This is a genomic window from Paenibacillus sp. FSL R7-0216, assembly GCF_037969915.1.
GTDB lineage: Bacteria > Bacillota > Bacilli > Paenibacillales > Paenibacillaceae > Fontibacillus > Fontibacillus rhizolycopersici.
This window is the reverse complement of record NZ_CP150222.1, coordinates 448,358-506,028: the sequence shown is the minus strand read 5'-3', so window position 1 is coordinate 506,028 and position 57,671 is coordinate 448,358. Positions and strand designations below refer to the sequence as shown.

Sequence of the window (57,671 nt, the reverse complement as noted above, 5' to 3'; positions counted from 1 at the left end):
CGCTCGTGACCTTTAAGGATTCGAGCTGGTTGATGTCCATCGTGCTGGCCCATCAGCCGCATTTCCGCAATCAGCCGGAGCAGGTCAAGGTCTTCTGGGGATACGGCTTATTCCCGGATCGCGTCGGGGATTACGTGCCTAAGAAAATGTCCGAATGCACCGGCGAGGAAATTCTAACCGAGCTACTGCACCATCTCCACTTCGACCAGGACATGGAGGCGATCATTTCCACGGCGAACTGCATTCCATGCATGATGCCGTTCATCACCTCGCAGTTCATGCCTAGAGCGATCGACGATCGGCCAAAGGTCATTCCGGACGGCTCAACCAACCTGGCGTTGATCAGTCAATTCTGCGAAATTCCGGACGATGTCGTATTCACCGAAGAATATTCCGTCCGCGCAGCCCGTATGGCGGTGTATGGACTGTTAGGGTTAAATAAGCCCATTGCCCCGATCAATCAATACCAGTACGATGTACGCACGCTGCTGCAGGGCTTGGTCACCTCCTTCCGATAAGTCCGGGACAGAGTGAAACCGTATTTCCAAAGTGACTTATTTCAGATAAGCTAGGCAGCATCGAATCCCATCCATAAGCGAAGCGAAGCACACTCGCGCATCCGTCAATCCTTGGCGTGCGTGGTGTGCTTTTTTTGCGTTTTAGTAAGGAAGTGTTGTTCGTCCATAGCAATGAGATTATCCTCGGTCCAACAAGTCGGAGAAAAGCCACCGACACGACCCCATTCCCGATCAAAGAAGTCAACAAAATATTCAATTACAAATTGACCGAAGGATAAAGAAGCCTCATCTACGCGATGGGCTTTTTTCTTCGGTAATCAGAGTACGTGACCTTACTATATTTATTTAACAACCGGTCAAGCACAACCGACTGATGGAGTACCCGTGCATGCCGCAAGCCATATCTCTGCGCTAACCGATTTAATTCCTGTCTTTCCATTTCAATGCGGAATCTGATTTTTTCAGAATTGTTCATAGCTATCACCCTAGGAACATATTAGAAGAGGTTGCCAAATATTGCATAATGAAACCTAATGCAAGAAACAAAAAAATTCCATTTTTTGAAATAGAAATATAAAAGGCCAGCAGTAAGCTGACCCCAAGATTATGTAATCATTTCTCTATTTAAAACTATTAGCTCCAGCCGTGCATAAATGTAGTAATCAAACCTTTGCTAACCACCGTGAAACTAAGCATTAGAATACCCGAAACCACCCAAGACATTTTGTTTTTCATTTTCCCACACCCTTCTACATAATTTATTGTATTCTTGAATCTGCTCCTCCGAAGCATACTGCCGATGAAGCTCAAAAATAGCCATAGCAGTATTTACGAGGAGATCCCTACCGCTTACTTGGAGGGACATTTTCATGCTGTCCAAGATGTTATTTAATCCTTCTTCATATGATTTTCTTCGAAGATGATAAATCGCGTAGTTTTGAAAGAAGGAAGAATAACGGAATACATAGGGAGGATCCTTAGAAAAATTAATATTCGTTGCTCCATTCGCCAGCCAAGTATCCCTGCCGAATTTCCTATATTTTTCGATTTCGTCGGCAAATTTATTGAATACCTCATCAATAAAAAAATTGTGTCTGTTGGCGGATTCTGCTAAAGTGATTAAGCCTTCGACAATCTCATCCGGATGAGACTCAAGAAAAGAGACATATTCAGGAATCCTCAAATGATTGCCAGCCTTAACATCTACACATAAATAATTGGCTTTAGCGAACATCTTTAATTGTTCTACTTCTTCCCTTGCCTCGTCATCCAGCCCCTCAAACCAGCTTAAATCCGTATATTCAGCAATCCATTTCTTCGATTCTTCATACATCCCGCGGTATTCGTAGCTGCCTGACTTAAACAAAAAGGCCCTGCCATAATAAAAGACTAGAGGTCGGGACGGCTTAAAGTCTGGCTGCTTCCAAATCTTCCTTTCATAGAAAGCCCAGGCCAACTTACTTAGTTCATCCGCATAATTTTCAACTTCCACCCAATTAAATCGAAAGGCATAAACCTGAATGAGCATTAACAATCCGTCAAGTGCTAGTTCTTCAGGTAATCGGTATCGATAGGGTAAAAATTGCAAAGCTGCTTTAAAACCCCGGAGACTATCTCTTTGAAAAATTTGAAAGATTCTATAGTAACTCATTGCAAGCCGTTCTGAATGACTGGATCGCTCGCTTTCAATTACGGCTTCATACAGAATGACGGCGGCTTCTTTCAACCCCTGAACAAACATTTGTTCCGCCGTATCGAAAATCCCCGCAATCTGCTTCAAATCCTCTAGTAATCGGCTTAATACCTGATTAATGCAATCATGCTTCTGCAATTCAGCGCATCTTAGAAGGAACGGTCGTAACCTTCTCCAATGCGGAGCAGTTGAAGTAAAACACTCATCAGCGTATAAATCGTAGAAGTGTCCCTCAGACAGCCCCATTGCCGCTGTGATTCGGTCCAACTGTCCGATCGCAATAGGTCGGTTTCCGTTAATAATTCCGCTTAACGTTCCGACATTAACTCCGGCAGTTTCCGAAAAGCGATGTAGGGTTGTCCCTTCGCTCTTGATGTAGTCTTCCAGTTCTGCGCGAATCGTGGTTGTGGATATCAAAAAATTATCGCCCCCCAATTCCGCTTACTTCTATGAGCCGAATAATCTCGACTGATAGAGCAACCAAACGACATCCAATGACATCAAGCAACACCATATACTTCTAAAATTCCAATTTATGTTTACATAATAATCCTAAATTTGACAGTCGTCAATAAGAAAAAAGACCGATAAGCAACTATTTTGTCTGCTTATCGGTCTAATTGTAGTTTCCTAGATTTCTAGCTCCGCCGCAGCCGCATTCGCTTCCACTTGCGCCGGATTTTTGCAGCCGGGGATCACCGTGCTAACGATCGGATTCTTTAGGCACCAGGCCAAAGCCCACTGGGCCATATCTACGCCCTCCGGCACTTCATTCCGACGGATCTCCTCTACTTCCTCAAGCTTGCGGCGGGTACTTTCCGGGTCATGATGGTGGCGTACGTCGGTCTCGCCGAACACTGCACCCGGTTTATATTTGCCACTGAGGTAACCGCTCGCCAGCGGTACCCGGGCAAGCACGCCCAAGTCCTGGCGCTCGCAGGATGGGAACACCCGGTTCTCCGGCACGCGGTCCAGTCGGTTGTAAACCACCTGGATCGCCTCCGAACCTACCTTGGATGAAGCCTCCGTCTGATGAAGGTTATCGTTGCTGCCGATCGAAGTGCCTAGATGAAGGATTTTCCCCGCTTGCTTCTGCTTATCCAACAGCGTCCAGAGTTCATCATGATCAAACGCCGCATCCGGCCCGGAATGGAACTGGTACAAATCAATATAATCGGTCTTCAGCGCCTTTAGCGAAGCGTCTAGCTGCTGCAGTACCGCCTCAGCCTCAAACCGATCCGTCCGCGTGAACCGTTCATGGAACTGATGCCCGTATTTCGTGGCAACCAGCCAATCTTCCCGGTTACGCCGACTCAGATAATCTCCGATAAACGATTCGGACAAATGATCGCCATAGCACTCCGCCGTATCGATCAGGTTGATGCCAAGCTCCCGGCCCCGGTCCAAAATCGCATCCACTTCCGCTTGCGTATAATTCAAGCCCCACTCTCCGCCGAACTGCCAAGTACCGATGCCGACCACGGAAACGTTCAGGCCGGTTTTGCCTAATTTGCGATATTTCATCTTCCAATCCTCCCGATGTGAATTGATTCTATTTCAAGTAAAAAACCTCGCGCATCGGCACGATCGGCTGTGGCTCGTTAAAGTCAAACGAACCCTCGACCATCCCCGACGTAATCGCGTTCCACCGTTGACAAACCTCACTATCCGCGATGTACTTGAAAGCCGCGTCCGGATCATCGCATTCGAAGCAATAAAAGAACTGATTCCCCTGCTGAAAAATCGAATAGTTTCGAATGCCCGCTTGGGTATGCTCTGCGAGCACCTCCGGCCAAGGGTTCAAATGCAGGTCAACGTAAGCCTCCAACTGGTCTTCCTTCACGCGCCAGGTCCAGGCGAACTTCCGGCTTGGACTGATTCCCACGAAAATCCCTCCCATGAAAAATTCATTTACTTTGACACCTTCAGATCCCCATTCACTTCATAAAGCGTCGGATCAACTTCAATTTACCGGCGGTATAAGGCGGATAAATGAAGCTGAGGTTAATCCGCGTTGACTTCTTTAGCACGCTTTTTCGATGAGAGAAGGTTTCGAAGCTGTAGCGTCCATGATAAGCCCCCATGCCGGAGGACCCCACACCCCCAAAGGGCAGATACGGGCTGACCAGATGCATGACCGTGTCGTTGATGCACCCGCCGCCAAACGAAACCGACTCCATCACCTTCCGCTCTGTTCCGGAGTTGCTCGTAAACACATACAATGCCAATGGCTTAGGCCGCTCTCCGATGTTCCGAAGCGTCGCATCCAGATCCTGATAGTCCAGCACCGGCAAAATCGGCCCAAAGATTTCTTCCTGCATCACTTGGTCTTCCCAGCTTACGTTCTCCATAATCGTCGGCGCTAGGTACAAATCCTCACGTTCCCCAGTGCCTCCGACCGCTACCTTCGACGAGTCCAACAACCCCATCAACCGGTTCCAGTGCCGCTCGTTCACAATCCGCCCATAATCCGGACTTTGCTGCGGATCATCCCCGTAGAATGCCGTGATCTGTGTCTTCATTCTGGCGATCAACTCCGCTTTGACCGACTCGTGAACGAGCACATAATCCGGGGCCACGCAAGTCTGACCCGTATTCAGAAACTTCCCCCAAACGATCCGCCGAGCGGCTAACTCCAGATCCGCCTCGCGATCGACGATACAAGGGCTTTTCCCGCCAAGCTCCAACACGACCGGCACCAGATGTTCAGCGGCTGCCGTCATCACAATTTTTCCAACCTGAATGCTTCCGGTGAAAAAGATAAAGTCGAGCGGGGCATGAATCAGCGCGGATGTGACCTCCTGCCCTCCCTCCATGACCCGGATGTACTCGGGATCAAAATATTCGCCGAGCATCTCGGCAAGGACCCCGGAGACGTGCGGCGTATACTCCGACGGCTTAACAATCGCGGCATTTCCCGCAGAGATTGCCCCGATTAACGGATCGATCACCAGCAAAAACGGATAGTTAAACGGGCCGATGATCAGCGCCGAGCCGTAAGGCTCCCGGTAGATATAGCTGCTGGAGCCGATATGGGTTAGCGGCGTACGGACCCGCTCCGGTTTGGCCCACTGCTTTAGTCGCTTCATCACGTATCCGATACTGTCGTAAGCATAGCCAACTTCCGTGCTGTAGCCTTCAAGCTCGGGTTTGCGCAGATCCCGCTGCAGCGCCTCCAAAATACGCGTTTCGTAACGGGCAATGGCCGTCTTCAAACGCTCCAGTTGGCGCAGCCTGAATTCTACCGAACGCGTGGCGCCGCTGCGGACGTATTGCTGTTGAGCGCGAACGACCGCTGCGACGGATCGCTCGGGTGGCTGTGCATCGGTAGGCGCTTGGGTCGGATTCTCGGTTTCACTCAAGGCGGATCCCTCTTTTTCTCGAATTCTTGACAGGATATTTGTCTATTGTCCCTATTGTAACCCGGATTTGGTTTGGAGGGGACTGTCCTCGGAAATAATGGAGCTAAAAAACACCCGCGAGAGGGAGAACATCGATGCCTCATCGGCGAAGAATAAAGTGCAGATCCGCGCAAGCCCTAGTCCACGGCCCGTTAACAGCCAGCCAAACCTCGGCGCCTGGCGAACCGCAGCCACTATTTACGGATTTGGAAGCTAACTTGCACGCAATTCAGGAAACCCTCGGAAACAGTACAGACATTATTATCCGGAGTCTGCCGATCGGCCACAAAGGTGATCGGTCGATGGCCCTTCTCTTTACCGACGGGTTGGCCGATCAGAAAGTCATCACTGACTTCATCATGAAATCGGTGATGTTGGACATCAACATTTTCGGGCAGACCGACAGAACCGTCGATCCCCCCTCCGACGTCGTGCTAGCCTTGAAAAGCTATGCCTTAACGATCGGGGACGTTCGGGATGTCTCCGATTTCGACGCTTTGTATCAGGCTCTGTTGTCCGGAGATACCGTGATTCTCGTCGACGGGCAAGATCAAGGCGTGGTTTGCAGTACCCGGGGCTGGAAGGACCGCGGGGTGAGCGAGCCTGCCTCGGAAAACGTTGTTCGCGGTCCTCGAGAGAGCTTTGTCGAGTCGTTGCGTACCAATACGGCGTTGATCCGGCGAAAAATCAAAGATCCCCATCTGTGGCTGGAAACGATGCAGATCGGCAGGATTACGCGAACCGACGTGGCTATCATGTACATTAAGGGCATCGCCAACGATGAAGTGGTCCAGGAAGTGCGCGATCGGCTGACGCGGATCGATGTCGGCAGCATTCTGGAGAGCGGCTATATTGAGGAATCGATCCAGGACGAAACGTTCAGCCCCTTCCCGACAATCTATAATTCCGAGCGACCGGATGTCATCGCCGCCGAACTGATGGAGGGCAAAGTGGCCATCCTAGTGGATGGTACCCCGTTCGTGCTGGTGGTACCGGCCTTATTCGTCTCTTTCCTTCACGCCTCGGAGGACTATTACCAGCGCGCCGACATCAGCAGCTTCATCCGTCTGCTTCGTTATCTGGGAATAATCATTTCCCTCTTAGGTCCGTCCCTGTATGTGGCCATCACGACGTTTCATCAGGAGATGCTGCCCACGCAACTGCTGATCAGCCTGGCGGCACAACGCGAGCAAGTACCGTTCCCCGCTTTTATCGAAGCGGTGCTCATGGAGCTGACCTTCGAAATATTGCGGGAAGCCAGCATTCGAATGCCCAAAAACATCGGCGCCGCAATCTCCATCGTCGGTACCTTGGTCATCGGCCAAGCTGCCGTGCAGGCGGGCATCGTTTCCGCGGCGATGGTCATCGTTGTGGCGATCACAGCGATCTCCAGTTTCATTCTGCCGGCGTACAACATGTCCATCGCTTTCCGGCTGCTGCGCTTCCCCTATATGGCGCTGGCCGCTTCTTTCGGCTTGTTCGGCATCATCGTGGGGGTCATCGCCATGGTACTACACCTGTGCAGCCTGCGATCGTTCGGCGTTCCTTATATGGCCCCATTCGCCCCGCTGATTCTAGCGGACAACAAGGATTCGATCATTCGGCTTCCGCAGTGGATGCTGCTTACCCGCGCACGCCTTATCAGCAAGAACAACTCCCGGCGCCGAATCAGTACCCCGCCGAAGAAATCCCGCGAAGCCGAACCGGATCTGACCGGCAAGACAAAGAAGGAGACTTGAATGTGGCTAAAAAAGCGGCTGTCCTGATGTTGATATTGTTCGTAGCTTCATTGCTTGCCGGATGCTGGAATCGCAAGGAGCTCAACGAGCTTGGCATCGCCGTCGCCGCCGGTGTGGACATGGAGGAAGGCGGCCGTTACCGGCTCACCGTACAGGTTGTAGACCCCGGCCAAGTGGCATCGCAACAGGGGGGCAACGGAGGGGCCCCGGCCACGCTGTACACGAGCGAAGGCGATACGATTTTCGAAGCGGCGCGAAGAATCACCCAAATCAGCCCTCGGAAAATCTACTTTTCCCATCTCCGGTTATTCTTGATCGGTGAATCGCTGGCAAAGCGGGGCATTGGGCAAATGCTCGATCTGCTGTCCCGGGACCATGAATTCCGCACCGACTTTTACCTCGTGGTCACCAAGGGAACAACCGCCCTCGGGACACTGAAGATCATGACTCCGCTCGAGCCAGTACCGGCCAACAAGTTGTTTTCATCCTTGGAGACCTCGGAAGAAAACTGGTCACCCAGTTTGTCGGTTACGCTCGACGAGCTGATCGACAACTTGACCAGCCAGGGGAAACACCCCGTTCTGACCGGATTGGTGATCACAGGGGATCCGCAGATGGGACAAACGAAAAAAAATATCGCCAATATCTATACCCCCACACAACTGCAGTATTCGGGCTTGGCCGTGTTCAAAAAAGACAAGCTGATCGGCTGGCTTGACGAAAAGGAGAGCAGGGGATACCACCAAATCCATAAAGGCGTTAAAAGCTCTGTCGTTTTTATTCCCTGTCCTGAGGGCGGAAAAGTCGCTGTCGAATACATCCGTGGCAAGACGAACGTCAAAGGGAAGGTAGTCCAAGGACAGCCCCGGATCGACATCCAGGTCGAAATCGAAGGCAACATCGGCGCCGTTGGCTGTAAGAAGCTCGATATCACCGATACCGCCACGATTGCCAAGTTAGAGAAAGAAGTCGAGGCCAGAATCATCGATTTCGTCGAGGAGACGATCGACAAAGCCCAGACGAAGTACAGGGTTGATATTTTCGGGTTCGGCGAGGTCGTCCGCCGCGCGGACCCCAAAGCCTGGAAAGCAATGAAAAACAACTGGGACGAGGAATACTTCACCCATTTGCCGGTGGCGATTCGCGCGGATTTCGTTATTCGCCGGATCGGAACCATTTCTGACTCGTTCCTAAATCAAACGAAGGAGTAAATGACGATATGCTAGGGATCGTGGGAATTTTGGCGGTTGCAGGTGCCATCGCGTGGCTTGAGCTTCCGCCCCTCTTGAAGCGGAGGCAAATAAGAGAGCTCTGGGCTTTTTCCGTTCTGCTCCTAATCGCGGTCGGGGTTAGTATTCCAGCCGCGTTAACGTCCCATTTCCCCAGTCCGCTGATCGCTTTCACAATCATATTTAAACCATTCAGCAAGCTGCTGTCCGCGATCGGCTTAATCCCATAAAGCGAGGTGACCCGGATGAAGGAGTCATACCTGATGTCCGCCAGGCAAATCACAATCATGACAACGTTGTTTACGGTGGGCAGCGCCATCTTGATCATCCCCTCCGGTATGGCTGCCACTGCCAGACAAGACGCTTGGATTGCCGCCCTCGTCGGGCTCGTCTGCGGTCTCCTGCTGATCGCGTTCTACAACGCCATTTCGCTCTGGTACCCGCAATTGACCCTGATCGGAATCATGGAAAAGCTGCTCGGAAAATGGCTGGGCAAAACGGTGGCCATCTTGTTCGTGGCAACCTGGTTTGTGATAACCCCCGGGGCGACGCTGTATTATCTAGGGAATTTCATGACGACCCAAATCATGCCCGAAACCCCGATCAAGGCGATCAACATTCTGTTTATTCTGGTGGTCATCATGGGGGTCCGCTTGGGCATCGAAGTGATCGCGCGCGCTGCGGAACTGTTGTTCCCCGTGGTCATATTGCTCTTCACCGCCCTCCTCCTGCTCGTGCTGAGCCAGTTAAAACCGGATAACGCCCTTCCGGTGTTAGAGTCGGGAGTCCGGCCGATTTGGCCGGCGGCACTGTCCTATGTTTGTACGGTATTCCTTCCGCAGCTTTCTTTATTTCTGTTCCTGCCGCCCTCGATGAACCAGGCCCGGGAAGGAAGAAAGGCGGTACTCATAGGGAGCGCGATCGGCGGGACGATCATCGCCGTGATCGTCGCCTTATCGATCCTCGTCCTGGGTCCGGAAATCACGGGCAGGAGCCTGTATCCGAGTTATGCGCTGGCCAAAAAAATCAACATCGGCGATTTCCTGCAGCGCATCGAGTCCTTTATGGCTGTCCTTTGGATGATTACGCTGTATTTCCGGGTAACGTTATACCTTTACGCAATTTCGTCTGCGACAAGCGAGCTTTTCGGACTGAAGAATTACCGGCCTGTCGTGTTGCCGCTCGGGCTAATCGCCGTCGTCCTGTCGATCGTCAATTTCCCGAACGCTTCGTTTCATCAAACTTGGGATACGAAAACTTGGATTCCGTATGCCCTTACGGCGGGAGTCTTTCTTCCCTTGCTATTGTCCGGGGTTCACCTGATACGAAAAGGTAAAGAAAGCAGGAACCCAAAAAACTGATTCGAGGTGCTTGTACCATGTTGAACCAAACCAAAATCTCTTTGCGGCAATTGACGTTATTAACGGCGCTATTTACGGTCGGCAGCGCCATTTTGATCGTCCCCTCCGGCATGGCCGCAGCGGCGAAGCAGGATGCCTGGATCGCCGCTCTCCTCGCACTCGGGACAGGTTTGCCCATCGTTTGGCTGATGTCCGCACTGGCAAGCCGCTATCCGGGAATGACCTTGGTCGGCATCTTGGAAACCCTGCTCGGAAAATGGATCGGGAAGACCGTGGCATGCATCTTGGCAATAACCTTGTTCCTGACCGGCCCGGCGACGGTACTGCATGACGTCGGTGATTTCATGGCGACGCAAATGATGCCCGAAACTCCGATCGAGGCAATCCTTACTTTGTTTGCGGCCGTAGTGCTCATGGGCATCCGCCTCGGCGTTGAAGTATTGGCGCGTTCCGCGGAAATGCTGTTCCCTTGGTTCATTCTCCTGTACGTATCACTTGTGCTTCTCATCTCGTTTCAAATCGAGCCGCGGCATGCAGCCCCCCTGCTGGAATTCGGTTTTACTCCGCTCTGGCCGGCTGCCCTGTCCTTCATCAGCGTTGCTTTCCTCCCTCATATCGCGCTGCTTCTATTCCTGCCTCCTTCCGCGAACCGCCCTGCCGAATTCGGCAGAAGTTTATTTATCGGAAGCTTGCTCGGCAGTTGCCTGCTTGCGATTGTCATCGCTTTGTCCATCCTCGTCCTGGGGCCAGAGATTACGGCCAGAAGCTTGTACCCGAGCTATTCGCTGGCCAAAAAAATCGACATCGCCCACTTTCTGCAGCGGATCGAAGTAATTGTCGCCGTGATTTGGATTATTTCGCTTTATTTTCGCATCACGCTTTACATGTGCGCCGTGACGTTTTCATTGACCCAGATTTTCGGTCTGAAGGATCATCGCCCGTTGGTGCTTCCGCTAGGGATGCTCCTGGTTGCAACTTCCATCGTCATCTATCCGAACATCCCTTTCAAGCAGACCTGGGATACGGAGACTTGGACGCCTTATATCCTCATGGTCGGACTGATCCTCCCTATTGTCCTGGGAATCGTTCAACTGCTGCGCAAAGTGATTATGAACAAGAAGCAACCCTCTCCCCCCTCCTCTCGCAGTTCATAAGAAGCTGGCCGCTTATATCCTAGTGCCCGTTCTGGGGGATGGGGCAATTTTATACGGCTTAAAGACCGCTATTTAATTCAACCTGCCTAAGCGATTACATGTCATATATTCTTACACATGAATGCAAAAAATCTGTTGAAAAGTGATTCTTGGAGTGAGGAATGCACTTTTTCTAGTGCCGAGATGAATTTTAGTCAACTTTATGAACGTTTTTTGTAATTTATATTGACATGATCTTTTTCCAGCTTCTATAATTTAACTACGTTCACAACGTCGTGGCGCATATAATCCGGTTTCGCACAACGCTGTGCCGCCGGTTGGCAAAGGAGCCATTCGGGCAATCTTTAGATTGCCCGGGGCTCCTTTTTGTTTTGCGCCCCTCGTTGGGGCATGTCAAAGAAAACAGAAACGTCCCGGTTGAAGGGGATGAATCCTGGAGAGGAGATGAAAGGATGGAACGTACCGGTTTTATGAAAAGTGGGCATAAGCCCTCGTTGTTGAGCGCCTTTCTGTACTTCGATGTTAGCTTTATGGTATGGGTTCTGATCGGTCCGCTGGCCGTCATCATGATGCAGGATTACCCGATGAATGCGGCGCAAAAGGCCAATCTCGTCGCTCTGCCGATCCTCGGCGGTTCCGCGCTTCGCCTCGTGCTCGGCGTGCTGGCCGACCGGATCGGTCCCAAACGGACCGGCCAGATCGGTATGGCCGTCACCCTGGTGCCGCTCGTCTGGGGCTGGCAATTCGTCGATTCGCTCAGCGAATTGTATGTGGTGGCTTTGCTCCTGGGCGTTGCCGGCGCTTCCTTCTCAGCGGCCCTGCCTTTGGCCAGCCGCTGGTACCCGCCGCAATACCAGGGATTGGCGATGGGAATCGCCGGGGCCGGTAATAGCGGCACCGTCTTCTCCACCTTATTCGCCAACCGGATCGCCCAGCATTACGGAGGCTGGGAAGTCGTGTTCGGGTTGGCCCTCATCCCGGTAGCGTTGGTCTTCCTCGTCTTTACGCTGCTGGCGAAAGACAGTCCCAACCAACCGGAGCCGAAAAAACTTCGCGACTACGCCGCCGTGCTCCGCCAAAGGGATACGTGGCTGTTCTGCCTGTTGTATATGGTGACGTTTGGCGGTTTCGTCGGGTTGTCAAACTATTTGACGATATTTTTTAACACGGAATATGGGCTTAGCGCGGTAAGGGCCGCCGATTTCACGACTTTGTGCGTGATCGCCGGGAGTTTCTTCCGCCCTGTGGGCGGCTGGCTGGCTGATAAGGTCGGCGGAGTACGCATGCTGCTCGCTTTATACGCGGGGGTCGCCCTCATGATGGCGTTGGTGTCGTCATTACCGCCGCTGTCGATCGTGACCCTGCTGCTATTCATTGGCATGATGTGTCTGGGAATGGGCAACGGCTCCGTGTTCCAGCTCGTCCCCCAACGCTTCCAACAGGAAATCGGGGTCATCACAGGCATTGTAGGCGCAGCCGGCGGGCTCGGCGGTTATTTCTTGCCGAACATTCTTGGCCTCCTAAAGCAGTGGACCGGTTCCTATACGCCCGGTTTCCTCATTCTAAGCGGCATCGCGTTGGCTTGCATTCTCACGGTGATCCTGATTCACGGCGAGTGGAAACGAACGTTTCTGGAGCGGAAGGAGGCTGCTTATGACGCTTACCCCTACAGCCGCCCATCCTGACGGACGAATGCGATCCCACTGTCCCTTCTGCAGTATGCAATGCAGTTTGGGGTTGCACTCAGCCCCCGGTTCCTTCGCGGGGTATGAAGTTAAGCCCAGTCCAGACTTCCCCGTAGCCACGGGTCGATTATGTCAAAAGGGCTTCCACGCCTTGGACCATACGGTTCATCCAGAACGGGTGATGCAGCCGCTACGCAGGCTTTCAGAACAGGGATGGGGCAAAGGGGAGGCGGGGTCTCGGTCCTCCGAAGGAACCTCGTCGGCTTGGTCTCCCGCAGCTTGGCCCGAAGCGCTGGACGGCATCGCCGAGCGCATTCGGCAGCTCCAGGAACAGTACGGTCCTGACAGCGTAGCCGTGTTTGGCGGCGGTTCGCTGACGAATGAAGTGTGTTATCTGCTCGGCAAATTTACCCGGGTCGCTTTGCGCTCCCGCTACGTGGACTACAATGGAAGATACTGCATGTCTTCCGCAGCGGCGGCCCAGCAGTTGGCGTTTGGGATCGACCGCGGTCTCTCCTTTCCGCTCGAGGATATTCCCCAAGCGGACTACCTCATCCTTGCCGGCACCAATATCGCCGAATGCCAACCGACCTTGATGCCTTACCTTTTGGCTGCCAAAAAACAAGGAGCCGTCATCGTCACCATCGATCCTCGGCGGACGATGACGTCCAAGATTGCAAACCACCAACTGACGATCGAACCCGGACAGGATTCGCTGCTAATTAGCGGGCTGCTGCATGTGATCCTGGAAGAGCGGCTGTACGATGCGGAATTCGTGGCCGAACATACGGAAGGGATTGAAGCGGTGCAGGAAGCTGTGCGGCCGTTCTCGCCCGACCGAGTGTCCGTCCTCACCGGGATCCCTGAGGAAACGATCCGGCAGGTGGCCCGGGGATTCGCCGGGGCGAAGCGCGGGATCATCCTGACCGCGCGGGGTTTGGAGCAGCAGGTGAACGGCGTGGAGCATACGCTGCAGTACATCAACCTGTGCCTGCTGTGCGGGCACATCGGTAAACCGGGCAGCGGCTTCGGCTCCGTCACCGGGCAGGCCAATGGGCAGGGCGGCCGCGAGCATGGACTCAAGGCCGACCAACTGCCGGGCTACCGGTCGATCGAGGACCCGGACGCCCGGGCGCATGTCGCCGGCGTCTGGGGACTTGATCCCGGCGAACTGCCCGGCAAAGGGGTCTCCGCGTATGAGCTGTTCGGGAAGGTATTGGACGGCGACATCAAAGCGATGATCGTTCTCGGCTCCAATCCGGTCGTGTCCAGCCCGAATAACGCCCGGGTCGCCGAGGCGCTGGCGAAGCTGGACCTGCTCGTCGTCGTCGACTTGTTCGAGACGGAGACGGCCGCCTACGCGGATTGGCTGCTGCCCGGCACGTCCTTCCTCGAAGTGGAAGGGACGATGACGAACCTTGAAGGCCGGGTGTTCTATCGGCCCCGGGTGTTTGAGCCGACCGGCGCGTCCATGCCGGACGCCTGGCTGCTGTGCGCCCTCGCCGAACGGCTGGGCCGAGGGCGCTATTTCTCCTACTCGTCGATGAGCGAAGTGTTCGACGAGTTATGCCGCGCTTCCGCCGGGGGCAAAGCCGATTACAGCGGCTTAAGCTACTCGCGCCTGCAGGAAGCGCAAGGGCTGTTCTGGCCGTGCCCCGGGCCCGGCCAGGCGCACCCCGGGACGCCGCGCCTGTTCGTGGGCGGCGTCTTCCCCCGTGCGGGCGGCCGGGCCCGCCTGCACGCAATCACGCCGCAGCCGCCGGCGGAAACGGCAGATACGGAGTACCCGTATCTGCTGACGACCGGCCGGCTGGGCGGGCACTACCTGAGCGGCGCCCAGACCCGCCGCACGGACGCCCTGGCGAAGAAGGCGCCGGAGCCGGTGGCGGAGCTCCACCCGGCTCTGGCCGAGCAGCTTCGCCTGCGCGAAGGCGACCGCATCCGCTTGACCACGCGGCGCGGGTCGCTGGATTTCGCCGCCAAGGTGACGCCGGACATTCATCCGCGCACGATTTTTGTTCCGTTCCACTGGGGCGGCGACCAAGCGATCAACCGGCTGACGAACGATGCCCTCCACCCCGTCAGCCGAATGCCTGAATTCAAAATCTGCGCCGTCCGAGCGGAACGGGCTAGGACTGAGGAGGCCGCCCCCGCCCTAGTCCATTCGGCGAAGGCCGACGCCCTCAGCGATGTTCCTTCCGGACGATTTGCTGTTTCGTGTCCTCGATATTGTGATCTTCGTCGCGAACGGCTTTGATCGTCAGGTAAGGCTTGGCCCCTTTCTTTGACCTTCGAGCTATATCAATGGCGGTTCAAATAAAAAAGCGACCTGGGAAGGTCGCTTTTTCCTATTTCGATTTAGGGTTGCTGTTCTGTAGTAGTCGTTGTCGTGGTGGTTGTGGTCGTGGTTTCATTGCTTGCCGCCGGATCGGCGCTCTCATTATAGATGACAACCGATTGGGAGCTAGGCTCCCATTGCACGACCGCTTCAAAAGCCTCGCTGATGAACCGGACCGGAACAACCGTGCTGCCGTCAATGACGGTAGCCGGCGCGTCCAGCGTCTGTTGTTCGCCATTCACGTAAGCCGTTTTGCTATTGATGATTAGCTTCAGCGTTACGCCGTCCTTCGTCACCGTGATCGACTTGTCCGCCGGGTTGTAGGCGACTTCCGCCTGCAAGGCTTCGGAGATGGCCCGGAATGGGACCAGCGTGCTGCCATCCTGTACGATTGGAGCTACGTCTGTTGTAGGCTGTTCACCATTGACGAACAATTTAACTCCTTTTTTCCCGAGCTTCTCATAGAGTTTGCCGAGCTTCTTGTACGATTCGATGTTCGTGAAGTCCGCCAAAACCGCTTCCTCCTGCAAATAAACAGCATCAGTCACGCTGCCTTCTTGCTCCAACAGGTCCGCCGCCTTGGATAAAGCCGCCGCATCTTCCTTGATTTGCGTAAGCTCCGCCTTCATCTCATCCGTGAGTTTAGTATCGTATTTCGTCAGGAGCAAATCGGCCAATACCGCGCCCGACGGCTTGTCCTTGACGTTTTGGATCGCTTTCAACAAACCTTTGTAGCCGTTGTGGCCCGGCTTTTCGGATTTTTGCGTATCCGTGGATTCTTCGCCCTCCGGGGTTTGCGTTTCCTCCGTCGCCTGCTCCTCTACCGTCCCTTCCAACTGCTTCTCTACCTTCTTGCCGTTAGCTTTCGTTTGCTGTGCATCCACTTGGATGCCGGCCTCCGTTTTCTTATCGGCTCCCTTGCCGTTATTCCCTTGCTCCGCTTTCGCCGACGCCGTGCCGGTCGTCAAGCTTAATGCCACCACGCAGAAAAATGCGATCATCCAGCTTTTTTTCATGTTGTTGTGTCCTCCTCAATGATTGTCGTTAATTGGGGTTTGTTGTTTATTACGTTGCCCTATCAAAAATTGTGGGGGGCGCCAACAAAGTTTTTTTCCGGAACGCCGACATGTCGGAATTCCTGCCGAAAAGCAAGTATGAGAAATCCGGTCCAACGATCGAAAAATATGCGGCATAAGAAAAAGGCCGGCCGATGTCCTCGGTCGGCCGGTGCTAACTTCTACCTTGTGTGCATCAGCGCCGATTTCCGGCGCGCCTTGATGTCCCTTATGCTGCCTTTGCACGATTATCCCTTTCATTCAGGAGGGCCAGGAACCCGGAGTGAGTCGAGCTCTTCTCCAGTTCTCGGCAATCTGATCAAAGGGGATAATCGTGCAAAGCGTGCGAAATGATCCTATTGCCCGCCAACCTCCGCCAGTTGCGCTTCGATCGCCGCCGCCAATTCCTCGTAAGAGGAGCTCGGCAGCAATTCCCCGTTGACCATGAACTGCGGCGTTCCGTTTACTCCGTAATAGCCGGCGGTTTTGAAATCTTCTTTGACCGGCAACATGTAGGCATGACTTTTCAGATCGCTTGCGAAGCGGTCGTAATCTATACCGTTGATATTTTTCTTCACGAAGTCCAGCAAAAATTCGGGTGTCGCCCAAATTTTTGTCTCATCGCCCTGATGCGCATATAACTTGCTCTTGAACTCCCAGAACTTCTCGTTGCTCTGCGCCGCAACCGCCTCGCCCGCGCTGGCCGCCATGATCGAATCCCGGTCAATGAACGCAAAGTTGGTAAAGAACAACTCAATTTTGCCGGTATCGATGAAGTCTTTTTGAAGCTGAGGCATGTAGGTTTCTTCCCACTTCTTGCAGGCCGGGCATTTAAAATCGGCGAATTCAATCACCTTGACCTTCGCGCTCGGTTCTCCCAAATGCGGCTGCTTCTCATACTTCAAGCCTTCGGCGGCGTAGTCGCCTTTGATTTCCGTGTAGTTTGGGAGATCCTTCAAACTGGAAGAACCCGAATCTTTGAGAAAAACGATCGCCAGGGTGATTACCAAGGCCCCGATCAATATCAACGAGATCACAAAAATCAGACCGGATTTCGCAGTCCCCCGGCCTGTTCCTTTTCCGCCCGCAGATTTGCCTACAGTCCCCTTACCGGCGTTCTTCTTGCCTTGGGTTGTCCTGTTGTACGCCGTCTTGTTGTTCGGAACCGGTTTCCCGCTGCCGTTACGATTGCTCCCCTTGTTATGGGCCATCCGCTATCCTACCTCCATGTGGATTCGTTTCGTCCTCATTCTAGCGTATGGCCCACGGCAAGGGACGTAATTTAGGTCACAGAGTGTCGCCGCAAGTATACAAACCGGCTGGCGTAATCGCCTGCCAAGGTCAGCGGCAGGCCGAGGCGCATCAAGGTGGAGCCGTGCCGGACGTTGTCTGCGGCCAAGTCGGTGGTGATGCCGGTAGATTCGGCCGCGCGCTGATCGGCGGTGTTGTTCGCCTCCACGGTCAGGTCTTCCTCTGGTACTTCTACCCGGTACCGCCCATCCGGCTCTAAGCCTTGGAGGCGCAGCCGCAGCTCCGTGTCGCCGAAATACTGCGCCTGCCGAAAAGCGAACACGGCGACTTCGTCCCGGTCTCGCGAGACATACTGCCACGCGGCCACATCGCCTTCAGCGAAGGAGGCAAGCCGGTAAAGGTCGCCTTCGGCAACCAAATGGCGCACCTGTTTGTACAGCGCCACATAACGGTTGGCTTCGACGATTTCCGCCTCCGACCAGCGGGCGATGTTCGCGCCGATGCCGAGCCCGCCTAGCATGGCGCTGTGGAAGCGGAACGACAGCGGTAGCCGCCGGCCGTTCAGGCCATGCGGGGATTCCGTTACCCAGCACATCATGACGGAGGGGCTGTAAGCGTACGAGAAGCCCTCCTGGATCGTCAGCCGATCCCGGGCGTCCGTATTGTCGCTGATCCAAGCCTGGTCTGCAAACCGTAGCATGCCGAGATCGATCCTTGAGCCGCCCCCGGCACAGGTCTCGAACTCCACCCGCGGGAAACGGCTCCGGAGCTCGGCCCAAATCTCGTACAAGCTATCGACGTGCTTGATCCACACCGATTCCTCCGCATGCTCGCGCAGCGGGATGGCCCCCGGCTCCGTGATCGTTCGGTTCATGTCCCATTTGATGAAGGCGATGTCGTAGGTGCTGAGCAGCCCCGTCATGAACTCAAGCACGAACGCCTTGACCTCCGGCTTGCCTAAGTTCAGCATCAATTGATTGCGAAGCAGCGTTCCTTCGCGCGTGGGGAATTGATACACCCAATCGGGATGGTTCCGATACAACTCGCTGTCCGGATTGACCGATTCGGGTTCGACCCATAATCCGAAGTCCATGCCGAGCCGTTTCACCTCGTCGATCAGCTCCTGCAGCCCATTCGGGAATTTCTGAGGATTCACCTGCCAATCGCCGAGACCGGCCCGGTCGCTGTGGCGCGCGCCAAACCAACCGTCGTCGACGACAAACCGCTCCGCGCCGATCCGGGCCGCTTGTTTGGCCAACTCGATTTGCTCCCGGACGTTCACCGCGAATTCCGTCGCTTCCCAGGAGTTGTACAACACTTTCCGTTCCCGGGATCCGGGCAGCACGTAATCCCGTTGATAGTTGTGCAACTTCCGGCTCATCTCTCCGAAGCCGCCGGAGACGAAACCACCCGTAAACACGGGGGATGTATAGCTCTCTCCCGGTCCCAAAGTAAACGCCCCATCGAAGTCGTTGACCCCGCCGACGACGCGGACTTGGCCGAAGGTGGAGGACTCCAGGACGATTTTCCAGTTGCCGCTCCAACCCAGCGCACCGAACCAGACGTTCCCGGACAACTCGTCCGCTTTGCCGTCATCCAGCGCAAACCAAGGGTTGGCATGCGCACCGGTGAAACCCTGCCGCGATTCCAGCACTTTCTTGCCTTCGGTGAGCGGCGCCCGCCGGAGCTGATATTCACCGGCCCAGCGGCCGGTCACATGCGTCAGGCGGACGGAAGGCTCGGCCGGGGCGGACCAGGCCGCCGCCATGACCTGATCGATTCGAACGGGAACGTCCTCCTCATTGACGATCGTTACCGAACGTTCGATCAGATCGTATTTCTCGATAACCCGGTAGCGCAGCTCCACCCGCAAACGGTAATACTCATCGCGCAGCCGAACAATCAAATCGTCCGCCGCCAAGCGGCTCCCGACTTCATACCCTTCATATCGCAACCGCAAATCGCGAACGCCGTTCTGGAATTTCACCTTCAGGCAGGGCTCTGCATATAAGGTACCGCCCCAACCTCCATACTCCTCCCGTTCCCGGTTCACCTCGGCATCAAAGGAGCTGTGGTGACGGAGGCGAAGCAAATCGGCACATTCCGCAGCCTCCACCGGCTCGCCCCAGTAGAGGTGTTGCAACGTCCCGTTTTCGTTGACGCCAAATAAATAAGACGAGTTTTTCGTGCGTAGTTCAAATATTTTTGATGCTTCCAACACGTTAATCGGCATATGATCACTCTCCCCTTCCCGCTTGCTCCCTAACCTCAGCCTTTGACCGCTCCGGCGGCAATGCCTTTGATGATGAACTTCTGCATCAACAGGAAGAACGCAATAACCGGAATCATGCCCATGACGGCATAAGCAAATGCCAGGTTCAGGTCGCTGCTGTATTGTCCGAAGAAGAAATACTGCTGCAACGGGATCGTACGATATTGGTTATCCTGTAAATACAAGAGCGGCAGCAGGAAGTCATTCCAGATATATAAGGCGTTCAGAACGACAACTGTCGCCGTCACCGGTTTGAGCAACGGGATGATGATTCGGGCAAAAATCCCCGGCGTGCTGCAGCCGTCAATTTTGGCTGCCTCCTCGATCTCGCGAGAGATTTGGCGGATGAACGCGGCGTAGAACAACACGCCCGTCTGGATGCCGAACCCGCCGTAAATCAGAATGATTCCCCAATGGGTATCGAGCATCTGAAGCGTTTTGCCGAGTTTATACAACGGCAGCATGGTGACTTGAAACGGAATCATCATGCCGGATAGAAACACCATGAACATAAGGTTGTAAAAGGGCTTGTTTCTTCTCGCAATGGAGTAGCCAGCCAAAGCGGATACCAGCACGATCAGCACGACGGAGACCACCGTGACGATCAAGCTGTTCATGATCGCCAGCGGGAATTTCGAAGTCTCCCAGGCATGGACGTAGTTGGCGAAGTTAAGGCTGGACGGCAGCGCGTAGAAGTTATCGAACGTTTGTTTCGCTGTTTTTAGCGACATCAACAGAGCTACATACAGCGGAAAGAGAAATAAGACCGCCAGTGCCAGAAACAGGATGAAGGTGATGGCTTTGTTCGCTTTCATTAAAGCTCAACCTCCCGTCTTCTGGAAATGGACATCTGAACGACCGTCACGAGGACGAGAATGAGGAAGAACAGCATGGACAGCGCCATCCCGTATCCTCCCTTAAACGAGGCGAACGAAGTCCGGTAGATATAGGTGGACATGACCTCGGTCGCAAAGCCGGGACCGCCGTTCGTCGTGACGTAAACGAGATCGAACACCTTCAGCGAGCCGGTGAGCACGAGCAGTAGGTTGATCGTAACGGAAGGGGCAAGCAACGGCAACGTGATGTGCCGGAACGTCTTCCAAGTTCCCGCCCCGTCGATGCGGGAGCTTTCGAACAACTCGCCCGGAATGCCTTGCAGGCCGGCGATGTAAATAATCATCGGCGACCCGACCCCTTGCCATAAAGCGATCAGGATTAAGCCGAACAGCGCGTAATCGGGATTGCCGAGCGGACTGGATACCTCGAGACCGAGATGGCTCAGCAAGTTCGGAATTCCCGTGCTATAGTTATAGCTCCAAACGAACCCCGCCAGCACGATCGAGATGACGCTCGGCAGGAAAAAGACCGTCCGAAACAGGTTGCGCAAAGGCAAGAAAGCGTCCAACACCAAAGCCAGCAGCAGAGATAGCACGTTAACCAGAATGGTTAGAATAATGGCATATTTAAACGTGTTCCACAGGGCGTCCCAAAAGCTCGGATCCCCAAAAGCCTGCACGTAATTATCGAAGCCTACGGAAGCAAAAGAATCGGAAACCCCGTCCCAATTCGTGAACGAATACCGGGCTCCCATCACCAGCGGAATCACGACCGCCAGCACGAACAGAGCCATCCCCGGTAGCATAAACAAGACGTACCACATTTCATTTTTCGCCGTGCGTTTTAAAGTTCCCATCGGTTCACCCTCTCCTAAACCGGCGAAAGGCACAGGCCCCTGCCCATGCCTTCCGTCAAGTTCGCTCTATTTGTGATTTTTGCTCACCCAGTCGTCCATATCGGCCAGGATTTGATCCACGGTCGTTTTATTAAAGAACAGTCTTTGCAGGTTTTGGTCGAACTGAGAGCGCCAATCGATTGTCGTTTTAGCCAGATAGAGCTGAGAGTCGTAAGTTTGCGCGTTATCGAAGTACGGTTGCAGGTCTTTGAGCGCCGGAGCGATATCCGTCGAGGTACCCTTCACGTAGCTAAGCGATTTGATGTTCTCGACCCAGGCGTCCCCACCTTCCTTGCTGCTCATGAACTCCAGGAATTTTAAAGCGGCTTCCTTATGTTTCGTCTTGCTGCCGATCGCCAGCGAAGCGTCCGCATTGAAATCGAGCTTGTTGGCATTCTCGTCATTGCTGAACGGGTACGGGAAGTAGCCAAGGTCATTGTTGTAAAGCTCCGGATTCTTCTTCTCGATGTCCGGCAACGGCCAAGTGCCCATGTACATCATGCCGACATCCCCTTTGGCGAAAAGATCGACAGCTCCGTTGTAATCCACGCCAAGCTGATCCTTGTTACCCAGCTCATACAGCTTGAGCGCGTGTTCCATCGTCGTTTTTACGGCCGGATTATCGGCGAATTTTGCTTCGCCGGTTTCGATCTTCTCGAAGAAGTCCGGTTGGCCGATCAACGCCGAATTGCTTGGCATATCGCGGGTATCCCACATGGTCAGCGTCCAGGCATCCTTCCACCCCAAGGCGAACGGCGTTTTGCCGGCGGCTTTGATTTTCTCCGCGGCGGCGATCATTGCGTCCCAGGTTTTGGGTACCTCAAGGCCCAAGTCGCGGAAAATTTTCTTGTTGTAGAACACGGCGATCGGGTTGGCGTTCAGCGGCATGACGTAATTTTTCCCGTCGGTTGCTTGGCCTTTCACCACATTCTCGTCGAAGTTGCTTAGGAACGGTTGGCCGGTCAAGTCCATCAGGTAACCGCCATCGGCAAACAACTGGGTGTTGAAGCCGGCGTTCAGGGTGAACACGTCGATGATGTCCCCGCCTGCCAGCTTCGTCTTCAGCAGGGTATAGTAATCGTCGTATTTCACCGGTTGCACTTCGACCTTGATGTTCGGATTTTGGCTTTCGAACTGCTCCACGATTTGGTTAATCTGGTCGGTGAAATCGCTTTTGAAATGCATGAATTTGATGGTCACCGGCTCACCGGAATCGGTCTGGTTCTCGGAACCTTGGGCGGTGTTCGTATTTCCGCCGCCGTTATCCGTGGCCGGCGTTGCCGAATTGTTCCCGCCGCCGCAAGCGGCTAGCAAAACGCTTAACATCAGGATGCAGAGGCTGACAGACATCCACTTCTTCAATTGAGCTTCCCCCTCGTCTAGGTCGTTAAAGTCGGTACGAACGGCCTTCGCATCGAGCCATTCTTTGCCTAGCTCGGCGCGCCTTCGTCCTGTCTTTATCGTATCGGTCCGCCGCCCCGGCCGGAATAAAATAAATTGTGCGTCCGATGTTCAATTTTTTGTGTTTCCGGTTTGGTCCACATGGGCATCGCGGTATTCGGAGGGGGTTTGCCCGGTATTTTTTTTGAACACCTGACTGAAATAACGCTGGTTTTCGTACCCCACCAATTCGGAGATATCGCTGATCTTCCGTTCGGAGGAACGAAGCAGCTCACACGCCTTCTCGATCCGTTTGCGCGTCACGTATTCGATGAAGTTCTCAGAAGTGACGGACTTGAACAGCTTGCTAAGGTAACTGGGATCCAAATGAAATCGGGTAGCCGCATCAATCAAGCTAACGTCTTCGAAATAATGGGCATCCAGATAGTCGACGAGTTGTCCGATCAATTGCGCCGAATCCGTTTCACGCCGACCCGCCCCGTATTCCTCGGCGGCATCCGCCCATTCGGCGAGCAATCGGCGAAGCTCACCGGGTTCGGTGACCCCTGCGACGGCGGCGGTTTCGTACAGCGCAGGATGCGCCGCGGCGATGCCTTTCATTTCTGACTCCGCCGCCTCCCGGATGATCATGAGCTCCCGCTGGACCTGTCCGATCGTAATGTCGACGGAACGGTTGGTTCGCGTTCGGTAATCCTCCAACAGTCTACGGAAGTCCGTAGCGGAGCCGGAGGCAAATGCCTGACGGATCGCCAAGGCATCAAACGAAGTCAAAGCCGCCGTGTTCCGCGGTTGCTCCGATGGATTCGCCAGCGACACCGTCAATCCCGACCCATGCAGACATTCATGAAGAAGGGTACGTTCAGCGGCGCGATACGCCTCGGGGAGTTCCGCGTACCCATCGCACACACCGCTAACACCGGCCAGCACCTCAAGCTTCAGCGTACGCTGAACGGCTTTGTGAAGGGCTTCCAGCCATTTGTACCCGGGGGTGCCTCCCTCTTCGGCCGTTGCAAAGGCTTCACCTTCGGGAGAGTCTTCCGAGACGATCAGGCAACAACCCATGCCGTCGTCCGAGATGAAAGTAGGCATCCGCTCGTCACCAAGGATTTCACGCAAGATATTATCGATACTGAACATTAACAATTCGGCATTCCCGTGAAAACCGGTACGAGCCACCTCGGAAAAGCGGCGGAAACGAATCACGACGAGACGGTAGGACTCACTCGCGTCCATTTGCATTTCCCTTGCTTGCTGCATGATATCTGCCCGATTGGCGATCCGCTGCGCCGTTACATTTTGCAGGAAAGCCCCTCGCTTCATCCGGCGCATTTCCCGCGTTTCCCTCTGTTGCTGCTGCAAGCTCATGTATCGACGGATCGCCTCCATCGCCTGAACCATGGATTCGCGCAGCTCCGGGACAGACACCGGCTTAAGCAAATACTCGCAGGCCTGATAGCGGATCGCCGCCTTCAAATACTCGAATTGCGAATACCCGCTGATGACGATGACCCGAATATCGCCGTATCGTTCATGCAACGCCTCCAAAAAGCGTTGTCCGTCCATGACCGGCATGTTCATATCCGTGACCACGATATGCGGTTTGCCGATTTCGATCAGTTCCAGCGCTTCTTCGCCGTTCTGGGCTTCAGCGATCACTTCGACGTCCAGCGATAGCTCGCTGATCATTTTTCGAATGGATTTTCGTCCTAGCGTCTCGTCATCCACGACCATGACTTTATACATCCTCTGTCTCCCCTTGTCTGTAAGGAATCGTCAGACTTACCGTCGTTCCCTGCCCCGGTCGGCTGTCGATCTCAAGCCCATAAGGCGTCCCATAAAACAGCCGGATCCGTTCGTGAACATTGCGAAGGCCGATAGATACTCCCGTGAACACCTTGGAAGAAGGATGAGCCAAAGCCGCCCGAAGAGCCTCTAGCTTGTCCGGTTCCATACCGGGTCCGTCATCAGAAATCGACATCCGGATATGGTCGTCCTCCCGTAACGCAAACACCTCAATCCGTACTACGCTCCGTCTCGTTTTGCCCAAAGCGTGTACCATGATATTTTCAAGGATCGGCTGAAGTACGAAACGGATGATCCGGGCATCCATCAACTCCGATTGCACATCGAATCGGGTTGTAAGTGATTCCTCGAATCGGAACTGCTGGATATACAAGTAGTTGTTCAGGTGCGCCAGCTCCGCCCCGATCGTCGATTCCATGTTCCCCTCGTAAAAGCTGTAGCGGAACATATCGCCTAAGGCCCGGCACATCTCATGGATTTCGTAATCGCCAGCCAGCACCGCTTTGCCGCCAATCGTCTGCAGCGTATTGTATAGAAAATGCGGATTGATTTGCATCTGCAGGGCCATAAACTGCGCTTCCTTGTTGCGCAGCTGCATTTTGTATTCTTTTTCAATCAGCTCCTGGATCGTCCGGGTCATGAAGTTGAAGCTTCCGGTGAGTTCGGACAGGTCATCCTGCCAACGGTTCGTCGGCAGGGTCACGTCAAAGTTGCCTTTACGAACGGCTTTCATCGCTTTTCCGAGATATTGGATCGGCCTCGTGATGAACTGCTGGGCCAGCAGGGAGAACGCCGCGATCACCAGCATAACCAGGACTAACGCTCCGAGGGTAATCCTCAGCGTCATTTGCCGGTTATGGGCAAGTTCCGTGCTGGGATAAACGATATTCAGACCGATATTGGCGTGATCCAATGGCGAGTTGCTGACCAAGAGCTTCTGGCCCTCCGTAAATTGCAGCGTATGCTCGTTGCTGTCGTTCAATTCGTCAGGAAGCCGGTAAGGCTTGATCTCTGTTTTGTAATTGTCGTTCGTCCGGTAGAAGGTTTCTCCTTGACCGTTTTGCAGCACAATCACATTAGGCGCCCGGTTATAGGTCTCTACTTTTTTCGTGAAGTCTTTGCCAAGGACGTAAAACAATAAGGTCCCGAACTTCTTGCGGTAAAACGGATCGTAAATCGGCAATGCATAGACAAAAAGATCCTGCTTGATCGCGGGATCCTGATACGTAAACATAAGGGAATGTTGAAACGGCAGCTCGGCGACATCGCCGTAATGCGGCATCCTCCGATCCAGCGCGATGGCGTTGTAGCTATCGGCACGGGTCCAGCTGTCCCGCAGCGTATGATCGCTCCCGTAGACCATGATTTTGATGATGTCCGCGTTGTTGCTCACCGCCAGACGGTAATAGCTGGCCAGCGATTCCCTGACGTCGATGATATCGGCGTCGTTGTAATTGGTGCCGTATTCCATCAGGTCGATGACCCGCTTAAAGCCGTAAACCTGAAGGGCGGATGTGGAGAAGCTGCGAAAATACTCGTCCAGATAATCGGACAAATATTCGGCGTTCTGGTCCGAGCTGCGCACCATCGCCTGCTCCAAGGAACGGGTACTGTTTTGGTAAAAAAGGTAAGACAGAACCAACAAGGGGACCAGCGAGATCAATACGGTGCTCCAGACGATTTTGGCGCGGATGCTTTGGTTCATGAATAGACGTTTGATCATATCGGTTCCCCCTGGGGTCATAGATGGTAAGTATCAAAAGTTTATAGCATGTTTACGTCCAGATGCCAGCGATACACGCCGCGGGCCGGAACGGTGGCGGCTTCGCCTTGGCGCACGGCATGGGCGAGTTCATCCATGCGGCCCGTGGCCGGCTCCAGGGCGAGCTGGTAGTTGCCGCCGAAACCGCCGTAGTTGGCCCAAACGGCCAAGTACGGCACACGGTCCGCCGGGAAGCGGAACGTCAGCGCCTCGCCGGTCGCGGGATCGCTGATCCCGGCAAAGCCGGCGCTGAGCCGGTCGGAGAAATAATATTTCTCCGCGAATCGGCCGGCATTGGGCTCCACTGTGCGCAGGTCGATCGGCTCTCCGGCCGCGCCGTGAGCCAGCGGCCAAGCATGTTTGTCGCCGAAGGTGCCCAACCGTTCTCCCGCGGAATAGGAGACCTCGATCTCCGTCAATTCGGCCGGGACGTGGAGCTTCATGCCCTCTCGTACCTGCAGCAACGGATGGGCCGCCCATAGGAAAGAGAACGGCGACTCCGAGCGGTTCGTTACGGCGTAATCGATGCGCAACGTGCCCTCGGCAGGAAAGGTGTACGTCTTCTCTAGGACGTATGGAAATTGTTCGCCGTTGATACGGCAGCTCAACGCCTCCGAATCTGTGACGCGGTGTTCCCAGGGCCGGGACCAGACCTCCCCGTGATCGGGAATCGGCCGCCCTTGCCAGGGCTCGTGCGGGTAAACGCCGGCGTTAATGGCCGGGAACATTTCGTCCCAGCCGCTTTCATCGCCATCACCGAAGGACGTGCCGTAACCACGGTTCCCCAGCAGTTTGCCGCTCCGCCAGAGCCACTCGCGCCCGGTCTTGCGATTCCGGAGCGAAACGGCCTTGCCGCCCAGCTCCGGAACCACGGTCACCGCTATGAGGTTGGTTTCCCCTGTCCAGGCGTCCCAGCGTTCCACCTGGGTCTTTCGCCATTGTATCATTCGCCTACTCCTCCTCCAACCGGATCGCTAAGGTGGTACGTTGTTGAATCGTCGCCTGTGATTTGTCTTTATGGCTTGCGGCTTGTGGATTTATGCCATGTGGCTTGTGCCATGTGGCTTGTGCCAAGCTCCTTGTTCCTTGTTCCTTGTGCCCACTTCCCGCAGGTTTTCCTCTATGTCGCGGGATCTGGATCTTCTAACGCTTGTGACCGACGCTATTTGAGCAAAAAAAAGGCGATGCTGGATTTAACGCTTACCAGACACCTTATTTGCTCATTTTATAGTGAAAAGGGGGCTCAATCGCCCCCATAAGCACGCTGATCAGCGTTAAAAAATAATAAACGTCATTTTAAGCCAAATAAGAATTGTGGCAAGCGTTAGCGCACGTCCTCCACGCTTCCATCCACGCTTCCATCGACACTTCCATCCACGCTTCATCGACGCTTCCATCCGCTCTTCCCATCCACGCTCTGGTACTTGCGCATTTATGCACACGTCTACGCATCCGCATCCGCATCCGCACCCGCACCCGCACCCGCACTCACACTCACACTCACACTCACACTAGCGCCAGCTCCACCCCACACGCTGGGTTTATGGCTCATTGATTCAAGGTTTCTTCGTTTTGTGCTCGCTGTTCATTGCTTCGTTCGCCCAGCGGCCAGCCCGCCGGGGTTACCGGCGGCACATCCGCTTGTGGATCAATGCACCTGGGTGGCTTGGCTCCAGGGCCAGCACTTCGTCGAACCGGACGGCGGCCTCTTCGGTCCGGCCGAGGCCCAACAAGCCTAGTCCCAGCATGAAGCGGCAATGGATGACGTTACGTTTGTTCAAATCGTCCTCGAACACAAGGAAGTCCGGCAACGAAACCGCGAAGTAATCAAATTCCACCTCGTCGAACAGATGGGTCTCGGCGTAGTCGATCAGTTTGTTGAACCGCCGTTTGGCTTCCTTTTCCACGCCCAGCTTCCACCAAGCCAGCCCTTGATAAAAAATCATCTCCGGCGGCTGATCGTTATAGTACATCGCGCCGGACGGTTCTTCCAGTCCTTGCGAGGCGGCCTGCCAATACGCCGTTGCCTGTTCTAGCCGGCCCAGTACTTCATAAGCGCAGCCCAAGTAATACAGGATGTCGTTCTCCTGTGCCCCGGCGAGTTTGCCCTCCCCGAAATTCTCCGGATAAACGAGCGCTCGCTCCAGCCGCTCCATCGCAAGCACCCCGTTTCCGGCCTCCAACGCTTGTTTGCCGAGCTCGACGAGGGTTAACCGATATTGCCCGGTCACTTTCCCTTCTCCGCCCTCCCAAGGATGGAACTTGTGGGATTCCAGCGCCCGCAGGGCGTCCTCATGACGCATCAGCGTATTTAACAGCGTGACGTACTCTACGTACAAATCGTCGCGTTTGCCCACCAGCGCCGGATGCCGCTCCAACGTCGCAAGTCGTTCCGCCGCCGGACGGCCCAACTTCTTGTAGAGCTGATCCAGCTCGTAAAACACACGGGCATCGTCCGCGTTCAAGGCGAACGCCATCTCCAGCGCCTCCCGCGCGGCCTCCGCATCATTGCGCTTGTTGAAATATGCCAGCGCTAAATTGCGGTGCACGGTCGGGAACCCGGCGTCCTCCTTACGGGACGCCTCCCAGTGGGCAATCGCGTCATCCGGGCGTTTCTTGTCGTACATCCAGTTGCCGAGATAGTAATGCGCTTTGGCATCGCTCGGATCGGCAACGATGGCGCTTTGCAGCACGAGCAGATCCGTCAGGCTGTTCGGGAAGCAGTAATCCGCCGGGGCGGCGGCGCCTGCCTGCCGATGCAACGCGGCCAATTCGCCGCGGCCAGCCCGTTCATGGGCATAGGCCAAGGTGTAGTGCAGCATCGGGTAAGCCGGCGTGGCCGCGTCCGGCGCAATCCGCTGCATCACCTGCACGGCTTCATCATACAAGCCGAAGCCGAGGTAGTCCGCGGCCAGCTGCAGGGCGTTATGCGCGTCATCGCGCATGAACCGCCGGAGCTCAGCCAAGGCCGCGTTCGCGGCGACAGCGTCGCCCGAGGCCAGCAGCGCGGCCCAGCGCTCGTTGGCGGCGCCGAAGTCGGCCGGGTCGAGCGCCAGCGTCTCGGCCGAGTAGCCGAGCGCTTCCGCCGTCCGCCCGAGCTTCCGCAGCAGCGCCGCCTTCAACAGCCGCGCCTTATAGTTGCGGCTGTTCCGGATGAGCGAGCGCTCAGCCAGCTCGAGCGCATCGGCATAGCTGCCGCGGCCGCAGGCGATCGCGGCCAGCGAGAAGTAGCCGCTGTCCTGCCAGGCGGCGGACCAGACGGATTTGTAGAAGGCGGCAAACGCCTCTTCGTCCCGCCCTTGGAATTGCAGCGCCAGCCCAAGCTGGTACAGCGCTTCGCTGTCGTACGGGTTCGGGTTACGCCAGGTGAGCGACTTCACCGCTGCACGGAAATGCGCTTCCGCTTCGGTAAACCGGCCCTGGCGCAGCAACAACGTGCCGTAAGCGACATTGATGCGAATGTCTCCCGCATCCCGCTTCAAGCCTTCCAGATAATACGCCTCCGGCTCGAACGTGGCATGACGGTATTGCTCCAGATGAAGGCCGGCCAAATACAACTGCTCGTTAGTCTTCAGCTCCTGCGGTTTCGGCAAAGGTTTGGCGGCTTCCGGCACCTGCTCAATCGACGGCTTGGCCGGACGGTACGAAATCAGCAGCCGTCCTTCGACGTTACGCACGGTCACGATCAGGTCATGCGGTTGGTCGCCTTCGTCCAACGTAACAACCGATTTGTAGGTAGCGGCCGGCGACAGACGCACCGTGTCGGATACATAGATCCGGCGTGAGCCCTTCAACTCCACGATCGCCCCTTCATAATCGGAGGTCGCATAAGCCAACACCGTTGCCGTCCGCGCCGTCTCGTCGACCTCGAGGTTGACGGCCGCTTCGATGGAAGCATTTTTCACGACGCCAATGTCTTTGTAGGGCATGAAATACTGTTTAAACGTCTTCTCCTCATACGGCTGCAACCAGGTGAAATCCGGCTGATTATCGGTGTACACCCCGGTCATCAACTCAATGTAAGGACCGTCCTCGTCCGTCAGGTTGCGGTCCCAAGCCTGGCCGAATTCGCCGTTCCCCCAAGTCCATTGCTTCTTCCCCGGGGAGATATGGTGATTCGCGACATGCAGCAGGCCGGCCTGCACCCCATGGTCGTATCCGCCCACGAAGTTGTAGTCGGACTTGTAAGCCATGTAGGACGTAGGCACCGGGATATTTTTGTAGCGGGAAATATCTACACCCTCCGAGTAATCCATCTTGTAATAGGTGCCAGTGGCGATTGGAAAACGCGAGACATCGCGTTTGCCGTGGTCGAATACGGCGGTAACGTCCGGCGGAAACACGGACTGCGTATGGTCATTGACCGCCACGGCTGGGTTAGCCCACCACAGGAAGGTCTGCGGCTCCGGCGTCCGGTTGTAAAGCTGCGCGGAGATCTCTAGGTAAGCCTTACCGGGATACAGCGTAAATCCGGCGGTCATTTTGGTGCCGTACATCCGGTCGATTTCGCTCACCCAAACGGTGGCGCTGCCATCCTCGCCTTGCTCCAGCCGGTATTCGACCGGACCATAGGTGTTCGGCCGATGATGCTGCGGCCAGTTGAATTCAATGCCGCCGGATATCCACGGCCCGGCTAAGCCAACCAACGCCGGCTTGATGACGCGGTTGTAGTAGACGAAATCGTAGTTGTTTGTCTTATCGAGCGCGCGGTAGATCCGCCCGCCCAGCTCCGGCATGATCTCGATTCGAACATATTCGTTCTCGAGAATCGCCAGCCGATAGCGGACCTCCTGCTTCTCATCGTGAATCTTATCGATGACCGGATGAGGGTAGACTCGTCCGGAACTGCCTTGATACACGCGTTTTTCCAAGAACATCGGATTTTTGTCCGGCTCCCCAACCCCGTACGTCGGAATGAGCTTATCCTCTTCCCAGACTCGTACCGTGGCCCGTTTGGAAGCCTCCCGCTGTTGAATGTTCATATCCAATCCTCCCCATCGTTGTTATAACGTTTGTAACCCCAATGTACCGCGAGCACAGAGGAATTCCAATTGACGAAATACGGGAGATGATGGATTATATTCTTATTGGAGGTGTTCCGTATGGAGAAGAACATCCGTAAACCTGACGGGTTCGAATCCCAAAAGCTGTTCGTTCAACCGGACTATATGCTGAAAGAATTGATGATTTCCGCGCTGACCCGCCCGCTGTTCGTCAGCGATATCGGTTTTTTTCCGCACGCGCAGCACCACTTTCGGGAACGGCCGGATGGGGCAGACGCTCATATTTTCATCTATTGCGTGGAAGGCGAAGGATGGGTGGAATGGAAGGGGGAATCCGGCGGCGACGAACCCGGCGATGCGGTGGGGACAACGAGGACGTCGAACCTAACCGAACGGAGCTACAAGCTGACAGAGCGACAGCTGGCCGTCATCCCGGCCGGTGCGCCGCATCGATACGGGGCCTCGACCGACAAGCCCTGGAGCATATACTGGTTTCATCTGCAGGGCGAGGATACCGCTGCATTGATTCGCACCTACGGATTGGATCAGGACGGACCCGTCCGGCTGCCACTCAGCGTTCATTCTCAGTTACTGGAGCAATCGGAGCAGTGTTACCGCCTGCTTCACGACAAGCATTACTCCCTGCCCGTGCAGATCCACGTCGCGCAGACGATGCGCCATCTGCTCAGCAGCATCGGGCTCAGCGCCGAACGTTCGGCGCAGGACCGCAAACGCGAGCGTTATTTCGACGAGGCCGTCCGCTACATGACCGAACGGCTCGCGGAGACCGTCACCCTCCCCGAGCTGGCGAAACAGGTCGGTCTGTCAAAGCAGCATCTCGTTTATTTGTTTAACCGGGAGGCGGGCCTCCCGCCGATCGAGTATTTTTTGCGGCTCAAAATGCAGCGGGCCGGACAATTACTCGACCTCACCGGCTTGAGCGTCAAGGAGATCGCCGGTGCGGTCGGCATGTACGACCCGTATTATTTTTCGCGACTATTCAAGAAAATTATGGGGTACTCTCCAACCGAATACCGAAGCATTCCAAAAGGATAAACCCCGGCGAGGCGAGCTCCGCTGAATGTCATCCGCTGATGCGCATCAAGACGGCTTCGCGGGCCGCTTTCGTCAAACCGCCAAGCACCAGATCGTAAGAATGATCGATCATCGCTCGCACATCATCCAACGGCAAGCTGCCGTCCACTGTGACCGTATTCCAGTGCTTTTTGTTCAGATGGTAGCCGGGTTTGACACTCGCGTGCTGCTCCCGCAGATTGGCGGCGATAACGGGATCGCATTTCAAGGAGATGCTCGCCGCCCCATCATCGGACGTGACGGGCAGTAAAGCGAACATTTTCCCGCCGACCTTCATCACCAAAGTCTCCGGACCAAAGGGATATTCCTGGACGGCCCCTTTTTTGGACAAGCAATAATCAACCAACTTCTTATACACCGATCTTCCCCCTCACTCGCAGGTTTCTGGTGTTACTATATCATGATGGCCAAGCGAGGAAAAGCATTGTTGGGGTTGGGGTTCTGTGGACTCTTGGCCCAGATTCATTAATCAGCTTCTCCCCATCCCGACTATACAAGGTTCTCGCATAATCCGGTTGTTTGAATGGTTCCCGCTTCCGGATCGATCCGGTAAGTGGCAATTTCGAAGCCGCCCAGGTGAACCTCCTCCCGGATGCCCATCGAAGGGATGGCGATCGTCGTCTTTCTCGCCTGCCCCGTAGGCTCAAACAATCGCATGATGTACCCCTTCCTATCTTCCGCCTGCTTGAAGGCGCTTAGCTGGATGACTTCATCTCCCAGCTCCAGCAGGGATTTGGACAATTCCCCTTCCCCGGATGGAAAAAAAGACAACGCATAAGGCCGCTCGTTGTGCGCAGTTGCTTCGCGATCTATTCGTGCGGCTCGCTCCGCGAGTTCCCCTGCGCAAAGCCAGAAGGTAAACCGATGCTCCCCTTGGTCGATCCGCGGCGAGAAGCGGTCCTGCGCCAGGATCGGCCGGTCGCCGATCGGATGGGCGCAATAACCCGGGCTGCGCAGTAGTGATAGTCGCAATTCACCGTCCAGGTAATCGCAGCCGTAGATGCCGTCGTTGACGCAAGTTAACATTCGCTGCAAGCCGCCAGGGGTGCGGCCTAGGACGGAGACCCATCTTTGGGCGACGGCCTCGGTGCCGTCCTCCGGCAATTCGCTAATCCCGAAGGCCATCTGGCCGCGGAACTGCCCGTTGCCGCCAAACACCGTAGGCACCGCCAACTTCAGCATCGTATCCTTCTCATTCCAGTAAACCCGCAACCCGATTTCGATCTCCGTTCCCTGCTTCGGCAGTTTGTAGGTTTGAACGAGAAAAGAATCCCGGTACCGGAACACCGCCTCAATCACCGTCCGCACCAAGCCGTCCTCGATGACGCGAACGGATGGCAGGGTCGCCCGGATACCGGAAAAGGCGCTACCTTCTGCCGGATCCATCAGCTCGAACCGTCCAACGACGTCGCGGAATGCATGGGTATCCATGCGCCAAGGATCCTCGTTATCCTGGAGGGCCAGCACGGCGAACGCCCCCGGCTGAAGCAGAGACTCGCCGCCGCGAATCCGGTATTCGTCGATCAGACCCGTGCGAGCGTTGATCGTGACCTCCAAGTCCTCGCTCCGGAATCGATAGGACCCGTTCTCCTCCCGCAGCGTCGGGAGCGGCTTGTGATCCCGCATTTCGATCCGGCAGTCGAAGCGGTTCATCGACAACGGCGCCAGCTCCGCCGCAAACACGACTCGCTTCCGCCAATCAAGAGGCAGATTGCTCTCCTCCTTCTCCGCCTGGCAAGGAACGGGCACGCCATCTCGGTAAACGACAGGGTTGGAGAATCCTTCGCCCCAATTGGGGTCCTCTAACATAAATTCGCATTCGAAGATGCCCCGGACCGGGAAGGGGTGCGGGTTATAAACCAACACCGGATACTCCTGCGGCTGCGCTTTCGGCTGTCCGGCGGCCAGGGCGAAGAAGGCCCGCGTCTTCAGGCGTGAGGCGGTTTCCAACCCATGGCTGAGCAAATGCAGCGCGGACTCCTCAGCCGGCTGGATCGACGTCCCCGGCAAGATATCGTGAAACTGCGCCATCATCAGATCCTGCAGAGCAGCACGCAATTCCTCCGCCGGATAGGGAAGGCCGTGCTGCAGCGCGGCGGCGGACAGCATTTTCTCCGTTAGATACAGCTCGTTCTCGAGCTTCCGGTGCCGTTGTTTAACACGGATCATTGATGTATAGCAACCGACGAAGCGGGGATTCAAATCCCCCGCGTAGGAAGGTAGCGCTTTGGCCTCCGGCAGCTCCCGGAAATAAGCCTCCGGTGTGGAATGAACCCATTCGAACCCGCCGCAGGACTCGGGCTGCTGCATCATCTCCCCGATCCGGTCCAGATCAAAGCGGGACGGTCCGCCTCCATGGTTGCCCACGCCCCACGGGATCAGGCCGATCGGTTCATCGCCGTGATTTCCCAACCACTCGCCGATCTTCTCATGGGCTTTCCCCAGCGCCGAATTATAGCTGCCTTCGATTTTGTGAGCCATCAGCTGGCTGCCGTTATAGCCCTCCCAGATAAAATCCCGGGCCGGCAACGCCGGGAACTCGTCCGGACGCATGAAAATGTATGAATCATAACCCGCCTGCTGCATCATTTGCACGAGGCCTCGCGTATGGCCAAACGAATCGAAATTGATCGCGGTGGTCGGCTGCACGCCGAATTTCTCGCGGAAATACTCCCGTCCGAGCAGGATCTGCCGCACGAACGATTCGCCCGACGGCATATTGCAATCCGGCTGTAAATACCAACCGCCCATAATGTGCCACTTGCCTTCTCGGACCAACGTTTGGATACGGGTGAACAACGACGGCTCGTATTCCTCGACCCATTGATACAAAATCGCTTCATTATGATTGAAAATATATCCTTCGTACGCCTCGCAAAAATCCGCAGCCGCCCGGAATGTCGAAATCGCCGCAGCCGCTCCTTCCTCCCACTCCCATTGCCATACCGGATCCAGATGCGCGTTGCTGAGTAAATGCAGTTTTTTCACAGGTCTCCCCCTTGTCTTGCTTTCCATGATGAAGGCGCACTCCCCGTTGGAGGCGCTTTCCAGGCATGATGTTACCGTGTAAAGTTGGGAGCGTAAAGGTACCTTTGCGGTGTGTGGCGTACATTTTCCCTACGAAGAGGACCTGCGGAGAAATAACCGGCGAGAATGCCTTTATTTTCGCTCGCCGATGGCGAGGTTCTGAAAAAATAGCGCCGCTCAATCAGGTATTCGCGCTGGGAATGACCGAATATCATCCAACCGCCGAAAATAGCAAACAGGGGCCATCCCACGGAGTTCGTCATTGACTTCCGCTTCGGGATCGCCCCACTAAACTATAACGTTTGCGGCGCAAGCGCGCCGTCAAACCGATATTCCCCACCGGCAGCGGCCTCGAAGGCGATGCGGCGGTCACCAGAGCATAACGTAAACGTGCCCGGCGAATAGGCGCGCACGACTACATCGGTCAATCGTCCCGCTTCCCAGGCGAGATTGACCTCGGCGTTTCCGCGGGCCCTTAGACCCGTCACCCGGCCAGTCGGCCACGCCGCCGGCAGCGCCGGCAGTAGGTGAATTTCCCCGTCCGGACGGCTTTGCAGCAGCATTTCCGCAATCGCTGCGGTACCGCCGAAATTGCCGTCAATGACGAAGATGTTTGTCTCCGCGCCGGCGATGCCGGCCTTGGAGTAGCTCAGCAAATTGTTGAAGCACAACTCCCCGACCAGGTGCGAAATATGTTTCAAGGCACGGTCGCCGTCCTGCAGCCGGGCGAAGAATAATCCGAACAGCGCGGCCGTAAACTCGATATCCTCGAGTTCATCTTGCTGCATGCGGTTTTCCAGCGTTACCCGAGCCGCGGCCGCCAGCTCCGGCGTTTCCTCCGGCGTAATCTGATGGGCGGGATACAGCGCAAACAGATGCGATAAGTGGCGATGCTCCGGCTGGGCTTCCTCGTAATCCTCCAGCCATTCCTGCAACTGTCCCTTCTTGCCGATCTGCAGCGGGGGCAGCAGGGAGAGGGCCGATTGCAAAAGCCCTTGCAGGTCCACATCCTCTCCCAGCAACTCCGCCGCTTCCAGGCAGAACGTGAAGAGTTCCCGAACAAGTACCTGGTCCAGTGTCGTCCCCATCGACAACTGCCAATGCCCCTCCTCCGGACGCCCCGGGTAGAAGTGGTTCTCTGGGGAGTTCGACGGGCCGGTCACCAACCAGCCGTATTTCGGATGTATCGTCATATAGTCAAGGAAGAACCGGGCTGCTTCGCGCAGCACCGGATACGCCTGATTCGCAAGAAAATCGCGATCCAGTCCATATCGGTAATGCTCAATCATCTGCATGGACAGCCATAACCCGCCGGTGACGTTTAATCCCCAGGAGGTGTCCCAGCCTGGTTCCGTAAATCCCCACACGTTGGAAAATACATGCGCCACCCAACCGGGTGAACCGTAGGCGTCGCGAGCCGTCTTTCGGCCAGCCTGGGCCAAGCCCTCCAGATAACGCATCAAGGGGAGTTGGCTCTCGCCAAGATGAACGACCTCCGTTGGATAATAGTTCATCTCCGTATTCACATCGAGGTGGTAATCGCAGCTCCAGCCCATGCGGCAAGCTTCGCTGTCATTCCATACGCCCTGCAGATGCAAGGGGAGCGGCGAATCCTCCCGCGCGCCGGCCAGGGTCAAATAACGACCATACTGCAGGAATAAAGCAAACAACTGGGGATCGCTGCCGCCCTGCCGCAGTAGCCGGATCCGTTGGTCCGTAGGCAATTCCGCCGCATTAGAGGGGCCCAGATCGATGGACACCCGCTGGAACAGCGGCTCGTAATCGGCCAAATGGTCTGCCATCAGGCGATCGTAGCCCTTGGACAACGCCAAGACGGTCTGCAGTCCGGCTGCGCGCTCCCACGCCCGCGACTCGCTGCGATAGTCCGTGGCGATGGCCACATAGATGCAGGCCTCGTCCGCACTGGTGACGACCAGCCTGCCCTCCTGGACGCGGATGCTGCCGCCTCGCGTCTCGATCTCGATGCGGCCGCGGCAGTTGACGCCGCTAGCTCCGTCGCTATGCACCGTTTCCGTGGCCTTGCCGCGAAATTCGAGCGTCGCAGAGCCCTCCGCCGAAACCGCAAACTCGGGCGTGAGTCCCGCAATGCCCAGCGTAAACGAGACTCCCCCCGCCGCTTCGCTCCACATCCGCGAGACGAGGACATCGTCTGCATGGGAGGCGAATAGCTTGCGTACCAAGGTCGCTCCGGCCGGGCCGCCGGTCGTGGTCAACAGGGCCGTCGCCAAGTCCAGCTCGCGCCGGAAGCCGGTGCCGTCGCAAGTACCGCCGGTGCCGTTAAGAATTCCCTCGCCACTCCCGGCAAATTCGATCACTACATCACACATGGCCAGATGGGTGCCGAAATTCGGCTTGGGCGGCTGCAGCGCCTGCTTCGCCAGCCGGTCGCCGCCGGCGAAATCGCCGGCGAACAGCCGCTCGCGGATTTCCGCCAGCGCCGCTTTGCCATCGGTCGCGGCAGGTGCGCCTTCATCCACCTGGCCCGACCAATACGTCAACTCGGTCAGGTTCCAGACCTCGCGGTCGGGCGCGGCCATCACGACGGCGCCGATTCGCCCGTTGCCCACGGGCAGTCCCTCCGACCAAACCGTGGCCGGCGTGTCATACCAGAGCCGGGTTGCCCCCTGCTCCGTTACGTCCACCTTCATCCGCCTTCACTCCTTCCCGGACGTGAGATACTGCGGTACCAGCCGATACGTTTCTCCCGCTTCCGTAGCAAATTGCGTCTCGCCTTCCACGGTTCGCTCCACCGCAACCTCAACGCCGCCGTGATAAACGAGAAAAGGCGTGTCTCCGCCGAGCCCCGCTCGAACGCGGCAGGCATGACCCAGACGGGAGACGATCTCCGCCTCGGCCAGTCTCCCGTTCGCCCAGCACAGGTTCACTTCGAAGCCGCCGCGGGCGCGAAGGCCGCGGACTTCGCCGTCCGACCAAGCCTCAGGTAAGGCGGGCAGCAGCGCCAGCACCGGGAGATGCGACTGCAGCAGCATCTCGGCGATGCCGGCAGATGCGGCGAAATTGCCGTCGATCTGGAACGGCGGATGCGCGCCCAGCAGGCTGGCGTACACGCCGCCGTGATGATAACGCTCGGTATCGCCGTCCTTCACCAGCCGCAGCATATTGCCGAGCAGCCGCAACGCCCGGTCTCCATCGCCGAACCGGCTCCACAAAGCCACCCGCCAGCCCAGGCTCCAGCCCGTGCTTTCGTCACCTCGCCGCACCAGTACCTGTCGTGCCGCGGCAAATAGCTCTGGCGTCTCTTCCGCCGACAGCTGGCGGCCGGGATAGACGCCCACCAGATGGGAGGTATGCCGATGGTGGACGTCTTCGTCCTCAAAGTCCCGGCTCCACTCCTGCAGTTGACCATACTTCCCGACCTGCAGCGGCAGCAACCGTTCGCGGGCCTGTCTCAGCTCCTCGCGAAACGCCTCGTCGATGCCAAGCACCCCGGCTGCTTCGATACAGTTCGTGAACAGCTCCCAAATCAGCGACAGGTCCATCGTTGCCCCTTCACTAATGGCCGCAACGCCCTCCGCCGTGCGGAATTTATGCTCCGGCGAGGTTGAAGGCGAAGTTACGAGACGGCCCGACTCGTCTTCGATGAGCCAGTCGAGGGCGAATAAAGCGGCGTCCTTCAGGATGGGATAAGCAAAATCATGCAAATATGCGACATCCCCGCCAAAGACGTAATGCTCCCACAAGTGCTGCGTCAACCAGACGCCCCCCATCGGCCAGAATGCCCACGCCGGATCGCCGTCGCCGTAATCACCCACGGGGGCCGTTTGTCCCCAGATGTCCGTGTTGTGATGGGCGGTCCAACCCCGGGTGCCGTAATTGATTGCGGCCGTTGTGGCCCCGTTCTCGGCTAGGTTGCCGATCATCTCCAGGAGCGGCCAGTGGCATTCCGCCAGGTTGCACACTTCTGCCGGCCAATAGTTCATCTCCGCGTTGATGTTTAGCGTCCAGTTGCTGCTCCAAGGCGGCCGGGTGATCGCATTCCAGATCCCCTGCAAGTTGGCCGCCTGCGTACCGGGACGAGAGCTTGAGATCAGCAAATACCGGCCATAATGGAATAAGAGCTCGACTAAACCCGGATCGGAGGCGCCATATTCCGCGATCCGCCGCTCTGTGTCCAACCCTTCCGGAGCAGGCGATTCGCCAAGCCGCAAGCTGACGCGGCCAAACAAGGCTTGGTAGTCTTCGATATGCCGGGCCCGAAGATCCGAATAGCGTCCGGTTAATGCGCCGGCCAGGTCAGCTTTGGCGCGCGCCGTCGCAATCTCAGCCGGAGCAGGCCCGGTCCGGCCCGCCCCCGGGATCCGGTCGAACCGCTCGAAGCTGGTCGCCGCGCTGAAAACCAACACCGACTCCGTCGCATCCAGCACGTGAATACCGGAGCTGTCGACGTTGATCCGGCCGTCGGTATTCACAACCGCCAAACGGCCCTCGAAGGCCATCGCCGGGGAGACAGTCGGGTCGCCGTAGCGGATCGGACGATCCGCGCTCACATAGTTCGGCTCCACCCGTTCCGGCGCCGTCCCCCGCATCACCAGTACGCCTTCTTCCGCCGTGGTGGCATGGCGGAGCGGGCTATCTAGCCGGGCGTGGAAGGCGAGCGCCCCGGGGTGGCTGCACGTCAGCCGCAGTGCAATGACCTGATCCGGGTGAGACACGAAGATCTCACGTGTATAGGTCACCTCTCCGATAGCGTATTCCGTCAGATGGACGGCATTCGCCAAATCCAACGTGCGGCGGTAACTCCGGCAGGCGGCCCCATGCTCGAACGTCAACTGCAAATCGCCGAGCGGCAAATAGGATTCCGTATACGGCCCCAGCATTTGACGCCCCAGTTGGTCCGCCTCTTCAAAGCGGCCTTCCCGGATGAGCTTCCGTACCTCGGGCAATACCTGCCGAGCGGCGGGATTGTTCCAATCGCGCGGATAACCGGACCATAACGTATCCTCATTTAGACTGATCGTTTCCCGCTCCACCCCGCCGTAAACCATCGCGCCGAGACGCCCGTTTCCAACCGGGAGCGCCTCGGTCCAGACCGCGGCTGGTCTTTCATACTGCAGCTTCGTGTTTTGCTCCATTGTTCCTTCCTCCCCTGCCCATTCTTATTTCTCGTTCTTCAACCCGTCACTGCTATGATAAACATGATCTACAATCACCGCATCCGGGCAGGCCTCCAGTTGTATGGCTTTCCTAAGGTCGAACCCGCCGGAAGATGCCAGCCTAACTTCGTTTCCGCGAAAGATCAAATCCTTCGTGCTGTGCGCGGACAACAGGAAACCCTCCGATTCGAAGTGATTATCGACGACGGCAATTCCACGATGAACCGGCTTATCCGGGAGCGCTTCCCGGTTTTCCGGCGCAATCATGATCGCCGCGCAAGCTTCCCCACCGCAGGAGACAAACCGGTTTCCCTCGATCACCATATCCTCCACCGCACCCGATTCGAACCAGGAATTCGCGTCGGCGGCAACTAGTATGGCGCTCATCCGCATTCGTTCAAATAGGTTGCCGCGGATCAAAGTCGACCCGCGTGTGGAAGCCAGCACTCCGCGTGTCGGGATGCGGGCGAAATGATTGCCCGTGATTTCCACCTCCGGGGACCAGGTGACATTCTCGATCACATCCCGCGATCCCTTCTCCTCCGGAGCAGGCCGCTCCAGCGTGAGCAGCAGCTCGCGTGGATCTAGCCGACGAACATCACGCACCTCGCCGGTTCCGTACGTCACCAGCGTATCCGCATCGACGAAGCCGATCTCATCCCCCGCGCGGAAAGCCGGTAACCCGTAGGTCTGCGGATGCATAAACCGCACAACCAATTGATTTGGTGCCGGGCGGCCGACGATTCGCAAATACGTGCCGTGGACATTGATCGCATCGTCATGCGCGCCCGCAAAGCGGCAATCCCGAATCGCGATCCGTCCCCGGCAGCCCGACAGGTGGATGAAATCGGCGAAGCCGGCGACGGTCCGGCCGGTTTCGGCGCGCGGCGACAAGTCCAGATGCTCGAAGACGAGGTTTTCGCTGAATTGTCCGACCATCCCGAGCCCATGCATAAAATGCAGGCCGCAGCCGGAAAACGCGATGCCGTCACTTTCATGCACAAGGACGCCCACCTGATCCCGGAGGCCGTCCCGCATCTGTACGATCCGCCCGGGGACCATCCCCTCGGGTAAGCCGCCGTCAAAATCAAACCGCAGCCGTCCAGGGCGGACCTCCTCCGTATGCGTAGTCATCCGCTCCAGCCAATTATCCACCCGCCAGGTCGTATTATCGACCGGATCGCAGAGCTGCATCGGCCCGGCCCGAAAACGCCAGTCTTCGCCGATCCATGCTAGCCTGCCTTCTTTCACCTCATAGCTCGAATCCGGATGCACTTCTGCCTCCATCCAGCCCTCCTCTTGCTCGCACCGTTTCACCGTCATTTCCGTTACCGTCGGTATAGCGTAATCGAAGTGAAGGTCGCGGATGGCGACGTCTTCGCAGCTGTCGATCAACAGCATCGTCTGCTTGCCATGGAACAGAAACAGAGCCCCGTTCCCCCGGAGGGTCAGGTGCCGCTGCCCCTTTAGCAGCAACCCGATTGTCTTCGTAACATCCGGCAATTCCTCTTCGCTTGCCGTGTTGGTCACATGGTAAGGAGCCCGGATGGCCGCCTGCGAATAGAAATGATACCGTCCGCATGGCACATCCAGCACAACCGGACCTTCCGCTCGTTCGGCCGCCTCCAATGCTAGACGCATGGCCGGCTGTGCATCTTCCTCCGTATCCGGCCGGGCTCCATAATCCACTAGGGAGATTACGGTTGCACGATCTTCGCCTAACATATCACATCCGCTCCTCTCCATCTATCTCTGTATTGGCAGAAAAATGCCTAAAAACGTCCATCTTCGACTCCACCATCTCGATAAGAAAAACGGAATGCCGGCCCAAGAGGCCGGCTTCCGTGATCCGCGCCGCCGGTAGCCCAAAAGCGGCTGCGACGCGAAATATTCGAGTTATTTCGCCGATTGGTCATACGCCTTCTGCAGAATTTCCAGATAGCGATCCAGCTTCAAGTCCTTCAAGCCTTGCACATAAGCATCCCAATCCTTATTCAAGTCCTTGTTGCCGGTGATGAACTGCAGCTGGCTTTGCTCGATGTAGTTTTTCAAGTTCGTTTGCAACATGCTGGCTTCGTCAATTTCGCTTGGATCAATCCAGATCGACCAGATTGGGAAAATCTCCTTCGGCTCATGTCCTTGATACAGCAGCGAGGCGTTATACAATCTGCGCTCATAGCCGTCGGAGGCGTAGATGTCTTCCCCTTGGACCCACGTATCGCGGTATTCCTTCGGCATGTAGAAGTGGCCCATGCCGCTCCAGCCCGCATTGTGCGGCGCTTCGCCTTCCTTCATCTGAATCGTCTTGACCATCGGCGTTACCCCTTCGCCAAGGGCCTTGTCACCGGGCTCCGGATCGGTCCAGTCGATGCCTTTCATCCCTGTGCCGGCATTGGTTTGCCCTTCCGGTGTATACATGTAGTCGATCGCTTTGATTAGGGCGACTTGCACTTCTTCGCTGGCTTTATTCGTAATGACAAATTTAGCCCCCGAGGTCACGCCGCCGGCATCATGCGTGGCGAACGAAACCCCTCCCGGTCCTGACAAAGGCGCCAGCGGATTGTAGTGAGCAGAACGGGTATTGCCCGGATCGATGTTTACGAAAATTGCCGGATGCATGCCCGCGCCGGCGCCAAGGATTTCCGCATCCGCGTTTTCGCCGATCTTCTTGTAAGCCTCGGCGTTTTGCGTAAAGGCACCCGGATCGATCAGTCCTTCATCGTACAGCGATTTGATGTAAGCCAGGCCTTCTTTCCACTCCGGCTTGATCGCTGCGGAAACCACCTTTCCATTTTCCATGTTTAAATAGTTGCGGTCATCATCATAGACGAAGGCATTCATTAAATAGGGCACGATACGTACGCCGAAATCCTCCGTGGAGCCGCTAAGCGGTACTTCGTCCGCCTTGCCGTTGCCGTTCGGGTCCTTTGTTTTGAACGCCTGCAGCATCGCTTTGAATTCCTCCGTCGTTTTGGGCTCTTCCAGGTTCAACTTCTGGAGCCAATCCGTGTTCACCCACATTTTATTCGGATAAGAGCAGTGGAAGCATTCCGTGTAAGCGCCGAGCCCGTAGATGTTTCCGTCCGGGGCGGTGTACAGCGCTTTCATTTCCGGGGATTCTTCCATCGCTTTTTTGATATTCGGGCCATACTTGTCAATCAGGTCGTTCAGCGGGATCAATACGCCTTGTTGCCCGTATTTGAGCACGTCGGCTTGGGAGAATTCGTCGATGTAAGCGGTCAGCAGGTAGGCTTCCGGATAGTCGCCGCTCGCCAACGAGATTTGGCGTTTCTCCTTCGCACCGTCGGACGGGTTGATCTGCCAGTTAAACTTGATATTAAACTTCTCTTCCAAAAACTTCGTAAATTTATTGGTCGGAATATCGATGCCCGATTCCTGAACGGCGAAGACGCTGACTTCCACCGGTTTGGTCGATTCCGCGCCCGACGAACCGTTGCCCTGGGCGTTGTTCGAGCTCTCTGTATTTTTTCCCGAACAGCCGCTGATCACCAGCGTAATCGCCAGTACCAGCATGAACATGCTAAGCAGGGTTTTTTTCAAATTGGATCGCTCCCTTTTTAATAGATGTCATTCGCTTCCCTTCCGCAACTCTCTTGGTGCAAATCGAGAGCATCACCTCCTTCTATAATGAAGTCAGAACCCCCCAGGCGCAACCGTCATTTCGAGGTGTACGGCCCTCTCAGCCTTTAACCGAACCCACCAACATACCTTGAACAAAATAGCGCTGCACAAACGGATAAATGATCAACACCGGCAGCGTGGCGACCACAATCAGTGAATACTTGAGCAGCTCGGCAAGCTGCTGCTTCTCGACGATGGCCATCGCATCCATGTTGCTCCCGCTGTTGTTCTGGATAATGATGCTCCGCAGGATGAGCTGCAACGGGAACAGGTCTGCGGTTTTCAAGTAAATCAAAGCATCGAAATAAGCGTTCCACTGGCCAACCGCATACATCAGCACAAGCACGGCAATGATCGGTTTGGACAGCGGCAGCACAACGCTCCATATGAACCTTAAATCGCTGCAGCCGTCGATTTCGCTTGCCTCCAGAAGCTCCTCGGGAATGGAGGATTGGAAGAACGAGCGGGCGATGATCACCTGCCAGACCCATATTGCATTGGGGATCAACAGCGCCCAGCGCGTATCGATCAGGTCCAGCCCCTTCACGACCATATAGGTCGGAATCAAACCGCCGCTGAAGATCATCGTGAAGGTGATGACCATCATCAACGCGTTCCGTCCGAAGAACGCCCGGCGCGACAGCGGATAAGCGATCATGATGGTCAATGTGACGCTGATCAGGGTACCGACTGTCGTATAAAAGATCGAGTTGAGGTAACCGGTCATCACCTCTCCTCTGCGGAATAACTCTTCGAAGCCTTTAAAGGATAGCTCCACCGGCCATAACCAGACCTGCCCTGAGGTGACGGCCGCCGGGCTGCTGATCGAGCTGCTCACGATATAAATCAACGGATAGAGCACAACGATGACGAGCAGGGTCAGGATGACATAGATGACACCGATAAAGATCCGGTCTCCCGCCGATTCTTTGATTCTTTTCTTGGGGATTGCTGTAGCTGCCATATCCTAACTCCTCTCCTACCAGATGCTGTTCTTCGTAAGCCGCTTGGCCAGACCGTTGACGGTCAGCAGCAAAACGAGATTGATGACGGAATTAAACAAGCCGACCGCGGTCGCGAAGCTGTAGTTGGCGTTCAGTAAACCAATGCGGTAAACGTAAGTCGCGATAATTTCGGAATTAACCAGGTTCAGCGGATTTTGCAGCAGATACACCTTCTCGAAGCCTAGCGCCATAACATTGCCGACGTTCAGGATCAAGATGATCACGATGGTCGGCACGATACCCGGCAAGTCGACGTGGCGGATCTTCTGGAACCGCGAAGCCCCGTCCACCTTGGCCGCTTCATACAAAGTCGGATCGACCCCCGCCAAAGCCGCCAAATAAATCACGGCATTATAGCCCGCGGTCTGCCAAATATCGGACCAGACGTAAATCGAACGGAACATCCCCGGTTCGCCCAGAAAGTTAATCGACTCCAACCCGAAGTAATTGAGCGCAACGTTCGCAAAACCAAGTCGAGGCGCCAGAAATAGCATGATGATTGACACCATGACGACGGTTGAAATGAAATACGGGGCAAAGGAGACCAACTGCACGAACTTCTTGAAGCGGCCGCCGCGGATTTCGTTGATCATCAGCGCCAGAACAATCGGGATCGGGAATCCGGCCAGGATCAGGTAACCACTGAGGATGACGGTGTTCTTCACCAACGTCCAAAATTGCGGGTTCTCAAAGAACAATTGAAAGTGTTTGAAGCCCACCCACGGGCTGCCCCAAATGCCCTTGATGACGTTGTAGTCCTTAAACGCGAGCGCCGCATTCAACATCGGGTAATATTTGAAAATAAGAAAGAATAGCACCGGAGGAATCACGAGCAAATGCAGTTGCCAGTGCTTCTTGATGTTGCGGCGCGCAACCCGCCAATAACTGGCCTTGCGCGTGACGTCCGGCACGTAATCCGGTTGAAGAGCCATTTGTTTATCCAGAACAATTCCCCCTAAACGTGAAGTCATCGTAGTTGGTAGCGTTTTCTTTACGAGTCGATCATAGGGCATGTTTGGCGGGATTGAACAGGTACACTTCCGTCTTTTGACGTACAGATCTCCCGTTTTTCGGGGGTCATCCTTCGGGCCTGGAGCCATTTTTCCGTAAAAAGAAAACAGCGGCCGCGCCTCCCTGAATCGGAAGGTACGGCCACTGCAATGGCGGAGCGATATAGATAAGCCCATGGGGAGGATGCGTTCCGTTAATCCTGGCAAGACTGCCGATAAGCGCTCGGCGATATCCCCGTCAATCGTTTGAATGCCCGACGGAACGAATGCGAGCTGTTGTACCCGACCCGGGCAGCAATCTCGTCCACGGTATAGCCGCTCTCTTTCAGCAGGACCGCGGCCTGGTCCATCCTCACTTTGATCAAATGGTCGGAATAGTTCACTCCGGTGACTTCTTTAAACAGCTGGGAAATGTATTTCTCCGGTCGCTCAACGTGTTCTGCAACCCGATACAGCGTCAGGTCGGGGTCTGCGTAAGCCTCGGCCGTGTACTGATAGATCTGTTTGATCAGTTGGGCATGCGAATCCTTCTTCTTGTTGGCGATATAGCCGCACAACTCCTGAATAATCACGTGGATTTCCTGCTGGATCGATTCAAGCGGCCCGGTAAATGCGATCTCGATGATTCGCTTCTTGACGCTCTCGAACAGCGGGGATTCCAGAAAAATTTTCTGATCCAGAAGCTTGAGGAACGTGCCCTTCATTTCCCCCACCAGCTGGTGTTTCATTTCGACGGACAACTCGCGTTGATCCAGATTCTGCGCGAAGATCGAGTCGATGATCTTTCGTGCCTCCTCCAGCTCCCCGGCGCGAATCGTGCTGATGAGACGATGCTCGGTATCCAGCGGATAATAGTAGGTCGTGTTTTCGATTTGCGTCTCATGGCTCCACATGATGCCTTTTTTGTTCAGGTACACGGCATATTCCAGCGCCTGTTTCGCCTGGTCGAAAGATTGGCCGACCTCCGTTACGCCGGCAAACGGTTCACCGAATCCGGCTTGCATCGAGATTTTGTATTCGGCAAACACATGCTGGACGAGCTTCTCCATCAGTGCCGAGATCCGCTCCTCCTCCGCCGGTCCCGGGAGCCGGTCGGCCTCGGAGAAGAACAGCAGAACGATTTTGTCCGAACCCGAATCGGTCATCGGTACAGGTCCGGCGAGCTCCGTAACGGCTTGCTTCATGAGCAGCCTTGCGGCGTTCAGCTCGTTCAGCACCTCCACGGTATCCATGCCCGCATATCCGTTGATTTGCAGGATCCCAACGTAACCTTCGCCTTGCCGTAACGCGATGTCGGCCTGGGCCGCCGCCGAGACGATTTCATCCCGCGATTCGAATTCACCGGCAATCAGCCGCTTTAGGAAAGCATCTCGCACCAGCGGAAGCTGGCGGTGAAGCTCCGACTCCAGCAATTTGTTTTTCGTGATCATCCCGGCGATATTTCCGCTCAAGAAGTCGAACTCGTTACGCCCTGCGTCTTCGTCCTTCCCGAACTGCTCCTTCATGACCCCGATCAAGTGGTTGATCGGAAGGCTGTTACGATACGCTAGGAACAAGCCCACCAGCAACCCGATAAACATCGCGCCACCGGTAATCATCCAGGAAATCTGCTTGATCTGGTTTGGCTTCTCCATCAACGTGCTGCGAGGAATACCCGCTTGGTAAACCCAGCCATTCTTGTCCGAACGCGTGGTAATCACGAGATCACCGCCGTAAAATTGGCTCGTCTTCTTCTTGTCAAATTGGGGATCCGCCTGCAGCTTGGTGATATCCTGCGCCGCTTCCCCTTGCAGGAAGATCGTGTTTCCCTCGGCATCATAAATGTGGACCCACCCGCCGCTTTGTTCAGTTAAGCCGGACAATAGCCCTGCGATCGTTTTCTGGTCGATCAGGACGACGACGATCGCCGGCGACGTATCATTAAAGCTGTCGAGCGGCAGCGATTGCATGTAGGTGATTACCGAGGTCTTGACATCCCGCTCGCTGAACGGGGTCAGCGGCTTGATTTCGCTGCGATGGGTTTTGCCTAATACCTGCTGCTCCCACTCCTCGAACGACAAATTGTCGTAATGAAAGTAATCGTAATAGTGCTCCGGTCGGAATGAGGATCCGGAAGTCACGATCAAATTATAGTTGGCTAGATAAATAAAATAATTCCGCAAAAAATCGTTGGTTTGCCCGAACGTCAACACGTTTCGCATTGCCTTCCAGATGCCGTATACATCCCTTTCGGTGCCTCGGTCGTTCATCAGAGCGTTAATCTCCTGGCTGATCGCCAACTGCCGGGTCATGCCCTCCACTTCCGCCATCCGGTGCTCAAGCAACTCTTGGCTTTTTTCCAGCTGGATGACGCTGTTCTCAATCGAGATCGACTCTGTAACGGTAATGGACGTTCGATAGGAGACGTACCCGCCGATGCAGGGGATAAGCAAGATGGCAACGTAAGAAATCAGAAAGCTGCGGAAAACCCGGGAATGCCGAAGCATGGGATGACCCCCCATCTTTATTGTTAGCGCTGTCATTTCAGGCCGAGCCGCCCGCCTTTTTGGTTTCATCATTATATCTAGTTCCGTTTTATTCTGTCTAGCGAGAAATAGGCGCCCCATTAGTCAAAGCATATCGAGGTTTGCCCCGCTTGGATAGGTACTCCTGGGTAGGAAGGCGTACATTTTTCCCGGCTTGTCCGCGGTGAAACCGCGCAGTGGCGCGGGTTTGCAGAATCGTTCGGCGAGGGGAAGAAACTGTTCAAAGTTACGAATGCGGTGTTGAGAGTACGACGTACAAGCGTGCGGAGAGCCTATCGGTAAAAAATGGCCTTATTTCTCCCCATAAGACGGATTCAACACAAATAAGGCCCAAAAAGGGCCTTATTTATAGGAAATCTAGGCAAAACAAGCTAAAATGGGGCTCCTGCGCGTCGATAACGGAAAAAAGTTCCCCTATTTGACCGAAAATAGCTATCGCAACCGAAATACGGCCCTAAAATACCGTTATCGCAGGAGGTCGCTGGCCTTCCTCGCCGGGACGATGTGCCTCTTTCAACGAGGGTACCGCGCCGGGACAATAGCTACCTGCCGCGACGGTGCCGGACCGTGGCGCCAAATCCCTACGGTATAGGCGCCACCGTAACCCGTATCCCACCATCCGACGGAGCCTACAGCGGCATCGCCATCCCGTCGATGCCGATCATGACCGCGCCGGTATCCGCCTCCAGCTTGCCCTCGGCCAAGTCGAGGATCGCTCGCGCGGTGTCCAAGGGGTCGCCCGGCGCCTGGTTGCCCCCCATCGGAGTGCGCATCCACCCCGGATGCATAGCGAACACCCCGAACCCCAGCGGCACCAGCTCCTTGCGCAGCTGGGCGGTAAAATGGTTGAGCGCCGCCTTGGACAACGCGTACGGATAGTCACCGCCGTAAGCCCCGGCCAGACAGCCTGCCTCCGAGGACACGTTCAGGATGAGCGGCCGGTTCCCGGCCTTTAGCAAGGGCAGGAAATGCTTCACCATTTTCATCGGGCCGTACAGATTCGTGCGAAACGTATTCTCTACCGCAGCGAATTCCAATCGCTCAATCGGCTGCTCCCGCGCCAGCAAAACCCCCGCATTGTTGACCAACGCATCAACGGCGCCCCATCTGGCGGCCATGGCCTCCTTCGCCTTGGCGACCGACTCCTCTTCGTCCACATCAAGCTCAAGCAACGTCAGTTTGCCTGGCGCTCCTTCCTGTAGATCTTCCAATGCCTCCACGTTCGTTTCCAACGAACGAATGCCGGCGGCCACTTCATGGCCGCGGCGCAGCGCTTCCCCCACGATTTCAAAACCGAGTCCCTTGCCTGCTCCCGTTACGATCAGTCTCATACAATCCAACCCTGCTTTCTTCGGTTGATATGAATCCGTTTACATTTATGAAGATGCAATTTCTATTTATCGTTCTCCAGCAGCTCGATCCACAGCTTCAGATCGCGCGTTGCATCCATATAGGCGTATCGTCCGCCAGTATACTCTCCCTTTTGTGCCAACGGCATGCCGCGTCCTTCAAGCAGTTGAATCTTCTCCTTCATCCCTTCGATTACGAAGGCAATATGGTGCATACCTTCCCCCTTCTCCTCCAAGAAATCCCGCCAAGTGCTCGGATGTTCGTCCGGTTCGATGAGTTCCAACTGCAGCTGACCGCAATCAAAAAACGCCAGTTTGGCACGAGCCGGAGAGGGGGCTCCCAGATATTCCGTCTTTGCCACGTCCACGGCGTCTGTCCAAAACCAAGCCGGCTTCTCCACGCCTAGAAAATCCGCGTAGGCCTGCGAAACAGCTTCGATATCCCTAACGATGACTCCAATTTGCGTAATGATCTTGGTGCCCAATGGTTGTTTGTCCATGTGTGGTCGCTCCTCTTTTCCCAAATATGTGATTTGATGAGACCATGGCCCAATGCATCCCCATCTTAGCATATTCGAGCATCTTCTGGTACAAACCGATCGTGGCAAAACAGGTACAAGAACCTACTGCACAAATGCCCATAACCGCGAATATACTGCACCAAGAAAAAAGGAGGAATGGATTCGAATGCCTAATATGTATACGCCTTATGGCGGTGCTCCAAGCCAAGTTAGCCCGATGAGCCAAGAACCGATGGGGTACGACCACAAAAAACAGATGATGGAAATGTGTAAAAAATATCATCACCATTTAATGCAAATGGAAGGCAGCGACGGCCAAATGTACGAAGGGATTATCGACGGCATGGACGACGAACATGTCTACCTGCTCGTTCCCGTCGGGGAAATGGAGGACCGGGGGTTTGGTTATCCATACGGCGGCTTCCCTTATGGTGGAGGCTTTGGTTACGGCGGCTTCGGTTATCCGCGTCGCTTCCGCCGCTTTATTCGCCGGCCTTACCCGTTCTTCTTCTTCAGAAGATTGTTCTTCCCGTTTTTCTTCTAAGAGAAAGGTTTGCTAATAACAAGGCCTCCTGCCGAAACAGGAGGCCTTGTTATTGTTTAAGCCTGGCTTTGAGAGTTGCGGCGTCGGTACACACTCTGGCCAATTCGGGCATAAACGCCCCGCAGACTTCGGATATGCTCGTAATTGGGATAAATAATCGTATCGAGCAGGTAGGCCGATTTCCGGCTGCCGGGTTTTCTTCGCCGGTTCAGCGCCTCGATGATCCCGGAAGATGAGCGGATGCCGATCCCATGACCATAGAAGCGATCTTCCCCCAGCATAATCACGTTCTCCCCTTGCCATTCCGGGGTCTCGGGATGATGGTCCGGGTTTTTGAAATAGAGGATATCCCCCGGATACGGGCCAAGCCTTAGACTTCCTTGACGAAAACCCAGATCGCTGTCATACTGCCAATCGTAAAGGAGCAGATTGGTAAAATACGTATTAAACGCCCGGCTGCCGATTTGATCCAATACGGCTTTATACATCACAATCATCATCGCCATCGAGCATTCGAAGCCATATAGCGGTCCGTTCCGGTAAATATCGTAAATCGCATCGGCAGGCGCCGCTCCGTTTCTTAACCGGAACCCCCCTTCCTCCGTACGGTTCCAATACATTTCATTGCATCGGGACTTACGGTATACGGCAAATTGGGCACCGCTCTCATTCAGCGCAAGGGCCGAATCGACGATCGAGTTCCGCAGATTCAGTTCAAACAGCAGTTCGTCCAAAGAACCGTAACGATAGGGTACCGGGCTTCTTTCTTGGGCCTGCACAATTTCCCTTTGAAACGCAGGCAACATCATTTCGGATAGTTGCCTTTTATCTTTTGGCGGCAGAAGGATCAAACCTATTCCCCTCCTTGTCAATTTTCGGGTGAATCTAGGTTAGTGTACGTGGAGATGCCCGGTTTGGTGCCCACCCGTATCGAATCTGCCTTTTCCAGAAAAGCTAGACGAAGCGCGTTATAGCCTAAAAAGGCACTTAACTCCCATATCCAAGGGGTGACGCAAACGATGAACAACCGTCAGAAAGAGATTATACATATGCTGCTCAACGATACTCGGCCTCACTTGGTGGTCCGGGATATCGCCCTGCATTTCAATTGCTCCGAGAAAACCATTCGCAACGATTTAGATGAAATCAACCGAGATTTGGCCCAGGTATCCAACGCCCGGCTAGTCCGCAAACCCGGATTCGGGGTTACGCTGGATATGACCAAGCAAGACAAGTCCGAAATCGCCGCCTGGCTTCTTCAGTCCACCAAGAGCAAGGAACAGGAAACGGGCGAGGAACGGCTGATCGCTGTAGCGTATCAACTGCTTATGGAGACGAAACCGATAACGATTCAGGAGCTGGCCGACAAGCACTATACGAGTAAATCGGTCATCAAAAAGGATTTGGCCTCCTTACGTGAATGGTTGGATAAACGAGACTTGTCCGTCGTTTCCAAACAGAAGGTTGGTGTCCTGATCGAGGGGAAAGAGCGCGACAAGCGCTCGGCATTGTCCAAGTTATCCCAACTGACCGGTGAAGCCGGCCAGGCCTTCATCAAGGATCGATTTGCCGCCCACGAGCTCGATATCGTCACCCGGGAGCTGAAGCAGCTTGAGCTTGATGCGCAGCTTGCGTTTACGGACGAGGCGTTGGACAATTTGCTGATCCATACGCTGCTAATGATTCGACGGACGAAGCTGAAGCAGCCGATTAAGTTCTCTGAACAGGAGAAGATCATTGTCCGTGAGAAACCGGAATTCCGCAGGATCGGAGTTTTTATCCGAAAACTGGAGCGCCTCTTTGCCGTACGGTTTCCGGAGGACGAGGCGGCTTATTTGACCGCCCATATTCTCGGAGGGAAAATCCGCTCCCGGGCGCGGATCGAAACGGCGGAGCCCGGAACGGACCCGGCGGCGGAAACGGCCGAAGCCCGCGGTTTGGCGGAAACGTTAATCCGGAAAATGTCCGCCTTAACCTGGGTGGATTTTGGCAAGGATGAAGTCTTGATGGAAGGGCTGCGTATTCATTTATATTCCACGTTGAATCGGTTAAGCTATGGACTCACCGTCTCGAACCCAATGCTGCAGGACATTAAGAAAATGTATCCGTACATGTTCGACATGGTCATTTCTGCAACAAAGGAGTTAAGCGTAGGGTATCCCTTTGCCATTCCCGAAGAGGAAGCGGCTTATCTGACACTGCATTTCCAAGCCGCGGTGGAGCGACTCAGCCAGCCCGCCGAAGAAATGAAAACGGTCGTGACCGTCTGTCACATGGGGGTAGGCATGTCACAAATTCTTCGCTCCAAGTTGGAGCGAAAATTCCCCGAGCTGCAAGTACTGGATTCCGTTCGGAAGGCGGACCTTGTTGGGTATTTGGCGAACCATACGGTCGACTTTATCATCTCCACGATACCGCTGGAACATGTGAACACCCCCTCCATCACGGTGTCCCCGTTGCTGGAGGCCGGCGAAGTGCAGAAGATTACCGACTTCATCGGCAAGCTCGATCATGAATCCGGTCATACCGATCACGCCGGTTCGATTATAAGTTCGTATACTCAGCCCTCGCTCGTCTTTCCGCGACTTGCGATCAACCATCGATTTGAATTGATCGAGCTGTTGGCCAATCGGCTGGCAGAGCAGGGGTTCGTCGAACAGGATTATGCACATCAGGCGTTACTGCGGGAGCGGCTCTCGTCCACGACCATCGGCGGCGGGATCGCAATCCCGCATGGCGATCCTAAGTTGATTCGGACATCACGGATTGCCGTTGCTACCCTGGAAGAGCCGCTGGATTGGCAGGAGGAGAAGGTGTCTATTGTGTTCATGCTGGCGCTTGCCCCGCAGGAGCAAGAGATGATGAAGAAGCTGTTTCAACGCTTGTCCCTCCTTAGCGAACAACCCTCGACGATCGAGCGAATGGTGCGTGCGGAAACGCCCGAGGAACTCCTTGGCAGCTTGTAGTGCCTCTTCAAACAACTCATGCAGGATATAATCCGGTTTTTCCGGAACTTGCGGTAATCTAAAGTTCTTTTCCGCCGTTTTTTTACGATAAGATGGGTGATGTAAACGATTTCGATCTTTGAATACAGGAGGAAACATCCATGAAATTATTGGCGATTACCTCATGTCCCAACGGGATTGCCCATACGTACATGGCGGCGGAAAATCTACAAAAAGCCGCCGACAAGCTAGGCATCGAGATGAAGGTCGAGACTCAGGGCTCGATCGGGGTGGAGAACCAGTTCACCGATGAAGATATTCGCCAAGCGGACGGCATTATCATCGCCGCCGACAAATCGGTAGACAAAAGCCGGTTCGTCGGCAAAAAGCTGATTGCCGTTGGCGTGCAGGAAGGCATCCGCAATCCGGAAACGCTGATCAAGCAGATGGTTCGCGGCGAAGCACCGGTATACCAAGGCCAAGGCGGCAGCGAAGGCACACCGGCGAAGCAGACCGGCGCTAAGCAGCAAAATGCCTTCTATCGCCACTTGATGAGCGGCGTTTCGTACATGATTCCGTTTATCGTCGTAGGCGGTCTCTTGATCGCCATCGCTCTTTCAATCGGTGGCGTGCCCACACCAGGCGGCCTGCAAATTCCTGAGGACTCGTTCTGGAAGACGATTGAGAAGCTCGGAGCCGCCTCTTTTACGTTCATGGTTCCGGTATTAGCCGGGTTCATCGCCTTTAGTATCGCCGACCGGCCCGGCTTAGCTCCCGGGATCATTGGCGGTTATATCGCCGCAAACGGCAGTTTCTACGGCAGTGAAGCCGGAGCCGGGTTCATCGGCGGGATCATCGCCGGTTTCCTGGCCGGTTACGTCGCGCTATGGATCAAGAAGTGGAAGGTGCCGAAGGCCATCAATCCGATCATGCCGATTATCATCATCCCGGTCCTCTCTTCGTTAATCGTCGGTTTGGCTTTCATTTACTTGCTCGGTGGTCCGATCGCTCAGGTATTCGAATCGCTGACGAGCTGGCTTGCCAGCATGCAAGGAGCCAGCTCGATTCTGCTGGCATTGATCCTCGGCGCTATGATCTCCTTCGACATGGGTGGCCCGGTCAACAAGGTTGCGTTCATGTTCGGCTCCGCGATGATCGCGGAGGGCAATTATCAAATCATGGGTCCGATCGCCGTCGCGATCTGTATTCCGCCGATCGGACTGGGTCTGGCCACGTTCTTATTCAAGCGCAAGTTCCATGATGCAGAACGGGAATCGGGGAAGGCCGCCTTTACGATGGGCCTGTTTGGGATTACCGAAGGGGCGATTCCGTTCGCTTCGCAAGATCCGCTGCGCGTCATTCCCAGCATCATGGTCGGCTCGATGGCCGGTTCCGTGATCGCCATGCTGGGCGGCGTCGGCGACCGTGTCGCCCATGGCGGACCGATCGTTGCCGTGCTTGGGGCTGTCGATAATATCCTCATGTTCTTCGTAGCCGTCATCGTTGGCTCCATTGTCACCGCCTTGATGATCAAGCTGCTGAAGAAAGACCAGGTTGAACCTCAATTGGTTGGAGCAAGCGCTGTGGAGGAGGCTGCTCCGGCTATAGAAACACCGCGTCCGGAAGCCGTCCGCCCGGTGAGCACGCCGGTTTCCGAAGTCCATCGCCCGGTGAGTAAACTAACCGATATCATCAGCTTGGATTTAATTGAGCCTTCCCTGTCGGCTTCAACGCGGGACGGGGTCATCGACGAGATGATCGCCATGCTGAACGTTGAAGGCGTACTGACCTCCCCGGCTGAGTTTAAACAGGCCATCCTGAAGCGCGAGGAGGAGAGTTCCACCGGAATCGGAATGAACGTCGCGGTGCCGCACGGGAAATCGGCAGCGGTGCGAAAACCCCGGGTCGTATTCGGGATAAAGCCGGAAGGCGTTGATTGGAGCAGCGCGGACGGTTCGCCCGCGAAGCTGATTTTCATGATCGCCGTCCCCGCCGAGAACAAAGGCAATGAGCATCTAAAGATTCTGCAAATGCTGTCCCGCAAGCTAATGGACGACGGGTTCCGCGAGCAATTGCTGCAAGTAAAATCCAAACAGGAAGCCTATGAGCTCCTGGATCAAGTCCACTAACAAAGAAAGTCCCCCGAGCCGCCAAGGCGGTCCGGGGGATTTTTGTTATACCTGTTGAATTTGGATCAGATTCGTTGTTCCCGCCTGGCCTAACGGTAATCCTGCCGAGAAGACCACGGTGTCGCCGTCCTGGACATAACCCGCTCGGCGGGCGCTGTCGATCGCTGAGGTTAACATCTCATCCGTTGTCGTTACCGGCCCCCCTAAATAAGGGTACACCCCAGACAACAGAATCAACTTGGTCAAGACATGCGGGTGATGGGCAATCGCCAGAATCGGCGCCTCGGGTCGATATTTCGAGACCATCCTGGCAGTAAAGCCGCTTTCGGTGGACGTGATGATCACTTTAGCGCTCAGCTCCAGCGAGGCGCTAACCGCGCCTTGGCTGATCACCTCCGTGATATTGGTGCCGTGCAGCTTTCTTCTCCGATTGAATGCTTCCCGATAGTCGATCATCGATTCGGCCTTGCGCGCGACGGCAGCCATGGTTCGCACCGCTTCTACCGGATATTTCCCTGCGGCAGACTCGCCAGACAACATGACGACGTCGGCTCCCTGCATCACGGCGTTGTAAACATCACTGACTTCCGCGCGCGTCGGCCTTGGATTCACCTGCATCGACTCCAGCATATGGGTGGCGACGATAACCGGTTTGCCTGCCAGATTACACTTATCGATCATTTCTTTCTGCAGCATCGGCACTTCCTCAACCGGAATTTCTACCCCAAGATCGCCGCGCGCCACCATGATTCCATCCGAAGCCTCGATGATATCCTCCAGATCTTGCACGCCTTCCTCATTTTCGATTTTGGAGATGATCTGGACATGTCCTCCATTGTTCTCCTGCAAAATCCGACGAATCTCACGGATATCGTCGCCTTTACGAACAAACGATACGGCGATCATCTCGACCCCGTTCTCCAGGCCAAAATGAATATGCCGAATGTCCCGCTCCGTCACGCCAGGCAGCGTAGTTTTGATCCCAGGCAGATTGACGCCCTTGTTCGGCTTGAGCTTCCCGCCGCTGACGATGCGGCAACGGACTTCCGCCCCCTCGGCCGATATGACGCGCAGCTCGATCAACCCGTCATCGATCAGGATCCGATCATTTGCTTGCACAACCTGGGGCAATTCGGGATAGTTGACCGAGATTTTCGCGGCGTCTCCGGCTAGCGGCTCTGTTGTAAGCACCATCTCTTCTCCGGCAATCAGCTCGCAGAATGGTTCCCGCAATTTCCCGATGCGCACCTCTGGTCCCTTGATATCCATCATAATCGGTACAAAGTTATGCAGTTCTTGCGCGGCTTGCCGCACCCGTTGAATGCGGGCCACATGCTCCTCCAGCTCC

The 57,671-nt window shown here is 55.5% G+C and carries 39 protein-coding genes (2 of these 39 running past the window's edge); 11 read left to right on the top strand and 28 right to left on the bottom strand.

Features of this window, described 5'->3' with window-relative positions; all coding sequences use genetic code 11:
- Positions 1 to 518, top strand: the 3' end of a protein-coding gene (locus tag MKZ15_RS02160; RefSeq protein ID WP_339819486.1) for an oleate hydratase. Its footprint begins 1,063 nt before the window's first position; the window shows 518 of its 1,581 coding nt (coding positions 1,064-1,581); its start codon lies beyond the left edge, outside the window; it ends in the stop codon at positions 516 to 518.
- 289 nt (positions 519 to 807) lie between these two features.
- Here the strand turns inward: MKZ15_RS02160 and MKZ15_RS02155 are convergent, their stop codons facing one another.
- The 5 genes from MKZ15_RS02155 to MKZ15_RS02135 form a co-directional block, all read right to left on the bottom strand.
- On the bottom strand, positions 808 to 957 hold the full coding sequence (locus MKZ15_RS02155) for an aspartyl-phosphate phosphatase Spo0E family protein (RefSeq protein WP_244868480.1): 150 nt from the start codon (positions 955 to 957) through the stop codon (positions 808 to 810).
- 249 nt (positions 958 to 1,206) lie between these two features.
- Positions 1,207 to 2,628 (bottom strand): helix-turn-helix transcriptional regulator, encoded by a 1,422-nt coding sequence (locus MKZ15_RS02150; RefSeq protein ID WP_213623169.1) that lies wholly within the window; start codon positions 2,626 to 2,628, stop codon positions 1,207 to 1,209.
- A gap of 213 nt (positions 2,629 to 2,841) precedes the next feature.
- The gene (locus MKZ15_RS02145) at positions 2,842 to 3,735 is read right to left on the bottom strand and encodes an aldo/keto reductase (protein ID WP_339819482.1); all 894 of its coding nucleotides are present in this window, start codon (positions 3,733 to 3,735) and stop codon (positions 2,842 to 2,844) included.
- Positions 3,736 to 3,763: 28 nt separating this feature from the next.
- On the bottom strand, positions 3,764 to 4,096 hold the full coding sequence (locus tag MKZ15_RS02140; protein ID WP_193416812.1) for an L-rhamnose mutarotase: 333 nt from the start codon (positions 4,094 to 4,096) through the stop codon (positions 3,764 to 3,766).
- A gap of 52 nt (positions 4,097 to 4,148) precedes the next feature.
- A complete protein-coding gene (locus MKZ15_RS02135; protein WP_339819480.1) occupies positions 4,149 to 5,573 on the bottom strand; it encodes an aldehyde dehydrogenase in 1,425 nt (474 codons plus the stop codon).
- A gap of 245 nt (positions 5,574 to 5,818) precedes the next feature.
- On the opposite strand from MKZ15_RS02135, the gene MKZ15_RS02130 reads away from it, so the two are divergent.
- The 6 genes from MKZ15_RS02130 to MKZ15_RS02105 all read left to right on the top strand — a co-directional run bounded on the left by MKZ15_RS02130 (position 5,819) and on the right by MKZ15_RS02105 (position 15,037).
- Entirely contained in the window at positions 5,819 to 7,351 is a 1,533-nt protein-coding gene (locus MKZ15_RS02130; RefSeq protein ID WP_339822253.1) for a spore germination protein, read from the top strand.
- A gap of 2 nt (positions 7,352 to 7,353) precedes the next feature.
- Complete coding sequence (locus MKZ15_RS02125) at positions 7,354 to 8,562, top strand: Ger(x)C family spore germination protein (RefSeq protein ID WP_339819478.1); 1,209 nt, start codon at positions 7,354 to 7,356, stop codon at positions 8,560 to 8,562.
- 281 nt (positions 8,563 to 8,843) lie between these two features.
- Complete coding sequence (locus MKZ15_RS02120; protein WP_339819476.1) at positions 8,844 to 9,941, top strand: endospore germination permease; 1,098 nt, start codon at positions 8,844 to 8,846, stop codon at positions 9,939 to 9,941.
- A gap of 17 nt (positions 9,942 to 9,958) precedes the next feature.
- The gene (locus tag MKZ15_RS02115) at positions 9,959 to 11,095 is read left to right on the top strand and encodes an endospore germination permease (protein ID WP_339819473.1); all 1,137 of its coding nucleotides are present in this window, start codon (positions 9,959 to 9,961) and stop codon (positions 11,093 to 11,095) included.
- Between the two features lie 452 nt (positions 11,096 to 11,547).
- Entirely contained in the window at positions 11,548 to 12,780 is a 1,233-nt protein-coding gene (locus MKZ15_RS02110; protein WP_155606806.1) for a nitrate/nitrite transporter, read from the top strand.
- Positions 12,749 to 15,037: a molybdopterin oxidoreductase family protein gene (locus MKZ15_RS02105; RefSeq protein ID WP_339819467.1), complete on the top strand. Its 2,289-nt coding sequence runs from the start codon at positions 12,749 to 12,751 to the stop codon at positions 15,035 to 15,037. Before MKZ15_RS02110 ends, MKZ15_RS02105 begins: the two co-directional genes overlap by 32 nt.
- 101 nt (positions 15,038 to 15,138) lie before the next feature.
- Here MKZ15_RS02105 and MKZ15_RS02100 read toward each other — a convergent pair whose 3' ends face one another.
- From MKZ15_RS02100 to MKZ15_RS02055, 10 genes are all read right to left on the bottom strand, one after another.
- Positions 15,139 to 16,134: a copper amine oxidase N-terminal domain-containing protein gene (locus MKZ15_RS02100; RefSeq protein WP_339819464.1), complete on the bottom strand. Its 996-nt coding sequence runs from the start codon at positions 16,132 to 16,134 to the stop codon at positions 15,139 to 15,141.
- Positions 16,135 to 16,529: 395 nt separating this feature from the next.
- Positions 16,530 to 17,384, bottom strand: a complete 855-nt coding sequence (locus MKZ15_RS02095; RefSeq protein ID WP_213623165.1) for a thioredoxin domain-containing protein — start codon at positions 17,382 to 17,384, stop codon at positions 16,530 to 16,532.
- 71 nt (positions 17,385 to 17,455) lie between these two features.
- Positions 17,456 to 19,657, bottom strand: coding sequence for an alpha-galactosidase (locus MKZ15_RS02090; protein WP_339819461.1), 2,202 nt, complete (start codon positions 19,655 to 19,657; stop codon positions 17,456 to 17,458).
- A gap of 35 nt (positions 19,658 to 19,692) precedes the next feature.
- The gene (locus MKZ15_RS02085) at positions 19,693 to 20,511 is read right to left on the bottom strand and encodes a carbohydrate ABC transporter permease (protein ID WP_239483558.1); all 819 of its coding nucleotides are present in this window, start codon (positions 20,509 to 20,511) and stop codon (positions 19,693 to 19,695) included.
- A complete protein-coding gene (locus MKZ15_RS02080; RefSeq protein WP_339819458.1) occupies positions 20,511 to 21,389 on the bottom strand; it encodes a sugar ABC transporter permease in 879 nt (292 codons plus the stop codon). Before MKZ15_RS02080 ends, MKZ15_RS02085 begins: the two co-directional genes overlap by 1 nt.
- A gap of 66 nt (positions 21,390 to 21,455) precedes the next feature.
- Positions 21,456 to 22,790, bottom strand: coding sequence for a sugar ABC transporter substrate-binding protein (locus tag MKZ15_RS02075; RefSeq protein WP_339819456.1), 1,335 nt, complete (start codon positions 22,788 to 22,790; stop codon positions 21,456 to 21,458).
- Positions 22,791 to 22,940: 150 nt separating this feature from the next.
- Positions 22,941 to 24,572, bottom strand: coding sequence for a response regulator (locus tag MKZ15_RS02070; protein ID WP_339819455.1), 1,632 nt, complete (start codon positions 24,570 to 24,572; stop codon positions 22,941 to 22,943).
- Positions 24,565 to 26,355: a sensor histidine kinase gene (locus MKZ15_RS02065; RefSeq protein WP_339819453.1), complete on the bottom strand. Its 1,791-nt coding sequence runs from the start codon at positions 26,353 to 26,355 to the stop codon at positions 24,565 to 24,567. Before MKZ15_RS02065 ends, MKZ15_RS02070 begins: the two co-directional genes overlap by 8 nt.
- 41 nt (positions 26,356 to 26,396) lie before the next feature.
- On the bottom strand, positions 26,397 to 27,341 hold the full coding sequence (locus MKZ15_RS02060; protein ID WP_339819451.1) for a hypothetical protein: 945 nt from the start codon (positions 27,339 to 27,341) through the stop codon (positions 26,397 to 26,399).
- Between the two features lie 675 nt (positions 27,342 to 28,016).
- On the bottom strand, positions 28,017 to 31,376 hold the full coding sequence (locus MKZ15_RS02055) for a DUF5107 domain-containing protein (protein WP_339819449.1): 3,360 nt from the start codon (positions 31,374 to 31,376) through the stop codon (positions 28,017 to 28,019).
- 120 nt (positions 31,377 to 31,496) lie between these two features.
- Here MKZ15_RS02055 and MKZ15_RS02050 point away from each other — a divergent pair, with 120 nt between their 5' ends.
- Positions 31,497 to 32,453: an AraC family transcriptional regulator gene (locus MKZ15_RS02050; RefSeq protein WP_339819446.1), complete on the top strand. Its 957-nt coding sequence runs from the start codon at positions 31,497 to 31,499 to the stop codon at positions 32,451 to 32,453.
- A 28-nt stretch (positions 32,454 to 32,481) separates the two neighbouring features.
- On the opposite strand, the gene MKZ15_RS02045 is transcribed toward MKZ15_RS02050, so the two are convergent.
- From MKZ15_RS02045 to MKZ15_RS01995, 11 genes are all read right to left on the bottom strand, one after another.
- Positions 32,482 to 32,850, bottom strand: coding sequence for an MmcQ/YjbR family DNA-binding protein (locus MKZ15_RS02045; RefSeq protein WP_339819445.1), 369 nt, complete (start codon positions 32,848 to 32,850; stop codon positions 32,482 to 32,484).
- Between the two features lie 131 nt (positions 32,851 to 32,981).
- Complete coding sequence (locus tag MKZ15_RS02040) at positions 32,982 to 35,480, bottom strand: glycoside hydrolase family 38 C-terminal domain-containing protein (RefSeq protein WP_339819443.1); 2,499 nt, start codon at positions 35,478 to 35,480, stop codon at positions 32,982 to 32,984.
- A gap of 332 nt (positions 35,481 to 35,812) precedes the next feature.
- Entirely contained in the window at positions 35,813 to 38,188 is a 2,376-nt protein-coding gene (locus tag MKZ15_RS02035) for a glycoside hydrolase family 95 protein (RefSeq protein WP_213623157.1), read from the bottom strand.
- 6 nt (positions 38,189 to 38,194) lie between these two features.
- Positions 38,195 to 40,633, bottom strand: coding sequence for a glycoside hydrolase family 95 protein (locus MKZ15_RS02030; RefSeq protein WP_339819440.1), 2,439 nt, complete (start codon positions 40,631 to 40,633; stop codon positions 38,195 to 38,197).
- Positions 40,634 to 40,657: 24 nt separating this feature from the next.
- The gene (locus tag MKZ15_RS02025; RefSeq protein ID WP_339819437.1) at positions 40,658 to 42,379 is read right to left on the bottom strand and encodes a right-handed parallel beta-helix repeat-containing protein; all 1,722 of its coding nucleotides are present in this window, start codon (positions 42,377 to 42,379) and stop codon (positions 40,658 to 40,660) included.
- 171 nt (positions 42,380 to 42,550) lie between these two features.
- Positions 42,551 to 44,215: an extracellular solute-binding protein gene (locus tag MKZ15_RS02020; protein WP_155606824.1), complete on the bottom strand. Its 1,665-nt coding sequence runs from the start codon at positions 44,213 to 44,215 to the stop codon at positions 42,551 to 42,553.
- A gap of 139 nt (positions 44,216 to 44,354) precedes the next feature.
- On the bottom strand, positions 44,355 to 45,260 hold the full coding sequence (locus tag MKZ15_RS02015; protein WP_155606825.1) for a carbohydrate ABC transporter permease: 906 nt from the start codon (positions 45,258 to 45,260) through the stop codon (positions 44,355 to 44,357).
- A gap of 15 nt (positions 45,261 to 45,275) precedes the next feature.
- Positions 45,276 to 46,232 (bottom strand): ABC transporter permease subunit, encoded by a 957-nt coding sequence (locus MKZ15_RS02010; RefSeq protein WP_155606826.1) that lies wholly within the window; start codon positions 46,230 to 46,232, stop codon positions 45,276 to 45,278.
- A 272-nt stretch (positions 46,233 to 46,504) separates the two neighbouring features.
- On the bottom strand, positions 46,505 to 48,796 hold the full coding sequence (locus tag MKZ15_RS02005) for a helix-turn-helix domain-containing protein (RefSeq protein ID WP_240908734.1): 2,292 nt from the start codon (positions 48,794 to 48,796) through the stop codon (positions 46,505 to 46,507).
- A gap of 668 nt (positions 48,797 to 49,464) precedes the next feature.
- Positions 49,465 to 50,166 carry an SDR family NAD(P)-dependent oxidoreductase gene (locus MKZ15_RS02000; RefSeq protein ID WP_155606827.1) on the bottom strand — a complete coding sequence of 234 codons (702 nt, stop codon included), beginning with the start codon at positions 50,164 to 50,166 and terminating at the stop codon, positions 49,465 to 49,467.
- Positions 50,167 to 50,228: 62 nt separating this feature from the next.
- Positions 50,229 to 50,684, bottom strand: a complete 456-nt coding sequence (locus MKZ15_RS01995; protein ID WP_155606828.1) for a VOC family protein — start codon at positions 50,682 to 50,684, stop codon at positions 50,229 to 50,231.
- 187 nt (positions 50,685 to 50,871) lie between these two features.
- On the opposite strand from MKZ15_RS01995, the gene MKZ15_RS01990 reads away from it, so the two are divergent.
- Entirely contained in the window at positions 50,872 to 51,249 is a 378-nt protein-coding gene (locus MKZ15_RS01990) for a hypothetical protein (protein ID WP_239483561.1), read from the top strand.
- 56 nt (positions 51,250 to 51,305) lie between these two features.
- On the opposite strand, the gene MKZ15_RS01985 is transcribed toward MKZ15_RS01990, so the two are convergent.
- Positions 51,306 to 52,100 (bottom strand): protein-glutamine gamma-glutamyltransferase, encoded by a 795-nt coding sequence (locus MKZ15_RS01985; RefSeq protein WP_339819429.1) that lies wholly within the window; start codon positions 52,098 to 52,100, stop codon positions 51,306 to 51,308.
- A 168-nt stretch (positions 52,101 to 52,268) separates the two neighbouring features.
- Here MKZ15_RS01985 and MKZ15_RS01980 point away from each other — a divergent pair, with 168 nt between their 5' ends.
- Together MKZ15_RS01980 and MKZ15_RS01975 are read left to right on the top strand one after the other, a co-directional pair.
- Positions 52,269 to 54,215, top strand: coding sequence for a PRD domain-containing protein (locus MKZ15_RS01980; RefSeq protein WP_339819427.1), 1,947 nt, complete (start codon positions 52,269 to 52,271; stop codon positions 54,213 to 54,215).
- A gap of 140 nt (positions 54,216 to 54,355) precedes the next feature.
- Positions 54,356 to 56,323: a PTS fructose transporter subunit IIABC gene (locus tag MKZ15_RS01975; protein ID WP_213623153.1), complete on the top strand. Its 1,968-nt coding sequence runs from the start codon at positions 54,356 to 54,358 to the stop codon at positions 56,321 to 56,323.
- A 45-nt stretch (positions 56,324 to 56,368) separates the two neighbouring features.
- On the opposite strand, the gene pyk is transcribed toward MKZ15_RS01975, so the two are convergent.
- Positions 56,369 to 57,671: the 3' portion of a pyruvate kinase gene (gene pyk, locus MKZ15_RS01970; RefSeq protein WP_339819422.1), read on the bottom strand. Its footprint extends 113 nt past the window's final position; only the last 1,303 of its 1,416 coding nucleotides appear in the window; its start codon lies off the right edge, out of view — the gene reads right to left on this strand; the stop codon is at positions 56,369 to 56,371.

Excerpts from the sequence above, each read along its gene's own strand:
- MKZ15_RS02035 (WP_213623157.1), bottom strand. The coding sequence starts at position 38,188 with ATGAAGGTGGACGTAACGGAGCAGGGGGCAACCCGGCTCTGGTATGAC.
- MKZ15_RS02030 (WP_339819440.1), bottom strand. The coding sequence starts at position 40,633 with ATGGAGCAAAACACGAAGCTGCAGTATGAAAGACCAGCCGCGGTCTGG.
- MKZ15_RS02095 (WP_213623165.1), bottom strand. The coding sequence starts at position 17,384 with ATGGCCCATAACAAGGGGAGCAATCGTAACGGCAGCGGGAAACCGGTT.
- MKZ15_RS02080 (WP_339819458.1), bottom strand. The coding sequence starts at position 21,389 with ATGGGAACTTTAAAACGCACGGCGAAAAATGAAATGTGGTACGTCTTG.
- MKZ15_RS02120 (WP_339819476.1), top strand. The coding sequence starts at position 8,844 with ATGTCCGCCAGGCAAATCACAATCATGACAACGTTGTTTACGGTGGGC.
- MKZ15_RS02000 (WP_155606827.1), bottom strand. The coding sequence starts at position 50,166 with ATGAGACTGATCGTAACGGGAGCAGGCAAGGGACTCGGTTTTGAAATC.
- MKZ15_RS02050 (WP_339819446.1), top strand. The coding sequence starts at position 31,497 with ATGGAGAAGAACATCCGTAAACCTGACGGGTTCGAATCCCAAAAGCTG.
- MKZ15_RS02090 (WP_339819461.1), bottom strand. The coding sequence starts at position 19,657 with ATGCCGATTAACGTGTTGGAAGCATCAAAAATATTTGAACTACGCACG.
- MKZ15_RS01995 (WP_155606828.1), bottom strand. The coding sequence starts at position 50,684 with ATGGACAAACAACCATTGGGCACCAAGATCATTACGCAAATTGGAGTC.
- MKZ15_RS02070 (WP_339819455.1), bottom strand. The coding sequence starts at position 24,572 with ATGTATAAAGTCATGGTCGTGGATGACGAGACGCTAGGACGAAAATCC.
- MKZ15_RS02065 (WP_339819453.1), bottom strand. The coding sequence starts at position 26,355 with ATGATCAAACGTCTATTCATGAACCAAAGCATCCGCGCCAAAATCGTC.
- MKZ15_RS02115 (WP_339819473.1), top strand. The coding sequence starts at position 9,959 with ATGTTGAACCAAACCAAAATCTCTTTGCGGCAATTGACGTTATTAACG.
- MKZ15_RS02015 (WP_155606825.1), bottom strand. The coding sequence starts at position 45,260 with ATGGCAGCTACAGCAATCCCCAAGAAAAGAATCAAAGAATCGGCGGGA.
- MKZ15_RS01975 (WP_213623153.1), top strand. The coding sequence starts at position 54,356 with ATGAAATTATTGGCGATTACCTCATGTCCCAACGGGATTGCCCATACG.
- MKZ15_RS01980 (WP_339819427.1), top strand. The coding sequence starts at position 52,269 with ATGAACAACCGTCAGAAAGAGATTATACATATGCTGCTCAACGATACT.
- MKZ15_RS02145 (WP_339819482.1), bottom strand. The coding sequence starts at position 3,735 with ATGAAATATCGCAAATTAGGCAAAACCGGCCTGAACGTTTCCGTGGTC.
- MKZ15_RS02100 (WP_339819464.1), bottom strand. The coding sequence starts at position 16,134 with ATGAAAAAAAGCTGGATGATCGCATTTTTCTGCGTGGTGGCATTAAGC.
- MKZ15_RS02005 (WP_240908734.1), bottom strand. The coding sequence starts at position 48,796 with ATGCTTCGGCATTCCCGGGTTTTCCGCAGCTTTCTGATTTCTTACGTT.
- MKZ15_RS02110 (WP_155606806.1), top strand. The coding sequence starts at position 11,548 with ATGGAACGTACCGGTTTTATGAAAAGTGGGCATAAGCCCTCGTTGTTG.
- MKZ15_RS01990 (WP_239483561.1), top strand. The coding sequence starts at position 50,872 with ATGCCTAATATGTATACGCCTTATGGCGGTGCTCCAAGCCAAGTTAGC.
- MKZ15_RS02155 (WP_244868480.1), bottom strand. The coding sequence starts at position 957 with ATGGAAAGACAGGAATTAAATCGGTTAGCGCAGAGATATGGCTTGCGG.
- MKZ15_RS02025 (WP_339819437.1), bottom strand. The coding sequence starts at position 42,379 with ATGTTAGGCGAAGATCGTGCAACCGTAATCTCCCTAGTGGATTATGGA.
- MKZ15_RS02055 (WP_339819449.1), bottom strand. The coding sequence starts at position 31,376 with ATGAACATTCAACAGCGGGAGGCTTCCAAACGGGCCACGGTACGAGTC.
- MKZ15_RS02105 (WP_339819467.1), top strand. The coding sequence starts at position 12,749 with ATGACGCTTACCCCTACAGCCGCCCATCCTGACGGACGAATGCGATCC.
- MKZ15_RS02060 (WP_339819451.1), bottom strand. The coding sequence starts at position 27,341 with ATGATACAATGGCGAAAGACCCAGGTGGAACGCTGGGACGCCTGGACA.
- MKZ15_RS02085 (WP_239483558.1), bottom strand. The coding sequence starts at position 20,511 with ATGAAAGCGAACAAAGCCATCACCTTCATCCTGTTTCTGGCACTGGCG.
- MKZ15_RS02010 (WP_155606826.1), bottom strand. The coding sequence starts at position 46,232 with ATGGCTCTTCAACCGGATTACGTGCCGGACGTCACGCGCAAGGCCAGT.